This window comes from Pedobacter foliorum (genome assembly GCF_013266735.1).
GTDB lineage: Bacteria > Bacteroidota > Bacteroidia > Sphingobacteriales > Sphingobacteriaceae > Pedobacter > Pedobacter foliorum.
This window is the reverse complement of record NZ_JABSNU010000007.1, coordinates 230,687-288,357: the sequence shown is the minus strand read 5'-3', so window position 1 is coordinate 288,357 and position 57,671 is coordinate 230,687. Positions and strand designations below refer to the sequence as shown.

The window sequence follows — 57,671 nt, the reverse complement described above, 5'->3', positions numbered from 1 at the left end:
TTTAGGTTATTAAATTATAAAGGAAATATTATTTTTTTTCTCAGCTCAATCTCTTTAACGTCAATTGATTACCTTTATTTCCCTAAAAAAGTTTAAATTTTTAATGATTTTCCTTTCGTAGATTCAGGTCTTTTGCTACTTTTGTGGCGGGCAAGTCTTTTACGATCAGCTCCTTTTGAACTCCCCCAGGTCGGGAACGAAGCAAGGGTAGAAAGTTGTAGCGATGCGATAAGAGGTGCTTGCCCTTTTTTTACTTTCAATGTAAAAAAAGGCACTCCTCTCCCATTTATTCCACATTTTCTTACGAAGACCTCAATGTAATTACCTAATTTAGGCGTTTAATAATTGAGAACTTATAACATTAACCAATTTTCTAAATTAAATAACATGAAATTTTTTATTGACACAGCTAATCTTGATCAAATAAAAGAAGCACAAGATCTTGGAGTTTTAGATGGTGTAACCACTAATCCTAGTCTTATGGCTAAAGAAGGTATTACAGGTGATGCTAATGTACTTGCACATTATAAAGCTATCTGTTCTATCGTTGATGACAATGTAAGTGCTGAAGTAATCTCTACTACTTTTGATGAAATGATCAAAGAAGGTGAAGCTTTAGCTAAATTAGATCCAAAGATTGTTGTTAAAGTTCCTATGATTAAAGATGGTGTTAAAGCAATTAAATATCTTTCATCAAAAGGAATCAGAACTAACTGTACATTGATTTTCTCTGCTGGACAGGCATTATTGGCTGCTAAAGCAGGTGCTACTTATGTATCTCCATTTTTAGGTCGTTTAGATGACATCTCTACTGATGGTTTGCAATTAATTGAAGATATCAGATTAATATTTGATAACTACGAATACCCAACTCAAATTTTAGCTGCTTCTATCCGTGGCCCATTACATATTGTTAACTGTGCTAAATTAGGTGCTGATGTAATTACAGGTCCTTTATCTGCAATTACTGCTTTATTAAAACACCCATTAACTGATAGCGGTTTAGCTCAGTTCCTTGCGGATCACAAAAAAGCTGCTGAAGCGAAATAGTATTTCTTTAATGCATTAAAAAAGGGCTTTATCATACGATAAAGCCCTTTTTGATTATCGGGTAACTACTTATTCTTCAATCCTGCGCTAAGCGTTTGAAACTCACTTCCCGCAAGTACTTCTTTAACTAAGTCGTAATCTATTTGTTCGTCAGGCAGAATCTCTATACCTCTCACTCCTGCCCCATTTGCGGCTTCTACATCTCTTGGTTTATCACCAATCATTACAGAAAGAGCAGGATCAATGTTATATGTTGCAATAGCCTCTAACAGCATTCCTGATTTAGGTTTTCTGCATTCACAATCACCGGATACTGTAGGATGATGCGGGCAGTAGTACGCGTGTGTTATAAGCGCCCCTTGCTCTTCAAACTTATTAGCTAATACTTTGTGCATCTCTGCCAATGTTTCTTCGGTGTAACGCTTTTGTGCAATTCCACCCTGATTTGTGATTACGATTAACAAATAACCTTCGTCGTATAGTTTCTTTAGAGGAGGTATCTGGTATTCTAATACTTCAAAATCTTCTAATTTGGTAATATAGTCGTAGATTTCGTGATTCAGGACGCCATCGCGATCCAAAAAAATAGCTTTATTCATTATTTATAGTTATTCCTTTCGGTATTAATTATACCTTACGGTGTTAGTTTATTGCCCCAAATATGGGAATATAAAGTTTATTATAGCCAGCTATTGTTTGTTTTTATTAAACAAATGACCTTTGCTTATGTTATTAAAAGAGTTAAACATTAAATAAAATTTTATGCCTTACATTAAAAAGAACCCTGAGAGTAGCTCATCGGTTAATATATTTTTTGAAGATTTAGGTTCTGGTCAACCTGTAATTTTAATACACGGATGGCCAGTTTCTCATGAAATGTGGGAATATCAGATTGACGCACTGGTAAATGCCGGATATAGATGTATAGCTTACGACAGACGCGGCTTTGGTCAATCAGATAAACCTTGGGATGGTTATGATTACGATACCTTGGCGGCCGATTTACACGAAGTAATTACCGCATTAAACCTTACAGATGTTGCATTGGTAGGTTTTTCTATGGGTGGTGGTGAAGTAGTTAGATATTTAGGTAAATACGGATCCTCGAGAATAAGTAAAGCAGTACTTTTGGGTTCAGTGGTTCCAATGCTTTTAAAGACAGAAGAGCATGAAGATGGTGTGCCTCAGGAAGTATTTGATGGCATGATAGCCGGTCTGCAAAATGACAGACCTACTTTTTTAAGTGAATTTGGTAAGCAGTTTTTTAGTGGAGCTGCAGATAGCTCGCCGGTAAGCCAGGGAATTCAGAATTGGATGCATCAGCTAGCTATGGTTGCCAGTCCACGTGCCACAACACAATGTGTTCGTTCGTTTTCTGAAACTAATTTCAGAACAGATTTGAATGTAATTACTATTCCGGTAATGATTATTCACGGTAGCGATGATAAGATAGTTCCGATTAATATTACCAGCGAGGTAACGGCTTCTTTGTTGCCTAATTCAGATTATCATGTAATTGAGGGAGCATCTCACGGATTATTCTTTACCCATAAGGACGAGGTAAACAAAGCGCTGATTAAATTTTTGAATAAATAAGCATTGTTTTTCCTCATGTTCTATGGGGAAAAACTCATTTTTTATACTGCAGAGGGTATTAATTGGATATGAAGAAAAGGTTAAATATAAATAATCTGGCTAGGAATCAGCGTTCTATGCGATTTAAGGATATATTATTTGCAGAATATATATCGTAATCCTATATTTGCATCACTTTAAAGGGAAACGCTTTAGAGAAAAGTTCAAACAAGAACTTTGATTCCGTAGCTCAGCTGGTAGAGCATTACACTTTTAATGTAGTGGTCCTGGGTTCGAATCCCAGCGGGATCACAAATAATAGTAACAAAAACGTACAAAAGCCTGCAAATCAAATGATTGCAGGCTTTTGTTTTTAGCACAGACCACAAAATATGCATTAAATCACTAAAAAAAAGTGAGTGATTAGGTGAATAATTTAAGGGGCTGTTCTACTCACCGAATAAAGTATAACCAGCTGTTATACAGAAAGTTCAACCATTGAACGACTTGATACGATTAAACTGCAAGGCTAATTTTGTTAACCTTAAATCAGTTGATTATGAAAACGAACTTCAGTGTCTTATTCTACCTTAAAAAGCCTAAAAACTATATTAAAGGCACTATTCCCATTTATTTAAGAGTTACTGTTGACGGTAAACGTACTGAAATTTCAGCCAGTCGGGAATGTGAGCCGAAATTATGGAACACCAAAGCCGGACACATGACTGGCACCAAAGAAGAAGCCAAAATCTTAAACACTTATCTGGACAAGATGAAGGCCGAGGTTACCGCCTCCCACACCTTACTGTGTATGGAAGGTGTAGAAATTACTGCCGAAAGAATAAAAAGCAAGTATCTTGGCAAGGAAGAAAAAACACATACCTTACTTGAGGCCATTAAAGACCATAACAAGAAAATGAAAGCTTTATTGGACACGGACTATGCGCCGGGTACACTTAGGCGCTTTGAGGTGCTGGAAAGACATGTCAAAGACTTTCTAGTTCATTTGTACAAAAAAAGCGACATCAATGTACGGTTGATTGATAAAGAGTTTATCGGAAATTTTGACTTCTACCTCCGCAACGAAAAGAAAAACAGAAACAATACTGCCGTTAAGCACCTTAAAAACCTTGGTAAGATTGTCCGTATTTGTATCGGCAACAAATGGATCAATAGCGACCCTTTCTTTGGCTACAAGCTAAAATCCAAAGATGTACACCGAGATTACCTTACTGCCGATGAACTGCAAAGAATAGCAAAAAAAAGGTTTAGTACCCCAAGATTAACACAGGTCAGGGATTTTTTCCTGTTCAGTTGCTATACTGGGTTATCTTATGCCGACGTACAAAAACTGAAACCCTCGGATATTTGCATTGGTGGCGATGGGGAACGATGGATTGTTACCTATAGACAAAAGACCGATACAAGGGCGGCAATCCCCTTACTCCCTGTAGCAGAAGCGATACTGGATAAGTATAAAGATCATCCTATCTGCATCAATCAAGACAAAGCCCTGCCAGTTTCCAGTAACCAGAAAATGAACGAGTACTTGGTAGAAGTTGCTGCCTTGACCGATGTGCGAAAGACATTGGGCAACCGTATCGCCAAACGTACTTTTGCAACTACGATAACCCTTTGCAATGGTGTACCTATTGAAAGTGTATCGAAGATGCTGGGACATACTAGCCTGCGTACTACCCAGCTTTATGCTAAAATATTAGATGAAAAAGTAGGCAATGATATGGCACCGTTAAGAGAAATGTTTACTGGACTGAAAGCAGATACAGAAGTAACGCAAGCTAAAGCTAATGTGGCAAATTTGGATGTGACAGACCAAAACGTAAAATCAATATTAGAACTTCTCCAGTCGGATGCTACAGATCAACAGATTATGCCAGAAATGATGCGACTAAGAGAAAAGCTACAGCTTGCAATTTAATAATTTACATACAAGGCCGGGATATGATCCTAGCCTTGTATGATCTCTTTTGTTGAAAAAACTATATTGAATGTTGACATCACAATGCTCCCACCGACAGGCAGAAACCGGAGAATACTGCACCGTAACTACCAAAAGCGAGAACAACAGGGTGGCAACAGGCGCTGGGGTTTCGCAGGCCACATCGTGCGTGGGGGATAAATTTATGTGCTAAACTGAACAAAAATAGAGATTATTATAAAGTTATTTTACAGGATTTTAGCGTCTGTTCCACGATTCATTTATTGCCTCCGTCATCAGCATAATTAAGAAACCACCGTTTTTGATATGACTGCCTTGGTTATATATACAGCGAGACTACAGCAGCTGATCTTAATTGAGAATGTTAATTTTAAAAAGAAATCCATGCGAAAAATTCCGAGAAAACAACTGTTTTCTGATTTTACGGCAGTTATTTTTTTGTATTACGTGGAACATCCGTGTTACAAACTCAACGAAACGTTGTGTAAGCGTCCTAAACATACCTAGAATGATTTTTGTTGTTATAAGGAATACAAAGGTTGTAGTACTTTTGTTAACTTCGGCTATAACTCAACTACAAGAAAAATTAATCAGAATGAAAATACTTTTTATAGGGAATAGTATTATACAAGGAGTTCTTGGTGAGAGTTTCGTGAAATTATTCGCACGTGAAAATCCTAATTGGATAATTAAAAACAGTGGGATTGGTGGGGACACCTTAACCAACGTTAGCGAGAGAGTGATTACTGAATTAAGTCATGATGCTGGCATTGACTTTATCGTATTTGAATCGGGTTACAATGATATTATTCTACCATATTTTAATAAACGTGGATTTCTGTTCCGACTTGCTTTAAAATTTTTACTATTTAGAGGCAGAAATCCGTTATCCGATCCGATTGCATTTAAAGCTGAATATAAAAAAATAGTCGGGAAGATGAAGGAGATAACTAGTGCTAAAATAGTTTTGATGACCCTTGGGTGTATTAATGAAAATCTTCAGTTTGAATTAAATATTAAGAGATTGGAATTCAATCAAATCATACGCGAAATCGCAGAAGAAAAAGGTTGCTTATTAGCTGATGTCGGACAGCAATTTGAATTCGTTCTAAGTCAACGCAATCAGACTAACTATATCTTAAAGAGCTTTTGGAATTCAGTATATTTTGACCGCAAAGCTTGCAATACAACAAATGGTGCTAAAAAATTAAGTTCCAAGCGCAGTTTGCAATTGACAATAGATGGTGTGCATCTTAATTCTGACGGTGCCGAAATTTTCAAATCTGTAATCCAAACACAAATTAATACTATTTAATAATTATAAGCAGGTGCGTTTTACAAAAATGTAGACAAGTATACTAAGTGCATTTTTTCTCTCTTGCACTCTTCGCCATACAATCGACTCTAAAGGCTTCACAACCTTTAGGCATGGCGCTCAGACTATTGACCATAGCAAACAGTTTTTCAAAAACCCCTCGTTCTCTGATAAATGTATTGGGAGTTATTATTATTGCACCGTTTTTGATACTGTGCATAGTTTGATGATTCCCTCCCTGACCCGTTATGATTACTATTCTTCAACTTTCAAATCAATTCTATTAAAGTTTATTAAGTAATAAATTGTGCAACAGCTCAGTAAGCCTATACTAAATAACAAATAATGGTGCCCAAGAATTGACCACATCGACGCAAAGAAGAAAAACAGCAACCATTTTAGATAGTTATCCATATTTAATTTTACAATATATAATATCACTAAAAGGAAAAATAATCCAGTTAGACCAAATAGAAAACCATTAGTAATTGAATATAGGTTGTACCCGGATGATATAATTAATAACATCCATTCAGGTATCAGAATGATTGCGAAAATTAATAACCAGCGATATAATCTTTTGTAAACTGAAACTGGCAAGCTTTTGCAAAAATTCAGATACACTATTTCGAACTTTAACAATGTGAAGACCAGAACCGCATGACATAAAACGGATGCCAATAAAGCAACTAATAACACCCGTGTATCGTTGCCTACATCTGCAAACATCCAAAGAATGCTTTTAAAGAAAACTAACGACAAAACTTTGCACATCAATAGCATTAATGTTTGTTCATTAAATAAATAATATAGTGGCCAGCTGAAGAAAGATCTTTTAGTTTTTATGCCTGAATTGATTTGTTTTTTTTCTTGTTTTAAAAAACCAAACGTTACCGATTGATAAGAAAGAAAAGATAAGCCGAAAGCTAAGGCGGAGTAAACGATCAAAATGCATATCAGGCTAATAAATGAGTGGCTATAAACACTTATGCCAATCAACACAAACACATAAATGATAATAGGTAAAAGAATTACAGAATATAAGGTCAGCCATAGTTTTAACTGTGTATGCCTATCCAAAGTACCTATCTCATTAATAAAATTATACTGAGCTAGGGCCAATTTTTGTTTAATAAAAAAGTGAACTTTAACACTATATAAAAACCAAGAGGCAAATACTATAGCCATTCCCAGTGGAGACGAAATTCCAGCTAATAATAAGGCTTTATGGTAACCTATTAATTGTGAAGGTTCAACCACTCCAAACAAAACATAAAGTCCTACAAGAAAGAAACCTGCATGCTGCTGATAAAATTCTCTTGCTAAACTTTTAATTAATAACCTCAGCATTTAAAGTTGAATAACTTGTTTATCTAGGATTTGGAATACTCCATCTAATTCTAGTTGATCGTTGCTAACTTCTTGGTGCGATGACAAAATAAAGCTCTTTCCTTGCAAGGCTTTTTCTTTAATCAGTTTATAGAGTTTATCCGATGAGCTAATATCAATTGTAATCAGTGGTTCGTCTAAAATGTATAAATCAACATTCCCGATGAAAGCGCAAATCAATGAAAGTTTTTTTAGCATTCCACTAGAATAACTGCCGATTGTATTATCAAGAAAAGGTGTCATTTCGAAATAATCAGCAAGCTCATCAACTTGTTTTCTTTGAGCCTCTCGGGTTTCGATATAAAAATCAATTAATTCTCTTCCTTTAACAAAGGTGGGATATTGTGGTTCAGCTTCAGCAAAACTAATTCTAGAACGGAATTTAATGGGGTCTTTTCTCAGGTTAATTCCATTCAGATTCACCTCACCTTTAAACGGTATTTGCCCAGAGATGATTCGAAATAAGGTTGACTTGCCTGTGCCATTCCCTCCTTTTAACCAATAAATTCCCTCATCAATTTTCCATTCATTAAAGTTTAGTACCTCATGGCTACCGTATTTTTTGTTGATGTTCGTCGTGCTAAGCAAATTTAGTTTTTATGTTATGATCGATTAATACTTGACTTGTTACAATTGATAAAAAAATCAAATGATTGCCCTGATTTTTGTTTTTATTTGGAATTTGACTTGTTACCACGATGCAAGGTTCATTAGATTTTGATCAGCTCTATGTTACGATATTTACTTGACTTCAAGTTCGTAGTGTTTTCTTATCTCGTCAACATAAGCTTCAAAGTGCTCTTTATAATAACCCTTTGGAACCTGTATTCTGAAGTTTTTCTCACTAAAAAACAAAACTACCTCAGAGTCCATTTCAGATTCCAAAAGATACCATACATTGGGCTTTGATGAGGAACAAATAAAGAACCTAGCAATTTGATCTTCACAAAAAAGCAAGGCCTTTCCATTTACCCTGAACCTTAGCTTAAGTTCGTAATAATCTCCCTTGTCTGTTAAAAGAAAGCTTAAGCTTGGTATGTCCATTGAAAAAGTTGCCACCTGCATACACATTTTCATTGGCCTCTTCTGTATGTTCCTCATACCATAGGTAAACAGATAATGGGTGAACGGTTCCTGGGTAAGCATTGGCAGTGCTTTATTAAAAAGTTCAAAAATCTTTCTCTTCTTGTCCAGATTCATACTGGCAATTTCATCTGATCTTTCCTCATTATCCCCGTATTCAACGAACTGAATCTTTGCAATTTTCTTCATCTGATAGCATATCTTGTTCAGATTAAGTTGATTTGAAGTGAGATCAGATTCGTGAAAATCATTATTCTCAAAGAGAAAACTCTTATAGGACTTTACCGTTCTGTTATCTGCATTGGTAGAAAAAGTATAGGGTATCAGAAAAGGATAATGGTTTGAATGAAACCTCAAGGAATCGGTGTTTGCAAGACAGTAACCAATGCCATTTTCATTTTTTAGTTTTGTCAACCCGTTCAATGCTTCCCCCCTCTTCAAAACACTTCGTTCCAATACATCCAAAAAATAATCATTAGGCCTGAAAAAGCCCTTGAACATCTTCTTTAGTTTGATGTCTACTCCATAGCGGTCACAAATTACATCAAGATATTTGGATCTTCCCGTTACTTCGTTAAAGCATTCCGGCCAATAGTATTCATCAAAGTCATGGAATTCATTCCACAACATAGCTCTTAAAGTTCGGTATGCATATCTTCCGAGATAGGATTCATCCGTATCAACACTACAGCTTACCAGAAGATGATCATATTCCACCTTAAGGTAAACCTTTACCAAGGGTTCATTTTCGAGCTTTACCCGAATTGTCAATACACCCTTTTTAAAGGAAATCGGTTTTCTTTTCACGAGATAATATGGTCTGTTACCAGCCCTATGTTCGGTATTGGATTCAAGAACATTTAATCTCAATATGCGGGTGTTCTTTTCAAATGGGAGTTTGTAAAACTGGGAAATTGGTTTTCCAGCAACCATAACTTGATTAGTCATTTTCAGTTTCTCCTTTCACTAATTCAGAATCTTCGCACTCAGTGGTGAGGAGGTATATTTTTTTATCGCAAAGACCTTTTGCAAGAAGTAGAAAATTATGTATCAGGCTATAAAGCTTTTCTGCATCACCCATTTCGACATTGAAATTATCCTTATATCTCGAATGGCTGTAACTGTTCATCAGTTTTTCGAAAAGCCTCCTGTTCTCAGGCGTGCCGAGTAATAGTTCTCGTGGCTCTTCCGAGAAACAGGCACAAATATCCAGTAACCTACCCAAATGGTGTATATCAGATCTGTAGGCCATAAAAACTCTAATCATTGCAATGCATGACTGTTCAACAACCTGATGGAGCATAAATACACAAACATTAAATTTTTCGTTGTCAAAACACTCTCCTGCACCGTCCAAAAACCCCTGTGCCATGGGTATCCTGTGATAAAGATGCTTTTTCGCTTTTTCAAGGGCTATATTTTTATCCAACTGATATTCTGGAAATAGGTTGAATGTACCATCATGGCTGTAAAGGTGGCAACCCGTATTGAACACCGTTATAAAAAACCTGTTGTTGCCTTCAATAGCCGTATCTACGCTTTCCCTACTGTGCACCAAAATCGTAATCTTCCCGAAATTAAAATGTGTGTTCACATAATCCTGAACCCCATGCTCAATTCGCGTAGTTCCCTCAATTACCATCAACAAATAGTAATGAAAACTGGAAGTGGTCTGTTCGGGCATGAATGAAGTGCAGGAATCCTTGTTGAAACTAATTTCTCCAAACTTCAGAATATTAAGGGGCTTGAACCGCTCTGCAAGAGCTCTAACAAAATTGGAGAACCTTACATTCTGGCCCTCTACTGGCTTTAATAATTTCTTTTTCATATCTTCATGGTTATTGTGAAACCAATTTCGATTAGAAAAAGAGTGTACCGAACTATAACGGGTTGTTAAATACAAGTCTTAGGTTGTTTTTAACTGTCGGAAAATTTTAAATATATTTGGACATGGAAACCTCAGAAAAAACTAACAAAATGCATCTTGGTAGAAAAATAAGCCGAATCCGTGAACTGCGTGGCATGAAGCAGGAAGCGCTTGCGACTGAACTGGGCATTAGCCAGCAGGCCATTAGCAAACTGGAACAAAGTGAGGAGATTGAAGATTCAACTTTAGAAAAGATTGCTGTAGTTTTGGGCGTATCCTCCGAGGCTATCAAAGGATACTCCGATGAGGCTGTTTTCAATATTATTTCAAATACTTTCCATAATACGAGCAGTGATAACTCTACATTGATAGCAAGTTCCTTAAATTATCAGCCTACATTCAATACAGTTGAAAAGATAGTCGAACTCTATGAACGATTGCTTCAAAGCGAACGTGAAAAGGTAGAATTACTTAAAGGCACAAATAACGAAAAGTAAATTTTCCTGGTTTAACTTTTTATTAGCTTAATAAGATTAGTGATTTTTGATCATAAAATACCGCATTACATAAAAACAAAGGTTTAGATGTAATAAACAGATAGTGCGTGAAGTTCAAAATTTATTCGATTGGTTTTACTTATTTTTTTGCAAACTCCAAAGCTTTTTCGAGCACTTCATCGCTTCCTTTCTTTAGACCAGACACAGTGGAATGTACGTTTATATCCGGTATTATTCCTTTGTCATGGCTTTTTGAGCCATCGGCGTTGGTAACTTTCGATCCCGTAAAAAAGACTCGGAAGTCATCAAATAAATTAATAGTCTGCACATCTCCATTCGTACCTGCTGTTGTTTTGCCAATAATTGTTCCTAATTTTAATCCTTTAACGTAACCTAAGATACTTTCAGATTGACTCATTGCGCAGGCATCGGAAAGGAAGATAATCTTACCATGAAAGTAGGGGACTTTAGGCCCTAGATTCCATCCACTACTTTCGAAATCTTTTTTGCTGTTATCTGGGTTTAATATTGGAACATGCATCCATTTTGTGTGTTCTGAACATCGAAGCAAATGACCCAAGAGGGCTCTGACGTCCTCTTTTGGATAGCCTCTCATATCGAAAATTATTGACCTGGCATATTCTAACTTGGATAAAGAGGTGTTGATGTTTTTCATCACAGAATCGCCTGTGAGGTTGAAATAATAAATATTGTCTGAGATTTGACCGTCTTTAGGAAGATATGCCGGTAAAGCTACCGGACGATACTCTTGAGATGTACTCAGTCTCGAGATTTTGAAAATCTTGTGACTGCCATTGTCATTGATTATAAGCTTTAGGGAATCAGAAAAACTATCAAATAATCCTAGGAGGGATTTATAACTTCTCCATTGGGGGGAACCTGAAATAAGCCTGAACTTGGAATAAAATGTATTCTGCGCAGATTCGCCATCGATAGAATCAATAATGCTACCAACTGGTATATTCATCAATGAGGAATCTAAAACATGTTTGACATAGATTTTGTCGTCAATTATCTCGGATTCTATAGCAACCGATTTCATCTCTATCCGATCCGGACCGGAATAACTAATTCCCATGTGGCCATCATTTAATTGGGCAGCCATCAATCCTAGTGTCTCCAAAAAATCTTGATGACTTTTATTTCCTGCAGTTCTGGCAAATAAGAAAGAAAATAATTTTTCAGGATTGGTATTCGTATCATCCCAATAGGGGAAAGCAAATTTAAGGACTGATAAAGTAATGACCAGGTTTGCTAGTCTAGCCTCCTCACTATGTTCTTTCGGTTTTTTCAACCAATAATCTTTGATCTTATTTTTAAAGGCCATGAGTGACAGGGTATCAGACTGAGGGTAAGTAGCGCTCTTTGTCGCATAAAGGGTATGTGGAATAGCGGCATAAATATTCTTAGCCAGTTTTAAAGAAGTAATCTGTGAAATCGAGGCAGGTTTTGTAAAATAGAATTTTTTATCCTCAGCAATACTCAAAACGATATTTACAGCAGTATTTTTCTCCTCGAATGGCGCTTTAAAGTCGAATGTTCTCTTGCTTTCTCCAGAGAAAATTTGAATGTTAGGTTTATTTATCCTAACAATCCTGTATTTGGGGACTCTTAGCGTAAAATTGACATTCTTCTCTCCCTTGGGAAGATTTCCCTGGAATCTGTATCGAATTGTTTTTCCAGTGATTTTGTTTGTATTTGACTTGTTTTTGAGTCGCTCAAAACCATCAAAGGCTGCGATAAATAGATTGTTCTGGTAACAATCAGTTTCGTCTCCTGTCACTTCCACAGTAAAGTCATAAGAACCATCAATCGTTGCGTCTAATTTGATCGTAGATAAAGGATAGTCGATGTAGTTCGTCTCGATTGTATCTCTATTATTTCTTTGACTTTTGTAGACTGGTGAGCCATTAGGCAAAGATAAACCCTTATGAACCCAGTTTACCAGCTTGTAATTCATTACCTGTTCCGGAATAATTTTACTCAAAACCCTAGGTTTGGGTATAGGAATACTATCTATAATGACCGATGGTGCAATTGGCAACATTAACGCCTTTAACTCAGTTATTAGCTGTCGGTCATTTTGGGCAGACATTACTCGATGGACACCATACAAAGAATATAAAAACCAATTAATCTTAGTTGCTTCGTCTGAGGGATGAAAAAAACGGACATAACCATATAGTTCGGTGAATGCTTTGAGGTTCTTTTCTTTCTGTTTGAGCGTTTGTGCTGAAACAATACTATAGGTAGAAATTAGCAATAAAGTGAGGAAAGACCTAAGTTGGATTGCGTTCATACAAACGAAATTAAGCACAAGTGACAAGACTAAGGTGTTAATCTTTGTTAAAAAGATCCGATAAGTATTTGCATCAAGATTTTTGCATTATTTTTATGAACAAGCGAATATTACACAGATGGATATAATGATTACTGCATTTTGAATGCTTTTTGCTAACTAAATTGATGACCTCTAACAATGAAAAGTGTAAACGTAAAACTTACTAGATTCTTGCTTTTAATTTGCTGCATGATTTTATCTGCTGCCCCTATTATGGCGCAAGATTTAGATACTCTTTTTTACTTTGATCCGAGTGACACAAATATAGATTGGGATAGATCTCTCCTGAATCAGGAGATTAACAAATCCACTCGGGTGATTGGTTTAGGTGAATTTACACATGGAGCCCGGGAGGTATTTGAGATAAAAAATGATATTATCAAATACCTAATTGAAAATAAGGGGGTAGAAATGGTCCTTTTTGAATTTCCTGATATCATGTTTAGGTACATTAATTATTATTTGCTTGAAGACAAAGCCTACTCGGATGAGGCGGCCAGGTCATTGATACTTCTTAATTTAAACAGTTCATACCGAACAGAAGAAATAGTTAAATTATGTATGATGATTAAAAAACATAATTTGTCTAATAAAGTGAAAGTCCAGTTGAGAGGGATTGATATCAGTCCAACGATTTTTCCTCCCATAGATTATATAATAACAACATATGTAACGCCGGCCGATAAAGATGCAGCAAATTCTTTGTTAAGCTTAAAAGGGAAAATCCCAGATACAGCATTACTCCATCAGGTAGGAGCCTGGATGCTGAATGATAAAAGCCAACCACATCCTAAAATAACCGAAAACAATTTTCTGAACTTCGACTATGACATAAAAGCGGCCAAGGCTTCGTACCTTATGCAAAATGTTAAATGGAGCCCTTTGATGCGGGATAGTTGCATGTCTGAAAATGTTAAGTTGCTGTCCGATGGACATCTATCAGTGGTTTGGGCACACAACAATCATCTAATGAAAAGTATCAGCACACGGGAAGAAAATCGTAATTTGGGATCTTATTTAAATTCATATTATAGAACTGCCTATTACATGATTGCAACAGATTTCTTTGGATCTGCTGAAGTGATGGTTAGAAAACAAGAGCCTGGTACAAATAAATCTGTTTATTTACCTAACACATTTAGTTCCAAAAAGCAATCGTTTGTAAATAATTATGCAAAAGACAAAAAGTTTACAAAGAGCTTTTTGCTGTTTAAAAAAGACTTTAAAAAAACCACATCTGATATCAATCTAAACTGCATAGATGTAGTTGGGACTTACTACCTATTAAGTCAAAAAAGAAAGGAGGGTCTCCCTTTTGATGCACTGATTGTACTTAAAGGAGTTAGTCCAGCAAGAATGATTAAATGACAGATTACTTTTACCATTACATAAAAACGAAGGTTTTGGTGTAATGCATTGATTGTATTGTGGATTTCATTTAGTTAAATTATTACAGAACTTTGCTGATTTATTATTGCTGCCCGTCCTTACTTTTAAAGTCCATGATGGTCTTTCCATCATAACGATATACTCCATCACTTGCACCAATCCAAATACTTCCATCGTTAGCTTCCCTAATCGCCAAAAAAGCACCTGCTTCTCCTGACGAAATTTCTGTCACAGCGGGCTTTTTATTGTTCAAGGTCTTTACATCATAACGGGAAAGTGCCCAGACACCAAGCCCATTAGGATTTACTACACCCGTAGTCCAGATATTCCCTTTTTTATCTTCGATTATGGCATAAACACCCCGTTGCGATACCTTAGTAAAGGTGGTACCGTCGTAGCGCCAAAGACCATCGGCACCAAGCCAAATATTGCCTTTTTTATCTTCAATTATGGACCAAACGTTGTTAAAAGCTTTGCCTTTATTGGTTAATGTGGTAAATGCTTTTCCGTCATAAACGAAGGCCTTGCCACTTGTGCCAATCCATAATTTCCCAGTTTTGTCATCCATGACAGTAAAAATATTACTATTTGGAAGTCCTTCTTTCGACGTGAAATTTCGAAAAGATTTCCCATCGTAACGGCTTAAACTACCCATAGTTCCGAACCAAATGATGCCGGCTTTATCTTCATGAATAGACATAACCCGATTATCAACAAGTCCCTCATTGGTGGTAAAATGTTGAAAGGATTTCCCATCGTAATAATAAACGCCAGAGGTATTAGAAGCTATCCAAAGATTACCACGGCGATCTTCCAGAACATCCCAGAATCTGTGCGGGCCTATTTTACTTGTTAGGTTAGTAAATGATTTTCCATCGTACCGAAAAATACCCTGCCATGAGGCAATCAAGATGATCCCGTTGCTCCCATTTTTTTTATTACGAACCTGCCCAGGAGGCCCATAGGAAGTGACTGTATCTTTAGTTTCGGACTTGATGTTATGTTTTGTTTCGTTTATTTTGTTTTGTTTTGTCCTTTACAAGAAATGTAAAAGACAAGCATCAGGAACATCGGATAAATGTGTGGGTATTTCATAAGTGCACAGTTGTATTTATTTTAACCTGTCAAATCGATCCCCCGAAATTACTTTGATATCATTTGGAAGGGGGATTTTGATTGTAAATAAAAATGTAAATTTTGTAAATAAAAATTTTGACTGATACCCAGGACTTTGCTAACGCAATCATTAACATGCTTGTAATAACATTCTCCGAATAGACGAAGTTATTGACGCAAAAAGTAAAGGTTTAAAATGAGATAATGTTGGAACGATATTTTTAACTTTTTACCTTCGGGAATTTTCAATTGTTTGTTATTTACTTATTGACAAACTTTTAGCGGTACAAAAAAACGAAGGTATTCGTGTAAGGGAATTAGTACGTTATTACTAATCAAGGTGGCAAATAACGTCATTTAATTAATACCATTTTTCTTCAAAAAATCCAATGCTTTTTGGAGCGCAACATCCTCATTTTTACTAATACTCTCAACTGTTTTCTTTGCTTGGATGTCTATTTTGATTCCACGTCTTTGAGTAGGTTTTTTATCAGGGTAGAATATCCCATATCCTGAATAGGTAATTGACAGTTTCCCACCCATCGGAATGCTTGTAACTGCACCATCTGCACCTGCTGTTTGACTTCCGATAGTAACTGAGTTAGGAATCGTCTGAAGACACATAACGGAATATTCTCCCTGACTTTGGCTCCTTTCATCAGTTAGGATTAACACCTTACCACTATACGGCGTTGGGTTGGTATTGCCTATCTTAGGTGATAATTTCCATTGAAAATGCCCGGGATTATTTATGGAAATGCACAGTGTTTGGTTTATGGCTGTTGGCTTCTTGAAGAAAATATCAAAGATGTTATAAAAGTAATCAGAGCGGGGATAATTGCGAACATCAAATATTACCGCCTTTTTGCTTTTTATTAATGCTTTTATAGTGTCCATATTGCCTTTCCACATCTGCCAGGCATATACGTAAGCAATCGAATTTCCGATTGATTTATAGCCAGTTTCATTATTAGTATAATTTGTAAGTTCCTCCCAATCTCTTTTCGAACTTAAAATGCATTTTATTTTTACCTCGATTATCTGACTACCTCTTTTTGCTCTAATCCTTTGATATTCATTGTGTGTGTTAAAGAAAGTCCAAGTAAGGTACTTAGTTTTCGTAACTTTATTGGACGCTGAGATATATTTGATAATTCGTTTCATCCTTTTAAAAATAGGTTCATCATCAACACTTAATATCATATCACCTCTTTTTATATTGATTTGATTTAAAGAATCCTTCTGCACTTTCCGCACGATGATTTTTCCATCTGCGATGTCTGAATAAATTGGGGCGGTATATTTACCAAATAACAAATTATTTATCTTGTCATTATTATCTGCCGAGGCAACTTGTGAATGACCATCGTTCAGTGAAACAGAAAGTTGGAGCAACAACTTGTAATAATCAACTGAATCATTTACACTAATCATCCCAGGTATAAACCTGCTTAATATGTTACCCCAGTCTTCTCCGATTACGTATTTGTAGGGTGCGAAATAGTTAATCGCGTTCCAATATCGAGCTAAAAAAAGTAGACGATATTCTTCATTCGGGAAAGCCATGCTTTCGTATTTACTTTCACCGCTATAGTCAGCAGTTAAATTTGCCAACTTTATATATTTATTTTCTCCCTGATTACGATAGGTGTATATTTCCATCAACTTAGTTTTGACATTGATTTTAAGTATGTGACTACTTTTTAACCATTTTAGGTTATAGTTTTTATCAAATAGTGTATCAGTTAATGTTGTGGCCGCATTTTTTTCAATAGGACCTAAGTTGTTAATTAGGGAAAGTACACGAGTATTAAAGGAAGCGTTAGATAGATTCGTACTGATCTTCAATATGTTATTTACATACACTGAATCCCAGTTTATATTGCCAGTAGCTACGGTCGGATGGTGGTATTTTAGAAACCCCCATATTTTAGTGAAAATTTCAATCTTTTCAATTTTGCTTTGACCGGACACGCTTGAACTAAACAGAAGTATCAACAAGCTAGCATGATAAATTTTTAAGTTTCTAAAGGGGTTCATACGATGATTGGATATTTAATGAAAGACCATATTGTATGATTCAAATCTGCAATATGTAATTACAACTAGTAAATTTATTCGATCAATCTACATTTGTACAGGTTGAAATCCCCGACTTACTATTCAACGAGCAATATGGTCTATTCATCGAAAAGCTATTTAGTTCCTAATAAGAAAGCGTAAATTGTACGATGCTAATTTCTTTCGAAAACTTAAATTATAAGCAAAAAGGCAACATTGCTGAATTATTATATTTATCTATTATTGGTATACTAAGTCCCTTTGCAGTTGGCCTTCAAACCTGGAGTCAGGATAAAATTCCCAATTCACTTGGTTATGTAACCGTAAGTATATTACAACTTCCTGTCATCATTTTATTTTACAGATTATATCTTCCACATACTGTTGGAAAAAAGCGCTATTTGTTATTTTTCGCACTAATGCCCTTTTATATAGCTCTTTACGGATTGAGCGAGCGATTAGGTATTGGCGCAGTTATGGCGATGCCATTTATTTTCGAAGCTTATAGGGAAAACATCAGTGGCGCTCGTCCTTGGGATTTTACACAAGGTTACTTTAATACTAATATTGGATATACTTTTCTTATTCTGTTGGCAGGTTCTTCCTTATATGTAATTAAGCTACTATTTAAGAACCAACACTTATTATCGTCACTGGAAATGGAAAAACTTAAAATTGAATTGAATCAGCTTAAATCACAAGTTCATCCACATTTCTTTTTTAATACAATTAATAACTTATATTCTTTAAGTGTACAAAATTCTCCTAAAACCCCTTTAATGATCAACGATCTCTCAGGAATTATGAGGTACATGCTTTATGATACTAGCCGCGAAAAGGTCCCACTTCGGCAGGAAGTGGACTTCATCAAAAGCTATATTAGCTTAGAAAATTTGAGACACACGCAAACTGATATAATTAGTTTCGAGACTCAAGGGAATATTGATCAGGTTGAGATAGAACCTTTACTATTTTTACCGCTGATTGAAAATACTTTTAAACATACAGTTCATCAGGATATATCTGACAAATGGGTCAAATTGGTGTTGACTGTAGACGATGACGAATTGATTTTTCAAGCCTCTAATCCTAAATTACAGGAAGACCGAAGCTTTAAAAGAACACAAAGCGGCATTGGCTTAGTAAATGTTCGCAAGCGCCTTAATTTACTATATCCTGATAGCCACGAATTACTCATCTATGATGAGAATGACACTTTTACTGTAAATATAACTATTCGACTAAATGTATGATAAATTGTATTGTAGTTGATGATGAACCGCTTGCGAGAGAACTGATATCCTCATATATAGATCAGGTGCCAGGGATGCTTAGCCTAGGAAGTTATCAAAACGCGGCTGAGGCATTTGTTGCGTTGCACGAGCATAGGGTGGATGTAATTTTCATAGATATTGAGATGCCTGGCATCAATGGCTTAAATTTTATTAAGTCTCTAAAAGTATCGCCAATGGTTGTTTTTATAACTGCTTATACTCAATATGCTGTTGATGCCTTTGAAGTAGAAGCTACTGATTACTTGGTAAAGCCTGTGACTTTTGAAAGATTCCTCAAAACGGTGCGAAAAATTGGCAGTTCTACAAATGTCACTTTAGAAAGTCAGGCTACTTCCGAGACGGGTAGTGTTTTTCTTAAAGTTGACCGACGCTTGGTAAAGATTGAACTGTTGTCAATTATATATATTGAGGCTTTAGGCGACTACTTGAAGGTTCATACGCACCATAATACTTATGTTACATATATGGTAATGAGTAAAATGCTTACTTTGCTGCCAAACTCCACCTTTATTCGCATACATAGATCGACCATCATTAACATTAGTAGGATCCAATTTATTGAAGGTAATTATGTACACATTAATAACATTAACTTACCAATCGGACCGACTTTCAAAGATGGTGTAATGAGGAACATAGGAAATAATAAAGCATGAGATTTATAAGATCACTATTAAAATAAAACGAAGGTTCAAGTGTAATGTGAGATTGTTTACAAAGTCAGCTTTGTGTGCGGGAAATGAGTATGACAATAAACACTTACAGATATTAGTTACACAAAACCGATTGTGGTAGGAGATTTTATTGTAAAGTCAGAGATACTTTAAGGATAAATCCCAGATGGAAAATCCTGACCTCCCAAATCCCCCATATGGAAGTCACTTCATGCTGTCATTTTCTCTTAAATTTTTGAAGGAAATTCAGGGTTTTTGGAACCGTAGTCGCGTATTTCTCATGGCTTAAATATATCTTTTCACATCTGCAACAATCCTCAAATTGTTAAGAAATTGGTGTGTTCGGAGTACACCGGGGAGCACTTTACCGGAGTAAAAATTTTCTAAAGACTTTGCTCCAGTTTTTTTATGTTCTAATTTACTATTATCGTGATAAATAAGCCGGGCAAAATAATCATCTTATCGGTGAAAACCATGACTTTGATCTATACCTTTTTTCTTTTTACGTTTTGGTAGCTCCATTGGATTTACTTGTGGCACTTCATAAACAGGTTCCAGTAGAATATCAAGTAAACTTAGTCCTGACGGTGCCATAGAAGCAACCATTTGTCCCACACTTTCAAATGCTCCGTTAACCACATCTTTACTAAAACCATCAATGATGTGGTTTTGAACGGCATCTTGTTGGAAGATCTCGTTTAATAACTGCATCTGCGCTTTTTGCTGGACAGTCCCATTTTTCATGGTATTGGCGTATTTTAGGGTATCTTTCAGTCCCCGGTCGAAATCAAAAAAATCGTCAAACAAATTCTCTCCCGACTGTTTAAAAGCATTCCTATTGAACTGCCCAAGCTTTGCTGAATGTGCTACATTCTTTCCCTTTGAGTTGTTTTCAGGGCTTAATTTTATGGTATTGGTAATATCCTTACGGCTTACTATAATTTGGATGTGCATCTGTTTTCCTTCCTTGCGTTCACCTTTTTGCCTTGTCCCATTCTTCACTGCTTTATCCTTATGCGAGTAGTAACGGAAATTTTCGAACTTACCAAACCAGAGCAGGTCTTTATGGCTTTCGATACCGGTTCTTTTAAAATTACGGGCGTATTCATCCATTGCCTTTACGGCATAATCCTTTAGCTTTTCCTTTGCGCCCGGTTCACCATATCTGTTTATCAGATGTGCGATTTCCTTTTGACTGGGGCTGATATTGATCAGGAAAAACTTACTTTCATTACGGCCCAATTTACGGATATTGCGGTCGATCTTTGCTCTGACTTCCTGACGGGGAATTTCATTCCCGGAACCGTTGAACCAATTTTCCTGCCCATATCCCCAGCCTTTTTCAATTTGCAGGTGGTTTTCCTTTTCCAGATAATTGACCAGCGCCCCGCTACTTCCTTTATTGTCCCCCGTTGCCGATGGTGTAATATTGATAAACATGATGCTACAGGTTTTCAAGCGATTGCCTTACGTGACTTTGCAGTTCCTCTTTCTTTGCGCTGGAAACAGGCCAACCAAATGTTTCCCGCTGGGTAATGTAATGCTCCATTATCTTCCTGAAACGGATTTTCAGCAGTGCTTTTTCCTCATAATAAGTATGTATTCTGCTGACGGCCTTATCCAGCAGTCCCATACGATAAATAATATCCTTGATCTTTTTTTCATCATCAAGGGCATATACGCTAAGCCCGTTCAGGTACTTGTTATTATTAAGGGCAATCTGGAGCAGTTTTGCAGTATCGGTAATGAGAGGGAGCAGGAAATCGCTTTCCTGCCTGCGGATAGAAGAAATGATACGGTTTACACCATTTACCAATTCTTTTTTCAGCAATTCATCGTTCAGGTCTGCAGGGTCTTTCTTGCTCTTATAGAAATAATCTATCATCTGCATGAAAAGCAGTTTTTTGCTTCGCCCTAGTTTCAGGGCAAGTTTTGCCAGTTTTTCGTCTGCCTCAACCGGATAACGAATAGATTTGATGCCGTTGTCCTCCATAGCTTAGTTTTCAATGATCAACCTAACGCGAGTACCCTTTAAAGGATGCCATGAGGGGTTGTACTCAATGTACCCATAGTGCACCAGATCGCTAATATTCTTATGATATGTTGCAATAGATTTGATGCGTGAAAAACGCATTAACTTTGGCCTGCTGACCTGAAAGGACAAGCAGGGACACTTATCATTACTAAAGTAAAACAATGCCGCAAACAGTGCAATGTGCGAAGAAAATAAGCGTGGGTCTGTTGCCAGACGTTCAAAGTAATTACTTAGTGGGTGATTCTGTAAATTTAAATTATTTCTCATACATATCTCCTTCTATTATTTTCTCGATCACTGACCTGTTATAATACATACTGCCCCCGATCTTGCGGAATGGCAAAGTCCCGATAATGCGCAGGTTTTGTAACGTACCCGCAGATATGTTCAGCATTTTCCTGACCTCGGCACTTTTGAGCCATTGCCTTTCGTTAGTCTCTTTTTTCTGCCCGATGATGTCTTTTAGTTCGGTGAACAATTCGGTCTTGAACTGTTGTAAATCCTCTTTGGTGATGATGTCTAATCTCATGTAATGCTCCTTTCTCGTTTAAAATATTTTAAAAATGGCATGGTTTAATGCCTGTTTTGCGGTATACAGCGATGTATACGCAAAACGCCTTTGGCAAGGCTCTGCCTGCCTCGCTGTATACCCGGAGTATACAGCAAACCCCACTGGCGCTAGTGTGGGGCAAGCAAAGTAGGGCTCTGCCCAACTTCGGCTTGCTCAGCCCCCGAATAAGGGGCTGACTTCAGGGAGCGCCGTTCTACCGCTTAACTAAGGGTTCCTTAGCACTGTCTAAAGTTCTGCATGCCTAGTTTTTGTAATACAAAAAACTAGGCATAACAGGCTCTTGTATCAGCAGGATATCGAGTGCTTTTCCCGATGTAACTATATATCGCGATATATAAACCAGGTACATACCATAGCTGGATATGTAGCCTATTTCACAGGGGGACTTTCGTCCTTTGGTTCGCCTTTGTACTGGCCGACCCATTCCAGTAACTTATTACGGGAGAACAGCAGTTTGCCTGCTGTTTTGGAATAAGGGATTTTGTTCTGTCTGACAAGACCATAAAGCGTAGGTCTTCTGTAGTTGATTAGCTTGGCTGCCTCTCTGGCGTTCAGCAACTGGTCTGTACCAGATGCTTTAATGTCTCTTGGAGTTTCTTCAAGAATTCCCTTTCTGCCCGATTTTATCCAGGCAGATAATTCATCTTTAGAGAAATAAAGTCTTTTTCCACGCTTGTTTACAGGGATTTGCCTTCGACTTACTTTAGTGTAGAGAGTGGGTACGGAAAGGTTGATAAATTCAGCAGCCTGCCCGATGGTCATTAAATCGGAATGGTGCGAATGTTGCCCTTGTTGGTTTTCTATTAACAGGTCTTTAATGCTGTCAACCTTTTCGTGTAAGATGCTGATGGCTTCCGGCAATTGTTCGAATGTGTACCTCATATGTAGTATTTTTATTTTGATACTGCAATGGTACAAGCTTGTTTTGTACGGTTACAATAGGTTAAACCGCATCCTTACCGTTTCCCTACTAGTATTTACTGTTTTTTTTGTTTCTGACAGTCGGAACAATAGTAGGCATCTTATCTTTTATTCTAACCTCTATTATCGGAGATTTACAAAATTTGGTGTCGGTAGAGATGATGGAGCTTAACCAACCCTCTGTATATTCTTTTGGTACATCTCCAGTAGCATATAAAAAGTGCTTGGCAATCCATTTTTCGAGATCGGATTTTTTACAACCTGCAATCAGGTTGGCTTCATAAAGCTGTTTAAAGGCATCTGCAAGTTGGTTACCATTACCTCTAAAGATGAGTTGATTTTCAGGCTGGGTATTAGTGTTGATTAATGTAGTAAGCTGTATATGATGCGTTTCTGAAAAATAGCTTTTCATCACTTGGAGGAAGTCACTTGTGAACTGTTCGCTGAATTTTGGCATGCCTGCATCTTCATTATACGGAATTTTATCCGATATATTTTCACTTGCATTTTTGCTCGGTTCCTGATTTTTCATCCTTGCACTAAATTCCTCGAATGTTTCATGGGGATATAATATTTCTTCGATTTCGTTAATCAGCTCGGTTAAAAATTTTTCCCTGATTTTGACAGAATCATTCAGGCTCTCTACAAATTCATCTCCAATAAAAATATCGCTGTGATCAGGTTGTAGGTTTTTTACAATAAATAAATGATCAAGGCCAATTGAAAAGATATAATTACGTGGATATTCTGTCTGTAATTCCCTGTAACTTTTTTGGAAATTTGACCATAATAGTTTAAACCTATTCTTCAATTTTTTGAGCTGGTCTAATCCTCTTTTTAAACTAATGTCATTAAGAGATAGCAGATCGACCAATGCCATGTCTTTTAATACCCTAATTTCACTTTTATAACTAAATGAATCATAATACTGTGTTTGATGGGTAAGGCTATAAGCTTGTTTCTGTCCATCTTCTTTAATTGGGCTTTTCAATTCGGCCTTAGTTATGATGCGGAGTTTAAAAGTCTGTAGATTGATTAAAAAAGAAGCTAGATTCCTCATATTCATTTACTTAAAATAAGTCAAATCTAAAAATAACTAATCTTTTAAAGTATAAGCTAACAATATTCTAATTTCACTCCATAAAAGCATTGGCATATCTCAATTGGGGGCTAGACTGATAATTGGTTTCAATCATTATAAGAACTATAAATATCTCATTATATGATATTCCTATAAACTAATTATTATATTTGGCTCTAATCATTGAAGCAATGAATCGCATCAAAGAAGTGCTGGAACAAAAAGGAATCAAACAAACTTGGCTATCGGAAAGATTAGCAAAGAGTTATAATATGGTGAATGCTTATGTCCAAAATCGAAGACAGCCTAGTCTTGAAATTCTTAATGAAATTGCAAATATATTAGATGTTGATGTGAAAGATTTAATTGTCTCTAATAAAAAAAAATAAAAATGCTTACAGCTGAAATAAAAAGTAAAGTACAAACATTATGGGATAGGTTATGGGCGGGAGGTCTATCAAATCCAATTGAGGCGATAGAACAAATCTCATATTTACTTTTCATGAAAAGATTAGAGGTTTTTAGGCCTGAAATTGCAAATGAACTGAAGTGGAGCGTGTATACAAAATTTGAGGAAAAAAAGTTAACAAGTCATATAAAAAACGTTGTTTTCGCATTTATTAAAAATAAGCTTGGAGAAGAAAATGATCCATTTGCAGTAGCAATGGACGATGCCGTTTTTAAGATCAACAGCTCGTCACTACTTAAAGACGCGATCTTGTACATAGATGATATCTACAAGGAAATAGATGAAGAAATAGAAAACAAAAAACATTACTTTCAAGATATTCAAGGTGATGTATATGAGCACTTGTTACAACAGACTAGTGAGGCTGGTAAAAATGGTCAATTTCGTACGCCAAGGCATATCATTAGCATGATGGCAGAGATTTTGGATCCAGACATCGATGGTAAAATTTGCGACATTACTTCTGGATCTGGCGGCTTTCTAGTTGGGGCATATCAATACCTTATTTCTAAGTATTCTGATAACAAAGAAATAAATGATGATGGGTTACTTAGAGGTGTGGATGGTAGAAAACTTGATGTTGAAAAACGAAGAATTCTAGAAGAAAACACATTTTACGGTTTTGATCTGGATTATACAATGGTTAGAATAGGTGTCATGAATTTAATGATGCATGGGATAACTATACCCAATATTGTACATGTCGATTCATTATCTAATGACTATGAAGAAATAGAAATAAATAGATTGAAATTAAAAAAAGAAGTATTACTTAATGACAAAAAAATTGAAGGTATTTACAAATATATATTAGCTAATCCACCTTTTACTGGGAAAGTTGACAGTAAGAGGATTAGCGACAATTTAGATAGAATATATCCACCAAAACTGGATGAGAATAGCAACAGGAAGTCAATAACAGTCCAGTCGGAATTACTTTTTCTTGAAAGGATTATATATATGCTTCAAGAAGGGGGCAAAGCATGTGTTATTGTTCCTGAAGGTGTTTTATTTAATTCTGGTAAAACTCATCAATCTATTCGGAAATTACTTTTGACTGATTGTACTTTGGAAGGTGTTATATCTCTACCTAGTGGTACATTTCTTCCCTATACAGGTGTTAAGACTTCAATATTGATATTTCAAAAAAGGAAATTGAGGAATCCAGAAAATGAGTTACAAAGCGTAGACGTTTGGTTTTATGGAATGCAATCTGACGGCTACACCTTAGATAATGCTAGGAGAAGAAAGATTGATACGCCACTTCTTGATACAATCGAACAATGGAAAGAAAGAAAATCAAGTAATCAAACGGATAGAAAACTTGAACATTTCAATGTTCCTATATCAGAGATAATTGAAAATGATTACGAACTGAATTTCAATCTATATAAAGAGTTTATTTATGAATCGCAAGACTTTGAATCTACAACTTCACTTCTAGAAAAACTTAAGAAGCTTGAGGTGGAAATATCTAATGGCTTGTCCGAATTAAATAATTTATAGAATGGAATTTATTGAATATACCATTAAAGACTTAGCTCTTACTATCCGTACAGGTAAAACACCACCATCGGAAAAGGCAGAATATTTTAATGATGAGATAAATTGGATTACGCCGACAGATTTAGATGGCAGAAAAGTTATAGAGAGCACAACTCGCAAACTATCAAATATTGCAATTACTGACAAGCATGTCTTTCTGCATCAAAAAGAAACAGTCATAATTGGTACTAAAGGTGACATTGGTAAGGTTGCATACATAGAAAAGCCAGCCGCTTCAAATGATCAGACAACTGGCGTTCTAGTAGATAGGAATAAAATACTTCCTGAACTTTTTTATTACTGGATAAAACTGAACAAAAACGTACTATCTAATAAAGCAAATAAATCTGTCATTTCAATTTTAAACAATAAGTTACTCCGGAAAATTAATGTAAAATTTCCAAAAGAATTAAAAGATCAGCAGAATTTTGTTTCATACCTAAATAACATACAACGAACAATAGATTTACGAATCGAATCTATCAGCATTATCGAGAAGATTAAACAAGCAGCGTTCTTGGAGCTTTTTCTAGAGAATGTAGATTCAAAAAAATGGAAATATGTCAGTCTTCGGGAATCTGAAGCGGTGATAAGTTCCATGTATGGATTAGCCACCAAATCAAATATTGACAAAAATGGATATTCAATGGTTAGGATGAATAACCTAACTTATATTGGAAATATAGATTTAACTGAGCTCAAAAATGTAGAAATAAGCGAGGAAGATTTTCAACGCTATGAAATAAAGAATAGAAACATTTTATTCAACAGAACCAATAGTCCCGACTTGGTTGGAAAAACAGCTGTATGGAATAATGGCCCTGGTTATGTTTTTGCAGGTTACTTAATACGCCTTGAACTTGACGAAAGTATTTTAAGACCTTATTTTTTTAATAGTTATTTTAATTCAGAGTTTGGCAAGAAGGTATTAAAAAATAAAGCACGACTTTCTGGAAATTTAGCGAATATTAGTGCAACAACTCTCTTAAAACAAAAAATACTGATCCCACCAGGCGATTTACAAATAAAACACGAACAGCTTTATATTCAATTGGAGTCTCTAAAGGACTGTTTACATCTATCACTGAATTATTTAGAAACGATTTTCAGGTCAACATTGCAAAGTGCATTCATAGAAAATGTTCAAATAGATGAAAATCTATTTTTCGAAGACCTTGTTGCCAATCTTAGTTTAAATGAGATTAAAGAAAAAAAGAGGCTGAATATTCTTATCGATTGGATGAATAAAAATCAATCCCGATTTACATCTTTCGAAAAATACGATGAAGCATACAAAATTGTCCTTAAATTGTTAGAAGAGAATTCACTTGAACAAACCCTTGTGGATAAAAACATTGTACTAAAAATCAAACGATGAAATTGTTATCCCTCGAAATTGATTCACAATATGGAAGCATAAAAAGTGGATTTAAGCTTCAATTTAGAATTCCTTACGATAATCTAAACCATTCCACGCAAGATTGGAAGCACTTCCATCCATTTTGCTTTGCTGGACTGAACGGAAGTGGAAAATCAAACGTATTAGAGGTATTAGCTAATATTTTTTATCATATAGAATGTTGTGCTAACGTTAGCCAACCTGAAATGTTTATTACTACATTCGACCCTTCGAGCGCAAAACCCTCAGCTTTTAAATTGCAATATTATATCCAGAGAGATAAAGGTTTCTCAAAAGAGGTCAATGACTTAACATTGGTAACAGTCACTAAAAAAGAAAACGAGATTCCTGTGATGCAACATCAACCATTTCCTTTTGATAGTAAACCGATACCTGTTACAGTAGTTGCTGAAAAGTACTCTAAAATACAAGCGGAAGCAAAAAAATACTTACCTGACCTAATAGTTGGTTATTCATCTGGAGAAAACGAGATTTTAAGTATTCCTTTTTTAAAAACACGATTAATTCATTTTGATGAGTATTATGAAGCTGTTAAAAACAAACTGGCTTATAACGAACCAGAAAGCAGCTTAATTTATATTGACTACGAGATGAGCCAAGCAGTATTGCTTTCAAATTATATATTTCAGGATCAAAAAGTTTTAGATCCTTTACATACTGAACTAGGTATAAAAGATATAAAAAGATTTAGGATGAACTTAAATCTTCATCCTGAAGATAGTATAGGTATTTTGAGCAGGTATCAGACTGTTATTGATAAATTCAAGAGCTGTTCAACTTCATACTATGAAGATAAAGATCATATAATATTGGATTTTTGGATCAACCCTAAGACTAAAGACGCTTTTAAATTGAATTTTGAAGATGGTATTTTTGAATTATTTAGAGCCTTTCAAATTCTTTATACACTGAATTACAAAATGGTTTCAGAAGGCATTAAAAGTGACGTTTACGAATCAAAAGGATTTTATACAGATGGTAAAGTCCCTAATCCTTCTCCAGAAGATAAGGTTTTTTACTTTTTGGATTATTATATTGAAAAGGAGGATAAAATCACAAAAGAGGTATCTCTTTTATTAATGAAAAATCTCTCCGATGGAGAACAGCAGTTTCTTCATACACTAGGTATTTGTCTTATGCTTAGAGATAAGACAACATTACTTCTTTTAGATGAACCAGAAACACATTTTAATCCCGACTGGCGATCAAAGTTTGTTCAGATATTACAAAAGAGTTTAGAAGAAAGTGGCAGTAATAATATGATGAAAGATATTTTAATTACATCTCATTCTCCTTTTATCATTTCAGATTGCTTTCCAGATAAAGTGATTGTATTTGAGAAGGGTAAACAGCCTATAAGCGCACAACAAATGGGATTCAGAACTTATGGAACTTCAATTGATATAATAATGGAAAATGTTTTCAAAAAAAACAATACCATTGGCGACAAATCAAAAGATGAAATTGATAAAATACAAGTTGAGATAAAGAATAAAAAATCATTAACAAAGGCACAAGTTACTGAATTAAAGAACAAGACAAATCATCTTGGGGACTCAATGGAGAAAATATTACTATTTGCAAAACTTAATCAGTTAGAGAAATAATATGCTTTACGCTTATAAACCCATCAATTATAAACTAAAGGATGTTCAAATTTTAGTTGAATCCCTTGTTCTGGATGTATGGTGTAAGCCTAATAAGCAGAGATGCAGAACTCGATTAAATGATGAACTTAAGGCGATTTTTGACGAATATGATTGGTTTAAAGATCGTGTAAACAAAATTTATAGTGTTTGTAAAAATGATTTAACTGCTCAGGATATTACAGCGTTTAAAAATGCCTTTGAAAATAATAATCAAATAGAAAAACTTTGCGACGGGACATTGAAACCCATTTACATTAAGACTTTGCATTCGAAACTGAGAAAACCTTTGACGGATTTTTTCTCTGAATTATACACCAAGTTTTTAGGATGGGCCTTAATATATAATACATATAAGAAAAAAAAAGACTACTACGATGAATTAATTTCCAAGAACAATTTTATAGAATGTCCCTGCTGTGGTTTTGGAGATATAAAAACGGAATATTCAGATGGACATTCTCCTTTTGATCACTATCTTCCTCAAAAGTATTATCCCCTATCAACTATCAATTTTGATAATCTCGTTCCTATGTGTCATATCTGTAACTCCGATAACAAAGGAGAGAAAGATATAATTAAAAACGGTCAAAAAGTATTCTATCCATTTGCAACTACACACCCTATAATAAATGTGGTCATAGATTTTGACACATCCAAGTTGCCTTTGCTTATAAAGAAGTCTAGTATAGACACTCTTCCTAAAGGTTATTTTAAAATTAGCTTCAATATGTCAACTGATGAAATTAGTGCTTGGGATAAGATATTTAAGATTAGAAACAGATATTCTGCTAAAGTAGCAGACAATAGAGTAAGCTGGTTTAATGATGTTAGACAAATATTTAGAGACACGGATATACATACACCTACATCGTTAAATGCAATTGATAAAGTGATTCAATATGATAGCAAAAAACATTTAGGTATTATAAAAACTGCTTATTTAACGAAATTTAAATCTATGTCTTATCTATTAAAGGCAATTGAGGAGGTCACTGGAAGTTCCCAAATTTAAAACAGGCTATAGTATTTTGAAAATTCAAGATTTTGTAATCGTTAAAAATAATTAATGAAAAATTGAATATTAAAAATAAGAATTGTATATTTAATTATAGCAAATGCAGCTAAAACGTATTGAAAAAATGGTAAGCGATTCGGTGAGTCGAATTTAAAAACCACACCAAATACTATTTAAACGCTGATTTCTGAACTAGGTTCGAATCCCAGCGGGATCACAGGAAACCTCAGAGAAATCTGAGGTTTTTTGTTTACAATAAAAAGGATTCGAACAGAAGGGCCGGCCGGGATAGAAACTGGTTCTTGAGCGGGCCGAGTTCTGGTAAGAATCGCTTAGTGTAAGTATTATGATGTTGGTATCGATTCTATATTTTTTAATATCAAAGGAATGTTTTTGTTGCGGGGTTAAAACGGGCGAATAAACGACCTAGACAGGACCTGCATTTTTGCGACACTATCAAAATTGTCATTCTTCTTCAGTGAAAGTGATCCTATTGCCAAATGGATCGTGAACAGTTACCGTAATGGCTTTAGGGTTCCATTCGGGGACTTCCAAACCTGGGTTGTTATATTTATATTTCTTGGCATTTAGTTCTTTATGATAAGTGCGAAGGCCTTCAAAGTCTACAATAGATATGTGAGAACCCGGGCTTGCATCACCATGATGTTCTGACAGATTAAAAGTAATGCCCCTTAATGTGACTTCCATGTATTTCGGGCTACCATGGTCATGTGGATGCTCCCAATCGATTTTAAAACCAAGCCAGTTTATATAGAACTCGATGGCTTTATCATAATCAAATATTCTAAGAATTGGTTTTACAGTGCTCATACTTGATGGCAACGTTTATTTTGAGGATAAAGTATATAATAGCCTTCGATAATTAGTAAGCAGACCTTTTTTAAATTGGTTGAGAGTTTTTTACGTCTCCTTTTTAAAAGCCATGAGAAGTAGGGCAAATCTTCAAAGCCCAATTCGTAGGCAATTTCAGATTAACCTGTACCTGTTGCACATTCAGATAAACCGCATCAAAATCGGCTGGGCCATCAGTAAGATGCATAATTACTTTCGCTGTTCTTGTATTATTGTTACTGTCTTTTTACAGGTAAACAATCCAAATTGTGGAGCAAGTATTAAAAATAAGCTACTGGAGATGATCTAGTCTATTTGGCTTAAAACCCCCTCTTTTTGTCGCGGATACCCCTCGCCCCTATGTGGTGCATCACTTATTTTTGTAGTATGAGAAAGGTATCATTTTGTATGAATATTAGTCTGGATGGCTATTGCGACCACACCTTAGGCGAACCAAGCGAAGAGCTGATGGAGTATTTCGTTGGAATGATGGATGATGTGGATCTGCTCTTTTATGGTCGCATTATGTATGAGCTCATGTTTCCCTACTGGGCCGATGTTGCAAAAAACCGTTCCGGTTCTGTCGCTGAGGTACGGTTCGCGGAAAGGCTTGTCTCCATTGATAAGGTGGTGGTCTCGCGATCCCTGGAAAACGTGGACGGCAATACAACCATCATCCAGAAAGATCCGGTAGCTGAACTACGGAAACTGAAACAGCGGCCCGGCAAAACGATTTCGGTGGACACTGTAAGCATCTTGCCGGAATTGGTAGCAGCGGGCCTGGTCGATGAATTTCATTTAGTGGTGCACCCCGTCATGGCGGGCCGTGGAAGACATTTACTCAGTGCCGGCAGCCTCCCGGAGACCTTTAAGTTGGAACTGGTAGAAACAAAGATCTTCAAAAACGGCTGCGTAGCACTTTACTACCGCAAAAGGGAATAAAAATTACTGTGCTACCTACCGGACAGCTTATCACTTTTTCTTGATCAACAAAATTCGTTTGATCGTAAAAACTTAAACTTTTATTACGCTTGTGCGTTTATTTAATACCTGATGAATTTTCTTCAGATATAAAGAAATAGCTGATGTGTTTTTCCGCTCCGGCTAGTTTTGCGGCAGGTGTCGGTCTGCTATTGGTGGGCAGTATTGCCATGATTAAGGCTAAAACTGCCGCACAACGTGTACTGGCCTGTATTCCGATCTTTTTTGCAATGCAACAGGTTATTGAGGGGGTATTGTGGCTAGCACTTTCCCACGCGGCATATGCTCGATGGAGTGACCTGGTAATGTACCTTTTTCTGGCATTTGCCCAGACGGTCTGGCCCATATTGGTTCCTTTATCTATGTTGCTGTTCGAGAAAGATCCCCCATAGGAAGAAAATTTTGTTCGGCCTATTAGGGGCAGGTATACTGGCAGCCCTATACCTTGGTTATTCCCTATTGAACTTTAAAGCCTCGGCTATAATTGAGGAACACCATATCAGATATTCACTGGAGTTCCCTTTCCAGAGTAAACTGCTCAGAGGCATTCCATATATGCTGGCAACAGCTATTTCACCATTTGTTTCTAGCAACAAATTGCTTAAACTGTTGGGCTGGCCTCTTGTAGTTTCTTATATATTCACTGCAATCTTCTATACACACTATCTCACTTCAGTATGGTGTTTCTTCGGATCGATCTTGAGCATGATGATCCTTTTTATTATAGTAAAATTGAATTCGAATAATTTAAAACCTATTGCCATATCCTAAAGTAGAAACCTATTGCCAAACACATGCCTGGCTCCTATTCTTTTTCTTTAAAGCTCTTAACAAGAAAGTAAACAGACATTATAAAGGTTAATACATATACAATAACCAATGCTGGTTTTTCGAATTTTAAAGTTTCAAAATCGAATTGTTTAAAAATAGTCCATCCTAATACGATTGCTATAATTGCGAATACAAATGTTAGACCTTTTTTATTGCCCATAAGTTTTAATATTTAATTATTAGATCTGTTATTATCCCAATTATTATTGCTGTCAATGCAAAAGTAATCATGCCTAAAATGTAAGCGAAAAACGCTTTAACATAATTGATAGCTCTTCCCTTTTCATAAAATTGTCCAATTGCCCAAGTCGAATAAACAAACCCAATAATACCTGCAATTTGCATTACTTTAAAATGTGTTAAACCTTGAATAATTGCAAAAAAGGCATAAATCAACATTCCCATTCCAATCACGAAACAAAGAAGTATTAAAATTTCAAAGATGTTTAATTTATATTTTCTGAAAAATAGCTTTGTCCATAACGCTATAAAAACACCCATGATTATATTTGCATAGCCATAATGTCCCTGTATCCATTTAAAAATTGTACTGGTTGAAGATTCTTTGCTGCCTGAATAGTTTATATAATCACCTTCGATATGGAAAAAGTGACTGCATGTTGAATAAATAAGAGAAGTAACAATAATGAAAATTATTGGCTTAACAAGTCGACTTCTGTTTTCTGAAAGATAATTTCTTACGTTTTGCCCTGGATTTGCTATAAGTTCTCTTATCGTGTATAAAATTCCACGTTCAAAATGCAAAACATGTTCAATTTCGTGAATGATGTAATGCCCATCAATCCTTTTAAGTTGACTAGATTGTCCACAGTTTGGGCAATATTTTGAAGTTAATTCGATGTTGCACGATCTACAATTCGTCATCTGTTTTTCTGTCTGTATTTTGGTTGTTAGTACAGTTCTATATAATAACGGCCAACACACCTTCTTAGGAAAGCCGTCTCTTGCCCGTACAAAAATTGTTTCTTGTAAAAATGGGTACAAAAAAATTTTCAAAGACTACACTTTAGTGTAAATTTGCTACCAAGTCCTAGCTACTAATGAAAAACAACATTAATTCAAGCCTGCTTACCAAGAATAGGGTTTGGAAAATATCAGAAGAGGACCATCTTCAACAGCAACATTATTTGGATGTCGTAAAATCTTTTGCAAGGTTAACGTATGAAAGTATATATGTTATTGATTATGAAAAGATGGCCTTTGAATACGTTTCGGAAAATCCATTGTTTTTATGTGGACATTCTGCTGAGGAAGTGATGGATATGGGCTATGATTTCTATTTTAAAAATGTTCCTGAAAGTGATTTGGAACTGTTAAGTCTAATTAATGATGCAGGATTTGATTTCTACAAGAAATTGCCTGGCAATGCGAAAAAATTGTATAGCATAACTTACGATTTTCATTTAGTTAATACGGATGGCAAGCATATTCTCATCAATCATAAGCTTACTCCGTTGTTTTTGACAAGTGATGATCAATTATGGAAAGCAATGTGCATCGTTTCTATTTCGCACCATAAAAATGCAGGTAATGTTTTTATTCATAAACAAGGCACCGATGAGACCTGGGAACTAAATTTAGAAAATAGTGCCTGGCGTAAATCAGAGAAACCGAAACTCACAAAAAGAGAGATAGAGATATTGCGCTTGCATGCACAAGGATTAACAATTAACCAAATTGCAGAAAGAATATTTGTTTCATCTGATACAGTGAAGTACTATAGGAGGCGAATTTTTGAGCGTTTAGGTGTGAGTAACATGGTAGAAGCACTTTCTTATACGGTTAGCAACAAGATTATTTAACTTTTCATATTTAATTCGTAAATTTAGGTAACGAATTTCTGCTGCAGGCATCCTGAATTTTCTCCAGCTTACTAAGCATTAAGTCTCTCACCCCTGCAGTTACAATCTTTAACTTTCTCTGTTAAACTGGATTATTAGATAATTTAAACACTATTGCCATGCCTAAATATGTAATTGAACGGGAAATTCCTGGTGCAGGAAAATTAACCGCCGAACAATTGAAAGAAATTTCGCAAACATCCTGCGGAGTTCTAAGTAAAATGGGACCAGAAATACAATGGGTAAACAGCTACGTAACGACTGATAAAATCTATTGCATATACAATGCTCCAAATGAGGAAATGGTTCTTGAGCATGCAAAACAAGGCGGATTTCCTGCAAATTCGATTAATAGGGTTTCAGTGGTTATTGATCCGATAACGGCTGAGTAACTTTATAAGTAAAAAACATGTGGAAATAAAAAGCCTTGTCCCATCATTGCTTCCAATCAATTATCTTTAAATCAAACCAAAGTTCAAAAGCTGTAAACTTTGGTTTGATTTAACGCACGTCACAATTACCCCCTTAATTTGTCGTTTTTCGCATTTGCACGTATATTATATTGCTGTAAATTTGAATATATCTTTTCCTGATTTTAACTAATAGACAAATTGTAAAAACAATGAAAATAAAATAATATGAGAAAAATAATTTCATTTATGCACATGTCGCTTGACGGTTTTGTGGCTGGACCAAACGGCGAAATGAATTGGATTAAAGTTGATGAAGAAATTTTTGATTATGTCGGTAATCGAATAAGTGAAGGTGATACTGCGCTATATGGACGATTAACTTATCAGATGATGGAAAATTACTGGCCTACCGCGGGAGATAAACCAGAAGCGAGTAAGCACGATATTGAACATTCAAAGTGGTATAGCAAAGTTCATAAAGTCGTTTTATCAAAAACGATGAAAGATGAGCGTTTCGCTAACACTGAAATTATTAGCGACAACCTTTTTGACAGAATGAATGAAATAAAACAACAGGCAGGTAATGATATTTTGCTTTTTGGCAGCCCGACAGCAACGCATTCACTCATTCAACTGAACTTAATTGATGGCTATTGGTTATTTGTTAATCCAATTGTTCTTGGAAGTGGCATTCCATTGTTTTTAGATGTTAAAGACAAAATAAAACTAAATTTATTGAATACCCGACAATTTACTTCTGGAGTAACTGAATTGAATTACATGGTAGATAGGCAATAGCGATGAAAACAAAAATTTTAGTTTTGTTTATTTTACCATTGTTAATAGCCTGCAAAAAGAAAGAGATGGAGAAAGATATGATTTCTATAGTAGGGAAATGGGAATTAAGAACAGTTATTAATGGTTTGACAGGGCAAAAAACGGACTACCCTAACGGCAACGGAAATATCATTGTTTTTACTAAAAGTAATTATCAGAATTATTCTGGCCAAAAACTAATAAAATCTGGTACATATAAAATTGTTAAGGAAATTAGTGCCATTACAAATGTGATGGGTAATAGAATAATTTATGATGACGAGACCGATGCGGTTAGGTTGTTTATTGATACACATGATGGCAATCTTAATTTGAATATTGATGCTATTGATGGATCTGGTACAATTTATAAGGGTATTGAAAACAATAATTAATAGATCGCAAAAAATAGTGCCAATTGGGTTTAGGGTGTTTCGCAATCATTAACAGAAGTATAATCGCCAACCAAAATTTTTACAGGGCTAAAAATTGCTTGACAAATATTTTTCCTCAGCTCTTTTTCTTTGTTCTTATCATAGTGGTATTTTACATAAAAAATTTTATCCTTGACATGATATTGGTCAGGTATATTTAAAAAGGCAGCTTGATAAATTATTTTTCCATTATCAAGTCTATGTTCGGTAGCATCGGGGTTTGGCTTAATAAAATCTACTAAAACACCCATTTGCGGGCAGTAGTTCATAATATAGCGTACTTGATAGCATTTTTGTTCGTTTTTATCCTTTTTACAGGATACTCCAATTAAGAATGGTAATAGGAAAACTAATAACTTAATCTCTTTTATTAGGAATGGTAAATTGAGCATGAGCGTTATGATTAATAATTGATTACTTAATTGTAAAAATAATATTTTACAGACGCATATTTTTCTTATTATTTTTCTTTCTGTTGGCCTAGCTTACATGTTGTCTTTCGATAAATGTTATTAAATTTGCCACCCAAATGAATAAACGGCGCTGTTGCTCCGAAATCCTTTAAACAATTACAAAAAAATAAATGGAAGAAAACGATTTTGTATCCATCTGGTTGGAAGAAAGCGGAAACCCGGCTATAGAGGAATTAACACAATTGAATCTGGATGTTGCGACTAAAACCACAAAAGCGTTAGCTGAAAAAGGCCTTTCGGCAAATGATCTTGCTGTCTCACTTGACATTAATCCAGACGAAATCAAAAGGTGGCTGATGGGTAGGCATACTTTCAGTATAAAAATAATAAAGGAAATTTCTGATACACTGGCCGATTATTCTATGAAGTCAGTATAACGCTGGCGCTCTCTTCTATGGTACCAAAAACATTTTATGGTATCCCCTTGCTCTTCAGGAGGTTCAAATTCTTGATGATACGTTCTGTATGACAGCATATATTCAAATAATTTAATATCAGTTACAAAAGTTTATTGCAAACTGCAAACATTTATCTAACTTGTAATATATAAACAGAAAAATTTCCTTTTACTTACTTTTTGAGGGCTAAAAGTAAATTTGTAAACGATTCTTGGTCATTTAAACATAAATTTAATGCCAGATAAACAATTATCTGCTCTGCTGCTTAGTGATAGCGACTTGAGGTCTCAGGCCAAGTTCAACGATACAATTGCACCCTATCCAATGGATAAAACACTGCACAGTGTTTTTGAAGAACAAGTACTAAAAACTCCGGAGCAAATAGCGCTACAATTGGGTGACCAGTCCATAACCTATAAAGCGCTAAATGACCGCTCCAATCAATTGGCAAGACTGATAATTGAACAAGGGATAAACCCAGGAGATCAGATTGGATTACTCGTTAATCGCAGTTTTGAGATGATAATTGGCCTGTATGCAATCTTAAAAAGCGGTGCTTCATATGTACCCGTGGATCCTGACTATCCTTTGGATAGACAAGCTTATATTCTATCAAATTCTAATATCAGTTTACTACTTACAGATTCACTCCTGGCACCCGGTCAGCTTGCTCCAGAAATTAAGATCTTAAACATTAAGGAGACAAGACTTTCCGGATATGATTGCACGAATTTAAATTTACATATTGAAAGCCGACAGCTGGCTTATACAATTTATACTTCAGGTTCTACCGGGAAACCTAAAGGAGTAATGATTGAACATCATTCGGCTATTAACCTGATTTTATGGGTAAACAACTGTTTCAATATTGGTGAGAAAGACCGTTTACTGTTTATTACTTCAATGTGTTTTGACCTTTCCGTTTATGATATATTTGGAATTTTAGCTTGTGGTGGAACGCTTGTCATTGCAGAACAGGCACAGGTAAATGATATCAATCAGTTACAATACATGCTGCAGCATTATCAAATTACCTTTTGGGATTCTGTACCTTCTACTCTTGATTATTTGGTTAAGGAATTGGAATTAACAGATACTAATTACAGACAAAATTCATTAAGAATAGTCTTTTTAAGTGGAGATTGGATCCCAGTAAGCCTCCCTGATAGAATAAAACATTTTTTTCCATCAGCACAAGTAATTAGTCTTGGAGGAGCAACGGAAGCTACGGTATGGTCAAATTATTTTATTGTCGAAAAAATACAACCAGAATGGAATAGTATTCCTTATGGCAGACCCATAATTAATAACTTTTTTTATATTCTAGATGATCAACTAAAGGCAGTACCTCAGGGAGTTACTGGGGAGCTGTTTATAGGAGGTGTTGGTGTAGCCAGAGGTTATGCTAATGATTCGGAAAAAACAAAATCATCTTTCCTACCTGATCCATTTAATACTTCATGTGGTGGTAAGATGTATCGCACCGGGGATTTGGGGCGTATGCTCCCAGATATGAATATGGAATTTTTAGGACGAAAAGATAATCAGGTAAAAATACGAGGATTTAGAGTTGAACTTGGGGAAATTGAACATGTACTACACCATTTTGAACCTCTGGAAAATGCAGTTGTGCTGGCCAAGGATAATAAAGATAGTGAAAAGGAATTAATTGCTTATGTGGTTCCTGTACACACCTTTGATAAAGTTGGTGCCATAGATTATCTAAAGACTAAGCTACCCGAGTATATGATCCCTTCGATTTGGGTTGAATTGCAAAGTTTGCCACTTAATATTAATGGTAAAATTGATCGGAAAGCGCTGTTTAGTATTGAATTTCAAGCCGAATCAGAGAATCGATTATATACTGAACCTGTAAGCGAGCTTGAAATGCAAATGACAGCGATTTGGGAACAGGTATTTGATAAGGAAAAGATTGGCACAAATGATAATTTCTTTGAGCTTGGTGGCCACTCACTCATGGCTTTGCAGATCATGTCTCGTTTTGAAAAGCAAACCGGAATAAAACTACCTGCTGCGGCATTGTTTAAGAACCCTAGTATTGCACATTTACTAAATTCTGTGAATGATGGGGATGCAGAAAAGAAATGGCAATCATTGATTCCAATTAAGTCAAATGGAAGTAAGGTGCCTCTATACATTGTCCATGGAGACGGCCTTTATGTATTAAGTTTCAGAGAGTTGGCCAATCATGTAGACGCAGAGCAACCCCTATTTGGTTTACAGCCAGCAGACCTCAATGAATTGGATAGGAGTATTGAAACTATGGCGGACATTGCCGGACATTATGTAGCAGAAATATTGGAACATAATCCGAATGGTCCTTATGCCATTGCTGGATATTCATTTGGCGGATATGTTGCAATTGAGATGGAAAAGCAGCTAAAAGCAATGGGTAAAGAAATCAAAATGCTAGGGATTTTTGATACTGATGCAGAAAATAATTTCTATAGCAAATCTTGGCAGGTTACACTCCCAAGAAAGATTAAACGGCAATTTCCTAAAATGATCTGGGTAATTAAATCTTTCGTTAGAAATCCATCGGGTACTATGGATTATCAATGTAGGCTATTTTTAAGAAGGCTTCATAAATTACTAAGAAAACTTGGTCTGGAAAAAGCTGTCAAGACAGATGGGGTTTTTAATCACATCAAATTGATTAATGAAAGACACCAATATGCATTTAAAACCTATACTTTACAACCATTTAATAATACTGTACATCTTTTTAAAGCAAAAAAAAGACTCTATTTTGTAGATGATTTTAAATTTATGGGTTGGAGGAAATATGCTCAAAAGGGTGTGAAAGTTTATGAAGTGCCCGGAGACCATGCAACTATGCTTCAGTATCCTAATGTTGCTGAGTTTGGAAGAATACTGCAAGATGCCCTTAATAATTGTTAATATGATGACCTTAAACCATATGTAATGACCATCAGACCCATTGTTGAGAATGATATTGAAATGTGTACAAAGGTTTTTATGCAAGCCTATAATCAACCACCATGGAATTATCAGTGGAAGTTTGACGATGCATTGAGATATTTAAAGGAATACTATGAATCTCCGAATTTTAAGGGTTTTCTTATATATGATGGGGAGGTTTTGGCAGGTGCTATATTTGCCCATGCTAAAACCTGGTGGACAGGCCCTCAATTGTACATTGATGAGTTTTTCATTGCGCCTAACCAACAAAAAAAAGGATATGGGAAAGCAATCATCCATTTTACAGAGCAATTTGCATTAACTGAGGGATTAGGCACTATAACTTTAATGACTCATAAATATATGCCTGCAATGAAATTTTATGAGCGTATTGATTTTATGCATGCTCAGCCTTTCGTTATTTTGTTTAAACAAGTTGAACCTTAATTACTGAAACTATAAATCTATTAGTACTAAACCAAATTGCTGTTAATGAAAAAATTAAATATTCTTCTTATTGCCATTGCTTTTCCTACTTTATTAATAGCGCAACAGATACCTTGTAACTGCCTGGTTAATTTAAACGAAACTATTGCTAAAACTGAAATTAACTATGCTGGTTTTCCGACTAAAGTGAATGTAAAAACAAAACCGGGTTATGAAAACTTAGTCAGCAATCTCAGGAAAAAAGCAGCAAATGAAAGCAACGCAAAAGCCTGTTTCTACCTTATAAAAGACTATGTTAGATTTTTTAAGGATAAACACTTTTCATTAACCTATTTGAATAAAAATGATTACGATAAAGAGATCGTAGCTATCGATGATTCTTATTTTAAAACACTGAAACCCGGTACGGATGTGCAAGGAGTATGGACCAACCCGGATAGCTCAATCACTCTTGGAATAAAAAAGGATTCGAACAATGAATACAAAGCCATTATTCTTAAAGCGAAGGACGAAAACTTACCAAAAGGTTTAGTGTATTTCACGCTAAAGCCGCACAAGAAAGGTTATTTGCTAAAGCAGTACAATGTATTTAATAGTATAGATTTCTATGCTCAACAAAGAGAAGGCTTGCTTCAACTATGGAACTTTTCACTTTTTGGAAGAATTTTCCCTAAAGAAATGACTGCCAGTGAAAAAAAAGAATTAAATACATGGAGAAACAATAACAATGGATTAGATTTTAATCAATTGGATAAAGAAACCAGTTGTATTAAAATTCCTACCTTCTTTAACAATGATAATAAGATAGAAAAATTAGTTGCTACTCATGATAAGGCCATTAGAAATAGTAAGTTTCTGATTATAGATCTGCGTGGAAATGGTGGTGGAAATTCAGGTTGGAGTTTCCTTTTGCCCTATGTGATGACAAATCCCATTAAACAGGACTCGCCGTTACTTCGCGTTTCTGAAGACAATGTGAAACTTAAAAGAGCTGATCTTGAATATTTCGTCAAAAATCCGGTACCTCAAGAGGCAAAGAAATATTATCCTGATGAGTATGTAGCAAACCTTAAAAGGATCTATGAGGAACTACCAACTACTAGAAATACCTTTTATGAGGTTCCTGGATTAACTATTCCAGTCGACTCAGTTCTCGGTAGTCCATTCAAAGTGGCACTAATTACTGATGGTTATTGCGGAAGTTCTACCGAATACTTTTTTCAATTGATGAAGCAAAGCAAAAAAACGACAAGATATGGTGCAAATAGTGTTGGAATGATGGATTACGAAGGGCCATCGTCAACTACCCCACTCCCTTGCAAAGAGCTAATCCTAATGATGCCAGTTTCAAAATCCAGCTGGACCGATAAAAATCCAATTGATGAAAGTGGTTTTAGCCCTGATGTAAAGCTTAATATGCCTGCAAAGCAATGGATTGAATACATCATCAAAGACCTGAAAAAGAAAAGTTAAATTTATTGTTCGACGAAATTTTGTCGCTTTAGTTTTGAACCGGAATTTGGTTCGAACTTTTGACTATAATATAGTCGTCCTTCGCACACTGCCCCTCTTTCCCTATTTATACTTGTTGGAAAACACAATACCTGATGAATACCAACATATCAAAAAGGAAATAAAATATAAGACTATAAGATAGACTCATTATATTACAATACTGTTTAACAGACCCTTTATTATAGCAAATCACAAATTAATGAAAAGAGCTTTCCTTTTTTATAGTATCCTTTTAGTAGCTGGGTTTGAAACCTTTGCTCAATCGAACAAAAACACATTGTGGTATAAACAACCTGCAAGTAATTGGAATGAAGCCTTGCCTGTAGGAAACGGCCGGTTAGGTGCAATGGTTTTTGGGAACCCCGAACACGAACTTTTGCAATTGAACGAAGAAAGTGTCTGGGCAGGCGCTAAGGTGAATGCCAATAACCCCAAAGCACTGCAATATCTGCCTGAAATTCAAAAAGCCATTTTTGACAATAAATTTAAGCAAGCTGATAGTTTAGCTCAGCTATATATGGTTGGAACACCATCTCGTGTTCGCTCCTACCAACCTTTAGGAGATTTAAAGTTAGATTTTCAGTGGAATACTAAACCAGAAAACTACACTCGCTCCTTAAACATCCAAACTGGAATATCAACTACCAAATACAGTATTAATGGAAATCCAATTAGTCAACAAGTCCTGGTTTCGGCTCCTGACAATTGCGTTTTCTATAGAATTGAAGGTGGTAAAAACGCCCTAATCACTACTACTATTTCCCTTAGTCGCGAGAAAGACGTGAAAGTAAAAGCCTATCCTGATGGTCGCATAGAGATGGAAGGCCAGATTATTGATGGAGTTAGTGATAAAGACAACTCAAATGGTCCGGCTGGAGCGCATATGAAGTTTGCAGCTGAAGCTAGAGTAAAACTTCAAAAAGGAACTTTCGAAGTGAGCGGAAGTAATCTGATTATTCGCAATGCAGAGGTAGTAGAGATCGTGTTAACTGGCGCTACCGATTATTCCCTGGCTAAACTAGACTTCGATCGCTCAATTAGTCCAATTGCATCTTGCAAAGCGATACTGAACAAAGTAAAAAATAGTGACATTATACTAAGACATACAGCCGAACACCGTGCGATGTTTGATCGTGTGAATCTGGATTTTGGTGCAGATTCATTAGCGAAATATCCAACTGATGTTCGCTTAAATCTGATGAAACAAGGAAAGCTTGACAATGGACTAATAGCCTTATATTTTCAGTATGGACGTTACTTATTGATGGGATCCTCACGCAAACCCGGAGTATTACCGGCTAATTTGCAAGGCATTTGGAACAAAGAAATGGATGCGCCATGGAATTCCGATTTCCACACCAATATCAATTTACAGATGAATTATTGGCCGGCAGAAATTTGTAATCTTTCTGAAACGAGTGAAGTACTGGCTGATTTTATGCAGCAAATAACCATCCCCGGAGCGGCTACCGCAAAAGAAAGCTATGGAACTAAAGGTTGGACCATGCACCACCTTACAGACCCTTTTGGCCGCACGAGTATATGTGACGGTACCTGGGGAATGACGCCGACGAATGGTGCATGGATGGCACTCCCGGTTTATGAGCATTATTTGTTCAGCGGCGATAAGAAATATCTTAAAACCACAGCCTACCCAATATTAAAAGGGGCTTGTGAATTCTTAATGGGTTTTCTTACTTTATCACCTGAGGGTTACCTGGTTACAAACCCTTCCACTTCACCTGAAAACAGATTCAAGCTCCCAAATAGCAACGAAACCTCAACACTTACTTACGCAGCAACTATAGATATTCAGACCATAAACGCAGCTTTTGATTATTGCATTGAGGCTGCTGGGATTTTGGGTATTGATGCAGACTTTATCGCAACCATCAAAGCTGCGCAAAAGAAACTTCCTCCGGTAAAAATATCTTCTTCAGGGACCATTCAGGAATGGATAAATGATTATGAAGAAACGGAAATTGGCCATCGCCACATATCTCATCTTTTGGGCTTGTATCCTTTAAGTCAAATAAACCCTGAGACTCCTGAGTTTTTTGAGGCCGCTAAAAAAACCATTACCCGTCGTTTATCGCAAAAAGGTGGCGGTACAGGATGGAGCCGTGCATGGATCATTAATTTTTACGCTCGCTTGCTGGATGGCGACAAGGTATATGAAAACATCAATGTATTATTAAGCAAATCTACGCTGAACAATTTGTTCGATCCCCATCCTCCTTTTCAGATAGATGGTAATTTTGGCGGAACGGCAGGTATTGCAGAAATGCTTTTGCAAAGCACCAATGGGACCGTTCGTTTATTGCCTGCGTTACCAGGAGCTATACCCAATGGTCAAATGAATGGACTTGTTGCCCGTGGTGGTTTTGTGGTAGATTTGGATTGGAAAAATGGAGAACTAATAAATGTTACCATTGTATCCAGACAGGGCAATCCTTTAAAGCTTAATTACAATGGTAAAAGCGCTGATTTTAAAACAAGTAAAGGCGGTAAATATACCTTATCAAAAGATTTAGTTCTCATCAGGTAAAGGAGCAGATTTTCCTGATGCTTTAATGATTGGCATGTTGGCTTTACAAGATCTAAGCCACGTGCCAAGCAAAGTAGTCAGCTCCTTTACCTTATCTGGAAACTTCAGGGCTAGATCATTTTCTTCTCCTATATCTGTTTTAAGGTTATAAAGATTAGTGCTCCTGTCTCGCATGTTATAAATCAATTTCCAGTCGCCCTTTCTTATGGCACTGCGGTAATTAATTCCCGGGCCATCATTAGTGGTCCATTTGTTGGGGATGTGCCAATACAGTGTTCTATTATTATCACTGTAATCAGGCTTCTTTAATACAGGAACAAAACTTTTACCATCAACCTGCTGTACTGTTTTATAGTTTTTAATACCTGCCATTTCTAAAATAGTAGGAAAGAAATCTTCAATAATCACATATTGATGAGCGATACTTGAAGGTTTTGTTGTTCCAGGCCATTTCACAATCATAGGCTCACGTATTCCTCCTTCATTTACTGATCCCTTGCCTGACTTTAATGGCAAATTTTGTGTATGAGGCTTACCACCTCTTGGAGGAGTTAAACTTAAGCCACCATTATCACTCATGAATATGATTATGGTATTCTGATCTATTTTTTTACGCTTCAGATAATCCATTATATCACCCAAACTTTTATCCATCCCCTCAACTAAAGAGGCATATTTTGCTTCCTGAACATCTAGCCCCAGCTCGATGTATTTCTGGTAGAATCTTGGGTCGGCTTGTAAAGGATCGTGTACCGCATAATGGGACATATTGAGGTAAAAGGGCTGTTTGTTCTTTACGGGATTTTCCAAAGTTTTTATTGCTTCCTTGGTTAGTGCCTCTGTAAGAAAATCTGATGAGCCATAATATTCCTCTAAATCTGGTACAGCTTGCCAGCTAGCTTTTCCTGGTTGGTTTCCGTAGTTATCTGCTGGCAGGTAACTTTGGGGATGTCCGGCTGCATGACCGCCGATATTTACCAGAAATCCCATATTATAAGGGCTTGCTCCTGCTGTACCTGCCGAACCCCAATGGGCCTTTCCAATGTGTACTGTAAAATAGCCTGCTTCCTTTAACAGTTCAGGGTAAGTAGTAGCATATTGGGTATGAGGAACATTGTCCATAGGGCTCAAACCATTGTAGTTCCAGTCTGGTGCCTCAAATTGTTCGTCCTGATTATCTGTGGGGTTATTAAAAGCTGGAGACGTCCAATTGGTTATCCTACTACGAGCCGAATTCATTCCACTTAGCATGCTTGTTCTTGATGGTGTACAAACAGGCATGGCATAGGCGTTTGTAAACTTCATCCCTTCTTTGGCCAACCGCTCCATATTTGGCGTATGGTATCGTCTGTTAAGCGGAGTTACCTTGTCCCAGAATGGTAAGGAAGTGTCTTGCCAGCCCATGTCATCTACAAGAAAAACGATGATATTAGGCTTTTGCTGCGCATGGGTATTTTTGTTAAACGCAATTGTTAGGAGAAAGATTAAGCTACTTAATTTTAAAAATATTTTCATCTAAATAGTTCTATTACTTAGGTGTCCTCTATACTCAGAGGGCTTCATACCTGTTATCTGCTTAAAAAACTTATTGAAGTTTGTCAAGTTATTATAGCCACTTGAGTAGCAAACATCGGCAATAGAATGCTCCGCATTTTGCAATAATTTACAAGCATGACCAATCCTAATCTCATTAACAAACTGCGTTAATGACTTTTGGGATCGGTCTTTAAAAAACCTACAGAATGAATTTGTTGTCATGTTGCACAGATCTGCTACCTCTTTCAAATTTATATCACGTTGAAAATTCTGCATTAAAAACTGATATACCCTGTTGATCCTATTGGTGTCTTTTTCGTCATAAGGATTTTTGAAAGTAACACTGGCCAGGTATTCATACTCGTGGGAAAGTGATAAAATATCTATAATCTGGAGAAAGGATATTACCTTATCAATTGCTTTTTTTTGATGCAGTTTAGCCAGTAATCTGGTAACCTTACTATTTGTTTTACCATAAAACCTGATGCCTCTCCCCGCCTTTTTTATCAAATCCTGCACCAGGTTTAGTGCATTTTGGTCGTCGGTTAATCCAGAAAGGAAATCCGGAGGGAAATAAATGACAGTTGATTTTACTTTATTGTGTTCTTCCGATAAAAAGTTGTTGTCGTTTTGCCATATATGGGGTAAGTCCGGGCCCATTAAAACAAGATCATTGTCTTCGAAATTACCAATATGATCTCCAACAATACGTTTACCATAGCTCTTTTCTACCCAAACCAATTCACATGACTCGTGAAAATGAAAGGACGCGATTAAGGAGTTCGTTTCCAGACGTTTTACCTTAACTGCTTTTATTCCTAAAGGATTTACTTCGATTAATTCTGGTTTCATTTAATAATTGACAACAAGCCAAAGTTAAACTAAATTAAATATTCTAGGAGAAGTTGGAGTATTCCAGCTAAAATACTGCTATTGTTTGTTTTGTTCCTTGGCCCAATCTTTAAATTGTGCAATTGATTTACTTAGAACACCGGCCGAACCTTTAAATTTACCAGAGCCACTAGGCGTTCCCCCTTTTCCATACCATTCGTAGAAACCTTTGTTTTTAATGACAAGGTCAATCATCGGCTGAACTTCCTCGTAAGCTTCCTTTACAAACCCATTTGCAATCAGTTGTTGGATCATCCTACCTCCGAACCATGTCCAATCTCCACCATTTTGATAATAATAAGGAGCTGACATACCTCCACGAAAAAGGCCTTTTGGATAAGTTGGGTAAATTGTAAGACCAATACTTGGCATACCTGATAATTTTACGTTTTCAACCATTTGCTTATTTACAGTTTTAATTTCATCTTTTGATAATAAACCTGCTTCAATAGCGACAGCTGTTCCTCCGTGATAATGAATGTTGTTTTCATCAAATCCTGCTGGAATGGGAGATTTATCAGGATAGATATGAGGGATAAATTTCTCTCTTTTTTCATCCCATAAGTACTTTCTTACGTTCAATCGAACCGATTTCTGTAGTTCTTTCCATTTTTCATTCTGCCCCTTGTCTGTGGTCATTTCCTGAAGATAGTTTAATGCAATAATCAACATCGCATTATCATAAACATCTATAGCTTCATCAGATAGCTTATTCCAATCACAACCAAAGTCGTCGTTGGGCTGTACGTCACCCCAATCGGCGGTCATCGCTCCATTTAATAAGCCGTATTTTTTATTGTATTTGTTGTTAAGTAAGTAGTCGATCATAAGTTCCATTCTGTTGAGTACAGATATACCGGCAACCTTCTCTGTTAAAATGCTTGTATCTCCGGTCCTTTTAACATACTTACCAACCAGTTGAATTAAAGAAGTTTCCTGATCTGTTTCTACAGTATTCTTGAACCCTACATGATTAGGAGCCGCATCTGAATAGTATGGAGTATCATCATTCCAGGTAAAATCCTTTTTAAGGACATAACCATCCACCATTTCATTATTTTTTTGCTGAAGTGCAAAAAAAAGAAGAATAGCGCCTCTTACTTCTTCTTTAGATGTTTCTTCAAGTGCAGTTTCAATAAATGTATTCATATCACGTGCCCAGATTTGCGAGTAGCCACTTCCGGCATTAAAACCCTCTTTTATCACCCCTCTTGCCATGCTATCTACCTTTTGGAATGATTTATCTGATAAGATCGATTGTGCCAATTTATGATCTGTTACTTGCTTATTAGATGCACATGAGCTTATAAACAGGATTAGCGTTAGAAATATAAAACAAAAAAAGACTGAAATTTTACGCATAGACTTAGGTTTGTGTTGATTTTCATGTATATATGTATGTACAAATATAATAAAACTTAAGTTAACTATCCTGCATTAGTGCACTTCTTCCACCATCAATCAAATAGGTTGTACCTGATGCAAAAGCAGCATATTCACTTGCCAGAAAAGCGCACCAGCCTCCTATCTCTTCGGGAGTACCTAAATTCTTTACCGGATGTAACTCAATGGTTCTTTGTCTTTCTTTTGCAGGATCCAGAAATGAGTCGAACCATAGTTGATTGCCGGGAGTATCAATAAAGCCCGGGGCAATTCCTACAGTCCTAATGTTAGGCCCCCATTCAATGGCTAAACTTCTTACCAGTCCTGTTAGTGCTGTTTTAGTAATGTTATATGGGAAACAACCGGGCATGGTTGAATAAGCATGATTAGAGCTCATGAGAATGATTACTCCGTTATTTTTCTCTAAATATGGCCTGCAAAGTTTTGCAATCCGCCAATGTGAAGCAAGATTCAGGTTCATATTAAAATCCCAATCCATTTCACTACACCCTTCAGGCCTGTCAAAAACATTCTTACCTGCATTTGAGACAAGAATATCTATTTTACCTCCTTCTCGTTCAGTAACTGATTGAACAAGCTCTCTGATATCTTCCGGATTGCGCATATCTGTTTTATTGTAGCTAGCGTTGCCCCCTTCACTCCTTATTATTTCTAAAAAACTGCTTGCTTCCGGACTATTATTTGGATGTTCCGCACAACCGGCAATCGTACAGCCGGCTTTGGCCAAAACTTTTGCAATACCCAATCCAATACCAGAAGTAACGCCCGTAACAAGGGCCACTTTCCCTTTTAAGTCAATTTGTAGTGCCATAATTTAATTCTAACCTTTAACAACTTTACACATAAAATCCAGGTCTTGCTTCTAAAACTCCCGGATGTTTCTCCATTTCTGATTCAACCAAATCCACTCCCAGCCCCGGACGATCACTCAATTTCAAATGCCCTCCTACGATCATTTCTTTTATCGGATGGTTGATAATAGTATCTCTCCATGGCACGTCATTGAACATAAATTCCTGTCTGAAAAAATTAGGAACAGACGCACATACATGAGCCGAAGCCAAGGTAGAAAGCGGCCCATTAGGATTGTGTGGGGCAAGTAATACATTATATGCCTCCATCATTGTAGCCATCCTCTTCATTTCTGAGGGGCCGCCGCAACGTGTAATGTCAGGCATCATGAAATCACACACATGTTTTTCCAGTAGGTCTCGTATGCCATGACGGGTATAATGCCGCTCACCAACACAAATAGAAACGTTCGAAGGAATTCTGTCTCGCATGGCTCTGAGTGTATTTGCATTTTCAGGTCCCGCAGGTTCCTCATACCAGGTAATATTCAGTTCCGAAAGACGCTGAGCCATTTTAACAGCCACACTATAATTAAGCATAGCGTGCGTCTCGATCATAATGTCAAAGTTTGGTCCCACAGCATCGCGTACAGCTTTACTTACATTGAACGCCAGATCCTGCTGTTCATTAGTGAGTTGCAGATTTGACGACAAGTCTTCACCATACAAATAGTTAGTGTGAGCAAATGGATCAAATTTAAGCCCTGTAAATCCTGCTTCCTTTACTTTTATAGCCTGAGCAGCATAATCTTCTGCATTATGTCCACCTCCGGTAAACCAATAGTTTGCATATAGCTGAATATCCGTCCTAAACGCTCCTCCTAATAACTCATAACAAGGCGTCCCCAGCACTTTACCTTTTAAGTCCAGTAAAGCCATGTCAATCCCACTTATCGCGCACATGCTGGCACCAAACGGTCCCATCCAATTCAGATCTCTGTACAGCTTGGTCCATATAAAGTCTGTTCTCATTGGATCAAGTCCAATAATTCTTTCTCCTACATGTTTTGCAGCATGGTATACAATTGGACTGCCCGGCCAATTTGTTGCTTCTCCAACTCCAGTATGCCCTGTATCAGTATAAATCTTGAGTAAAGTCCAGTTGTACTTAACGCCCTCAACCAGCCATACTTTTACATCTGTAATTTTCATATCTAATTTTATTTTTAACGCAACCGGAATATCACGTTTCCTTTTAATTGTTTGCCCTTAATATTAATTCTTTGATCCGTAAATGGAGATCCATAAAATGGTTCAGATCCATTGTTACTGTAATCGGCGATCAGAAACTGTATGTTGCTATCCTGCAACCAGCTTCTTGAAGATTGTTTTGTATCTGAAAGTACTGTAATGCCATTGTTGTTATTGTTAGTTAGCTCAGCGCGAATAATGTGCTGTTTTGTTGACCTGAAATCATTAGACCCCATTTCGTTTGCATCATCTTTCCAAAGCGCTGAGGTTTGCTTGCCCGGCTCTTCTACCGAAGACAGCCATTTTGCATTCAGTTTTGTGGTTCCACTATCCCTTGCTATGTCATCTGGAGAATAAACGGTAAAATCTCCGCTACGCTTCCAGCTCAACTGATCAAAAACTTTAGGTAACTGAAATAACATACCATACTGATATGGGGTTGCGGTGGCCTCATCCCAACATTTAACATCATAGTCTACCTTTACATTCCCATTCTTCATAAAAGAATACTTTATGCTCCCGTTTGCACTTTTGTAAGTAGTTTCCATAGAGATTATGATGGCATCTTCAGTTTTCTGAGTGGTTATATTTTTTACATACAAAGTATATAAGGGATAATTCTTAATTGGGTAAATGTTATTCTGATAAGTTTCTCCTGCAACATTTGGTTTTCCTCCATCTTCGCTATTCATTGGTACAACACAAAACACGGGACCCTGGTTAAGTATCCTTTGCCCTTTACTTTCTGCGGCTGATATTATCCCGGTCGTTTTATCAACTGTATATCTGATAGCTCCCTGCTGAATAAAATAAGCAGAAGAATTCTCTTCCAGGGCAAGTGATTCAGTCATTTTATATTGCACCTCTTCAGTTTTCTTTAAAACGATATGTTCTTCGTTGGTAATAAATCCGCCCGGATCTTTAAAAGTGATGTACACCTCTTTTGTTTGTTCGTTAACAGGTATTTTTAAATATCCATTTTGATGTGGTCCTATCTGTGAATTGATTTTTCCTGAGGTAACATTTGTTTTGTAGCTGATGGAAACATCCTGAAGCGATATAAAGTCATAGCGGTTTTCTACCTGAAGGATCAACTGATCGTTTTGTACTTTCAGATCGTTTAAATTTTTAATTACTACCGGTGCATAGGCTTTCTTCATACCCCAGTATTCAGGCTTTGGCCTGCGCCAGCCATCTATTGGACCCCAAGGACCATAACCTACAATGCGTCCATCAGGAAGATGAAAAGTATCGTCTATTCCGCTCCAGACTGCGCCGCCCAGATTGCCTTTATGATAGTATATTGAATCGTACATTTTTACCAATGGAAGTGCATACGCACTTCTTACACCAGGATCGGTAGCCAGTTCTCGTCTGTTATAGGTACTAACATGCGCATATTCGCCGAATAAGGTAGGTCGGCTCATGGTATCGGTAGCTGCCGGGCCATTCATGCCCGGGTAGTGATAATTGGCAATATCAGCCTTGCTTCCCGCATTGTTGAAACCACCCCAGCATTGGTCATGAAAAGAGGTTGGCCGGGTACTATCAAATTCCTTCACCTTATCCAACACTTTTTGCCACAAAGGGCTCCATCTGGATTCATTCCCTAGCGACCAGATGATAACTGAAGGATGATTCTTTGCTGACTGCATCTTTTCCAGATTTGCCGAGATCATATAAGGTAAGAATTTTTCATCTTTATAATCCCATAGGCCCCACATTGGAGAAGCATGGTGCTGAATCCAGGTTAATGAAGATTCATTTTCCACAAACAAACCAATGCTATCTGCTGCTTCCAGAAATTCTTGTGACGGTGGATAATGAGAAGTGCGTATGTAGTTACAGTTAGCCTGCTTAAAAAGTTCAGCGTCTTTTATTTCAAGTTCAGGACTTATGCTTCGACCGGTAAGCGGATGAACAGAATGCCTGTTTACCCCTCTTAATTTAATCGGATAACCATTTACAAAAAGCTGATTTCCTTTAATCTCCACCTGTCTGAAACCAATTTTTTGAGTATTCTTTTGAATGGCGTTGCCACTAACAATCAGTTCAGTTGTTAAGTTATATAAATAAGGATGCTCGGTATTCCATTGTTTAGGATTTTTGACAGAGAAACTCTGGCCCAAAAGAGTTGATTCCCCTGGAGCGAGCGTTTTACCCAGAGGCATTGCCTTTTTGAAAACAACTTTACCTTCGTTATCAGTTAGCACATAGTTTATTTGAGCACTAGAGGTTGTCCTGGATTCATTGATGATTTTAGTCTTAAGCCGCAGCATTGAATTCTTATAATTACCATCAAAACTTGTAGTTACACTTATATCTGCAATATTTACTTCAGGTAATGCAAACAAAGTGACCTTTCTAAGAATACCTCCTACTGTGTGTGCTGCATACTGAGAAGTACAAGCAAGAATATCACTAATAGTCTGTGCCTGAACTTCGACTTCAAGCAAATTATCTCCTGAACGGAGAAAGTCTGTAACATCAGATTCAAAAGGCACAAAACTCCCTTCATGTTCTGATACTTTGCGACCGTTTATTTTTACAACAGCATGAGAGCTAACGCCATCGAACTTTAATTTCATTCTCTTGCCCTGCCATGAGGCAGGTATGACGAGGTTTTTACTGTAGGTTGCGGTTTCTCCTGTGTTTACATTAAAACCTTGCATCACCCACTCTCCGGGTACCTGAATTGGTTTCCTGTGGGAGCCACTTTCTAAATTTTCAGAAAACAACCATTCTCCATTTAGCGAAAGCTTAAAATTCTTGTCTGAGGGAACCGGAGATAAACGGGCAATTTCTATGTTTTTACCCCCTGCAATTGGAAGAGCGATCTTTTGAATCTGTGCGCTTGCATTATTTCCAAAAAACAACAAACAGGCAAAAACTATAATATAGGATGTCTTCATTTCTTTAATATTACTTTTTCTTATACACTTTTGGTCACATAATTCCATATTGCTCAAAAGCTTCTGTGGCACTCATTCCTTCTTGAATTTTAATTTGAACCAGCTTTTCTCCTCTTGCCTTTTCAATGGCCAGATTGAAAACCTCGACTTCATGAATCTTAGGAATGATGCAAACCCCATCAATATCACCAACCACAATGTCTCCCGGATTAATAAGCACTCCCCTTATTTCAATTGGAACCCTATAATCAATTACTTTACCCCGAGGCGCCTGATCCTGAGCATAACTACCGTAAGAAAATGTTGGAAAATTAAGTTCCAGAATTCCCTTTGTATCTCTCGAATACCCATCCACAACTGCTCCTGCTGCACCTAGCTTCAAGGCTCTTGTACTCATTAGTTCGCCCCATAATGCATAATTTGGAGAGGCTCCGCCACAGATATAAACTTCATCTTTTTTTAAGTCATCCAGTGCCTCTAACATGAGGCCGAAAGATTTCTTTAAGGTAGGGTTATTACCTGTATACCCCGTTGATTCCAGAACATCTGCCTCTAAAACAGGCATTGCCCTTCCAACTACAAACATATCTTTTCTAAGCGGCTGTATAGCTGCTGGTAAAAATTGATGCAGCAGTCCCATTTTATCCATGATGTCACCGATTACTGCAGTATAAAGTTCTCTACGAATGATCTCAAAAAGCTCAGTGTCAGTCTGCCATTTCATATTTATTAATGTTTTCTCCAAAATTCATTAATTCAACATGAATTTTGTACACCAAATTTACCTGTTACCTAAACTATTTTAACATATTCAATGTTATCAAACTACATTTTCTGCATATATGATTGTAGAACACTTAAAGCAAATGTTTAATTTAGCCACATTAAAAGCAATATTATGAAAACATTTTTTCCAATTATTGGTATGCTTGGCAGCCTGTTATTTTTTAGCTGTAACTCTTCAGAAAACCAGGTTAAGAATAGTGATACTTTAGTTACAGTTCATCAACCAAAAGAGCTTAGAAAGGATTCTGTTGGTAATCAAAAAGAAATGGTTAGTGAGCATACACTTAACCTAATAAAGCTAGGCTTAGGTAAAATGTTTAAGGATGACCTCTCTAAAAATTTGATTGATGAACAAAGTAGAAAGTTTAAAGTTTTTGAATATAACATTAATGAAGAACCTAAAAAGGAAATTTTTGTTGGGTTAACAGGCCCCTACTTTTGTGGATCCGGAGGGTGTACAGTTTTGCTGCTTAATCCTGAAGGAGAATTAGTAACTAAATTTACTGTTACGGAGTCGCCACTTTTAATAGCAGACACTTTTACAATGGGATGGAGAGATTTAATACTTCATAGCCAAGGAAAAGATCACCTGATGAAGTTTAATGGAAAAACTTATCCATCTAATCCAAGTGTTCAGCCTGATTACGCCCCAACTTCATCACAAAATCTAATTAAAGGACTGGGCACTACTGATCAATCCTATTCCTGGTAATTTATGCTATAACTATTCTTCAATAGGTTTCTCTGTCGCATTTGGATGATGAAGATAAATATCCTGCTGAGGAAATGGAATGCTGATACCATTGGTTTTGAAAGCAGCCACAATAGCTATGATTAAATCACTTCTTGTAGCAGAAGTGTCTCCAATATGTTTTGTCCAGAAATATATTCTCAGATCAATTGAACTATTACCAAGTTGCTCAAATTGTACCGTAGGTTCAGGACTCTTACTAATTCGCTGATCATTGTTTAGAATCTCGCCGAGTATTGTCCTTGCTTTTTCAAGATCTGCATCATAGGCGACCCCAATCAGAATGGATATACGCTTACGGTTTCCGCCCAGTGACCAGTTGATGAGATGAGAATTAAGCAGGTCGCCATTAGGCATAACAAGATCTGCACCGTCCCAGGTTGAGATGACACTGCTTCGAAAGCCAATGGATTTCATCTTGCCGCCTTGTCCGTCAACATCTACGATATCTCCTACATTTACAGGCTTTTCAAATGCGATGATAAGTCCGCTTACCAGATTATTGACTAAAGTCTGTAATCCGAAACCAATACCTACACCGAGTGCGCCCAAAACGATGGTGATCCTGTCTATTGGAATACCTGCTGCGGCAATGGCTAAAAATAACCCAATGCAAAGTATCGAGATACGCACCAATAGTAGCCAACTCCCTATTCCTCGTTTTTCATGCTTGCTATCTGTTCCGGAAAGCTGTTTGTCTGAGGCAAAAAATGATACAATTTTTGATATCAACACCGAAATGCCCATGATTGTAAAGAACAAGATCATGTTATTGATGCTGAAAGTATAATTACCTAAGGTTCTTTCTTGACTAAAAAAGTTTTGTAAAGGCTCTGAAAGGTAATCAAATGCAGGAAAATTACGGCCAAATAAAACTATCCAGCCTAGAATTAACAGGATGTAAAAAAGTGCCGGCGCCCTATTGCCTACCCTTTCAAAATTAAGATAAAAAAGTTTTCTGTCTTGTCCTGAATATACGTTGAAGGCAAGGAATAGTCCCTCGTTAATGAGTCGTATAGTCCATAAAAAAAGAATTGCAATGATAACATTTAAAAAGCCACTGATAAACAATGTTTTCGCGATATTATATCTACCAAAAAGGTTTGCGATTGTAGAGACCAATTCCAGGAATGTCATAAAAGCGATTGACCAAATAATCCATTTTTCCCTCAGCTCTTCGCGATGCCCTTTGAGCAGTATAGTCAATCCTGCAATTACTGCAAACATTGAAGTAAGCAACATGAACCACCTTTCGATTCTAGAAGCCTGCAGTACGAGATTTCCAAAGGCTGAGATTAGGAAAAGTAGTACCATTAATAACCAGATTCGCATCCAGTATTTACTCACATAAGCATTGAAGATTATGCTGAGACAAACGCAGGAAACCAACCAAAAGATCACATTTAAGATGAATGGCGGTGATATGAAAAAGAACTGGAAAAAGCTAATAGCAAGCAGTATGGCAGAGAGCAGTGGATACCGTAATACCAGCTGTCCATCAAAATTCGATTTTAGTAGCTTATTGTCAATATATATATGTTTAAGTGAGCGTAGATAGATAAAGGAAGTCATCATAAGTAATAGCAAAACGATTAGTTTTCCTGTATTGTTCTCCGCATAAAAACTAAGTGTGAGTAAACCTTTTATTTTTGAAAAATTGAGTATCTCTCCAAATGGACGGTAATAACCCTGAGGTTCCCATAAATTGTTAAATTCCCTTTTAAAGGTATGGGTAGCCATCTCCTTTTGATAAGAATCTATTTCCTCTAAACTGCTCTCTAATTTAAAAACAGTCATATTTACCTGATTCAGCAGTGCCTGGATATTATTACTAGCTACATTGAGGGCGGTATCTATTGGCCCTGTTTCATAAGCAATCACTTTGATTTTTTGCAGATACTTCATCAGCGTAGTCGAATCGGATGCAAACTTAAATAAAGCAGGTACACTCAAAAGTGAATCCAGTTGATATCTGAATTCATGGAGTTCTTGTTGACGGACTTCTAGTCTGACTTTTCGTGCATTTGCTTTGTTAAGTAACTCAGCCAATATTTTAGAGGTAGCAGTTAAATTACGAAAGGTTTGTGTTGTTCCCTTGTTTGTGAATACTCCATCTCCTGCCAAAGCAAAATCCCTTTCTATTTCCTGTAGCTCAACCTTAGTTCCGGGGGTATCTAATTTTCCTTTCAGGTAGATCTTTGCCTTTTGCATGGTTTGCTTTATTTCTTCAAAGGTCTTAATCTGGCTGATAGCTGCTTTGTCAGCACTAAATTCATCGGCACTTTTCTTTGAAGCATTTTTTGCAAAGGCCTGCATCCTGGCCACAAAATTAAGTTGTGAGCTGTCTGGTGTAGGTTTTGAATTTAGGCTATCTTTCTTCTGAGCATACAAGAAACAAGGGCTTAAAACAAATGTCCAACATAGAAAAAAAATGATTATTTTCTTAAGAGTCATAACTTAAAAGGATTTTAACTCAATAATACGTAAAAATTGAGAT

General features: G+C 36.4%; 50 protein-coding genes, 1 tRNA gene and 1 other RNA gene. 28 read left to right on the top strand and 24 right to left on the bottom strand.

Annotation, left to right across the window (positions count from 1 at the left end):
- Positions 1–148 precede the first annotated feature (148 nt).
- Together ffs and fsa are read left to right on the top strand one after the other, a co-directional pair.
- Positions 149–248, top strand: an RNA gene (ffs, locus tag HQN83_RS16080) — signal recognition particle sRNA small type.
- A 139-nt stretch (positions 249–387) separates the two neighbouring features.
- Positions 388–1,050: a fructose-6-phosphate aldolase gene (gene fsa, locus HQN83_RS16075; protein ID WP_173091338.1), complete on the top strand. Its 663-nt coding sequence runs from the start codon at positions 388–390 to the stop codon at positions 1,048–1,050.
- A gap of 65 nt (positions 1,051–1,115) precedes the next feature.
- Here the strand turns inward: fsa and HQN83_RS16070 are convergent, their stop codons facing one another.
- Positions 1,116–1,649 (bottom strand): D-glycero-alpha-D-manno-heptose-1,7-bisphosphate 7-phosphatase, encoded by a 534-nt coding sequence (locus tag HQN83_RS16070; protein ID WP_173091337.1) that lies wholly within the window; start codon positions 1,647–1,649, stop codon positions 1,116–1,118.
- A gap of 163 nt (positions 1,650–1,812) precedes the next feature.
- Here HQN83_RS16070 and HQN83_RS16065 point away from each other — a divergent pair, with 163 nt between their 5' ends.
- The 4 genes from HQN83_RS16065 to HQN83_RS16050 all read left to right on the top strand — a co-directional run bounded on the left by HQN83_RS16065 (position 1,813) and on the right by HQN83_RS16050 (position 5,900).
- Positions 1,813–2,646 (top strand): alpha/beta fold hydrolase, encoded by an 834-nt coding sequence (locus HQN83_RS16065; RefSeq protein WP_173091336.1) that lies wholly within the window; start codon positions 1,813–1,815, stop codon positions 2,644–2,646.
- Positions 2,647–2,864: 218 nt separating this feature from the next.
- Positions 2,865–2,937, top strand: a tRNA-Lys gene (locus HQN83_RS16060).
- A gap of 247 nt (positions 2,938–3,184) precedes the next feature.
- Positions 3,185–4,564, top strand: a complete 1,380-nt coding sequence (locus HQN83_RS16055; RefSeq protein WP_173091335.1) for a site-specific integrase — start codon at positions 3,185–3,187, stop codon at positions 4,562–4,564.
- A gap of 616 nt (positions 4,565–5,180) precedes the next feature.
- Complete coding sequence (locus HQN83_RS16050) at positions 5,181–5,900, top strand: SGNH/GDSL hydrolase family protein (protein WP_173091334.1); 720 nt, start codon at positions 5,181–5,183, stop codon at positions 5,898–5,900.
- A gap of 1,350 nt (positions 5,901–7,250) precedes the next feature.
- On the opposite strand, the gene HQN83_RS16045 is transcribed toward HQN83_RS16050, so the two are convergent.
- The 3 genes from HQN83_RS16045 to HQN83_RS16035 all read right to left on the bottom strand — a co-directional run bounded on the left by HQN83_RS16045 (position 7,251) and on the right by HQN83_RS16035 (position 10,200).
- Positions 7,251–7,877, bottom strand: coding sequence for an ATP-binding cassette domain-containing protein (locus HQN83_RS16045; RefSeq protein ID WP_173091333.1), 627 nt, complete (start codon positions 7,875–7,877; stop codon positions 7,251–7,253).
- 153 nt (positions 7,878–8,030) lie between these two features.
- Positions 8,031–9,320 (bottom strand): hypothetical protein, encoded by a 1,290-nt coding sequence (locus HQN83_RS16040; protein ID WP_173091332.1) that lies wholly within the window; start codon positions 9,318–9,320, stop codon positions 8,031–8,033.
- Positions 9,313–10,200 (bottom strand): HEPN domain-containing protein, encoded by an 888-nt coding sequence (locus HQN83_RS16035; protein WP_173091331.1) that lies wholly within the window; start codon positions 10,198–10,200, stop codon positions 9,313–9,315. The genes HQN83_RS16040 and HQN83_RS16035 overlap by 8 nt, the downstream gene beginning before the upstream one ends.
- Before the next feature lie 122 nt (positions 10,201–10,322).
- Here HQN83_RS16035 and HQN83_RS16030 point away from each other — a divergent pair, with 122 nt between their 5' ends.
- Positions 10,323–10,736 carry a helix-turn-helix domain-containing protein gene (locus HQN83_RS16030; RefSeq protein WP_173091330.1) on the top strand — a complete coding sequence of 138 codons (414 nt, stop codon included), beginning with the start codon at positions 10,323–10,325 and terminating at the stop codon, positions 10,734–10,736.
- A gap of 139 nt (positions 10,737–10,875) precedes the next feature.
- Here the strand turns inward: HQN83_RS16030 and HQN83_RS16025 are convergent, their stop codons facing one another.
- Positions 10,876–13,056: a S41 family peptidase gene (locus HQN83_RS16025; RefSeq protein WP_173091329.1), complete on the bottom strand. Its 2,181-nt coding sequence runs from the start codon at positions 13,054–13,056 to the stop codon at positions 10,876–10,878.
- A gap of 231 nt (positions 13,057–13,287) precedes the next feature.
- Here HQN83_RS16025 and HQN83_RS16020 point away from each other — a divergent pair, with 231 nt between their 5' ends.
- On the top strand, positions 13,288–14,466 hold the full coding sequence (locus HQN83_RS16020; RefSeq protein ID WP_173091328.1) for an erythromycin esterase family protein: 1,179 nt from the start codon (positions 13,288–13,290) through the stop codon (positions 14,464–14,466).
- A 103-nt stretch (positions 14,467–14,569) separates the two neighbouring features.
- Here the strand turns inward: HQN83_RS16020 and HQN83_RS16015 are convergent, their stop codons facing one another.
- Both HQN83_RS16015 and HQN83_RS16010 read right to left on the bottom strand, forming a co-directional pair.
- Positions 14,570–15,397: a ligand-binding sensor domain-containing protein gene (locus HQN83_RS16015; RefSeq protein ID WP_217277401.1), complete on the bottom strand. Its 828-nt coding sequence runs from the start codon at positions 15,395–15,397 to the stop codon at positions 14,570–14,572.
- Positions 15,398–15,960: 563 nt separating this feature from the next.
- Positions 15,961–17,643, bottom strand: coding sequence for a S41 family peptidase (locus tag HQN83_RS16010; RefSeq protein WP_173091327.1), 1,683 nt, complete (start codon positions 17,641–17,643; stop codon positions 15,961–15,963).
- 191 nt (positions 17,644–17,834) lie between these two features.
- Here HQN83_RS16010 and HQN83_RS16005 point away from each other — a divergent pair, with 191 nt between their 5' ends.
- Both HQN83_RS16005 and HQN83_RS16000 read left to right on the top strand, forming a co-directional pair.
- Positions 17,835–18,917 (top strand): sensor histidine kinase, encoded by a 1,083-nt coding sequence (locus tag HQN83_RS16005; protein ID WP_173091326.1) that lies wholly within the window; start codon positions 17,835–17,837, stop codon positions 18,915–18,917.
- Positions 18,914–19,615: a LytR/AlgR family response regulator transcription factor gene (locus tag HQN83_RS16000; protein WP_173091325.1), complete on the top strand. Its 702-nt coding sequence runs from the start codon at positions 18,914–18,916 to the stop codon at positions 19,613–19,615. The genes HQN83_RS16005 and HQN83_RS16000 overlap by 4 nt, the downstream gene beginning before the upstream one ends.
- Before the next feature lie 477 nt (positions 19,616–20,092).
- On the opposite strand, the gene HQN83_RS15995 is transcribed toward HQN83_RS16000, so the two are convergent.
- The 6 genes from HQN83_RS15995 to HQN83_RS15970 form a co-directional block, all read right to left on the bottom strand.
- On the bottom strand, positions 20,093–21,073 hold the full coding sequence (locus HQN83_RS15995; protein ID WP_173091324.1) for a DUF5712 family protein: 981 nt from the start codon (positions 21,071–21,073) through the stop codon (positions 20,093–20,095).
- A gap of 4 nt (positions 21,074–21,077) precedes the next feature.
- On the bottom strand, positions 21,078–21,626 hold the full coding sequence (locus HQN83_RS15990) for a BfmA/BtgA family mobilization protein (protein WP_173091323.1): 549 nt from the start codon (positions 21,624–21,626) through the stop codon (positions 21,078–21,080).
- 3 nt (positions 21,627–21,629) lie between these two features.
- A complete protein-coding gene (locus HQN83_RS15985; RefSeq protein ID WP_173091322.1) occupies positions 21,630–21,935 on the bottom strand; it encodes a hypothetical protein in 306 nt (101 codons plus the stop codon).
- The gene (locus HQN83_RS15980) at positions 21,925–22,197 is read right to left on the bottom strand and encodes a helix-turn-helix domain-containing protein (protein WP_173091321.1); all 273 of its coding nucleotides are present in this window, start codon (positions 22,195–22,197) and stop codon (positions 21,925–21,927) included. Before HQN83_RS15980 ends, HQN83_RS15985 begins: the two co-directional genes overlap by 11 nt.
- A gap of 411 nt (positions 22,198–22,608) precedes the next feature.
- A complete protein-coding gene (locus HQN83_RS15975; RefSeq protein WP_173091320.1) occupies positions 22,609–23,121 on the bottom strand; it encodes a helix-turn-helix domain-containing protein in 513 nt (170 codons plus the stop codon).
- Between the two features lie 88 nt (positions 23,122–23,209).
- Positions 23,210–24,220, bottom strand: a complete 1,011-nt coding sequence (locus HQN83_RS15970) for a hypothetical protein (RefSeq protein ID WP_173091319.1) — start codon at positions 24,218–24,220, stop codon at positions 23,210–23,212.
- Positions 24,221–24,432: 212 nt separating this feature from the next.
- Between HQN83_RS15970 and HQN83_RS15965 the strand changes: the two genes are divergently transcribed.
- From HQN83_RS15965 to HQN83_RS15945, 5 genes are read left to right on the top strand one after another with little or no spacing between them, the layout of a single operon-like run.
- The gene (locus tag HQN83_RS15965) at positions 24,433–24,630 is read left to right on the top strand and encodes a helix-turn-helix domain-containing protein (protein ID WP_173091318.1); all 198 of its coding nucleotides are present in this window, start codon (positions 24,433–24,435) and stop codon (positions 24,628–24,630) included.
- A gap of 2 nt (positions 24,631–24,632) precedes the next feature.
- Complete coding sequence (locus tag HQN83_RS15960) at positions 24,633–26,216, top strand: class I SAM-dependent DNA methyltransferase (RefSeq protein WP_173091317.1); 1,584 nt, start codon at positions 24,633–24,635, stop codon at positions 26,214–26,216.
- A gap of 1 nt (position 26,217) precedes the next feature.
- On the top strand, positions 26,218–27,633 hold the full coding sequence (locus tag HQN83_RS15955; protein ID WP_173091316.1) for a restriction endonuclease subunit S: 1,416 nt from the start codon (positions 26,218–26,220) through the stop codon (positions 27,631–27,633).
- On the top strand, positions 27,630–29,282 hold the full coding sequence (locus HQN83_RS15950) for a restriction system-associated AAA family ATPase (RefSeq protein WP_173091315.1): 1,653 nt from the start codon (positions 27,630–27,632) through the stop codon (positions 29,280–29,282). Before HQN83_RS15955 ends, HQN83_RS15950 begins: the two co-directional genes overlap by 4 nt.
- A gap of 1 nt (position 29,283) precedes the next feature.
- Complete coding sequence (locus HQN83_RS15945; RefSeq protein WP_173091314.1) at positions 29,284–30,336, top strand: hypothetical protein; 1,053 nt, start codon at positions 29,284–29,286, stop codon at positions 30,334–30,336.
- Positions 30,337–30,804: 468 nt separating this feature from the next.
- Here the strand turns inward: HQN83_RS15945 and HQN83_RS15940 are convergent, their stop codons facing one another.
- Positions 30,805–31,170, bottom strand: a complete 366-nt coding sequence (locus tag HQN83_RS15940) for a glyoxalase superfamily protein (protein ID WP_173091313.1) — start codon at positions 31,168–31,170, stop codon at positions 30,805–30,807.
- A gap of 408 nt (positions 31,171–31,578) precedes the next feature.
- On the opposite strand from HQN83_RS15940, the gene HQN83_RS15935 reads away from it, so the two are divergent.
- The 3 genes from HQN83_RS15935 (at position 31,579) to HQN83_RS15925 (ending at position 32,943) form a co-directional block, all read left to right on the top strand.
- On the top strand, positions 31,579–32,133 hold the full coding sequence (locus HQN83_RS15935) for a dihydrofolate reductase family protein (RefSeq protein WP_173091312.1): 555 nt from the start codon (positions 31,579–31,581) through the stop codon (positions 32,131–32,133).
- A gap of 143 nt (positions 32,134–32,276) precedes the next feature.
- Positions 32,277–32,564 (top strand): DUF6629 family protein, encoded by a 288-nt coding sequence (locus HQN83_RS25520; RefSeq protein WP_394353509.1) that lies wholly within the window; start codon positions 32,277–32,279, stop codon positions 32,562–32,564.
- Complete coding sequence (locus tag HQN83_RS15925; protein ID WP_317172514.1) at positions 32,497–32,943, top strand: DUF6629 family protein; 447 nt, start codon at positions 32,497–32,499, stop codon at positions 32,941–32,943. Before HQN83_RS25520 ends, HQN83_RS15925 begins: the two co-directional genes overlap by 68 nt.
- A 225-nt stretch (positions 32,944–33,168) precedes the next feature.
- Here the strand turns inward: HQN83_RS15925 and HQN83_RS15920 are convergent, their stop codons facing one another.
- Entirely contained in the window at positions 33,169–33,888 is a 720-nt protein-coding gene (locus tag HQN83_RS15920; protein WP_173091309.1) for a DUF3667 domain-containing protein, read from the bottom strand.
- A gap of 176 nt (positions 33,889–34,064) precedes the next feature.
- On the opposite strand from HQN83_RS15920, the gene HQN83_RS15915 reads away from it, so the two are divergent.
- From HQN83_RS15915 to HQN83_RS15900, 4 genes are all read left to right on the top strand, one after another.
- The gene (locus HQN83_RS15915) at positions 34,065–34,826 is read left to right on the top strand and encodes a response regulator transcription factor (RefSeq protein WP_173091308.1); all 762 of its coding nucleotides are present in this window, start codon (positions 34,065–34,067) and stop codon (positions 34,824–34,826) included.
- Positions 34,827–34,984: 158 nt separating this feature from the next.
- On the top strand, positions 34,985–35,257 hold the full coding sequence (locus tag HQN83_RS15910) for a DUF4242 domain-containing protein (RefSeq protein ID WP_173091307.1): 273 nt from the start codon (positions 34,985–34,987) through the stop codon (positions 35,255–35,257).
- Positions 35,258–35,503: 246 nt separating this feature from the next.
- Positions 35,504–36,076, top strand: coding sequence for a dihydrofolate reductase family protein (locus HQN83_RS15905; RefSeq protein WP_173091306.1), 573 nt, complete (start codon positions 35,504–35,506; stop codon positions 36,074–36,076).
- 2 nt (positions 36,077–36,078) lie between these two features.
- Complete coding sequence (locus HQN83_RS15900) at positions 36,079–36,489, top strand: hypothetical protein (protein ID WP_173091305.1); 411 nt, start codon at positions 36,079–36,081, stop codon at positions 36,487–36,489.
- Positions 36,490–36,518: 29 nt separating this feature from the next.
- Here the strand turns inward: HQN83_RS15900 and HQN83_RS15895 are convergent, their stop codons facing one another.
- Positions 36,519–36,920: a hypothetical protein gene (locus HQN83_RS15895; protein ID WP_173091304.1), complete on the bottom strand. Its 402-nt coding sequence runs from the start codon at positions 36,918–36,920 to the stop codon at positions 36,519–36,521.
- Between the two features lie 191 nt (positions 36,921–37,111).
- Here HQN83_RS15895 and HQN83_RS15890 point away from each other — a divergent pair, with 191 nt between their 5' ends.
- From HQN83_RS15890 to HQN83_RS15870, 5 genes are all read left to right on the top strand, one after another.
- Positions 37,112–37,378 (top strand): helix-turn-helix domain-containing protein, encoded by a 267-nt coding sequence (locus HQN83_RS15890; RefSeq protein WP_173091303.1) that lies wholly within the window; start codon positions 37,112–37,114, stop codon positions 37,376–37,378.
- A 255-nt stretch (positions 37,379–37,633) separates the two neighbouring features.
- Positions 37,634–40,321, top strand: coding sequence for a non-ribosomal peptide synthetase (locus HQN83_RS15885; protein WP_173091302.1), 2,688 nt, complete (start codon positions 37,634–37,636; stop codon positions 40,319–40,321).
- 24 nt (positions 40,322–40,345) lie between these two features.
- The gene (locus HQN83_RS15880; protein ID WP_173091301.1) at positions 40,346–40,789 is read left to right on the top strand and encodes a GNAT family N-acetyltransferase; all 444 of its coding nucleotides are present in this window, start codon (positions 40,346–40,348) and stop codon (positions 40,787–40,789) included.
- Positions 40,790–40,834: 45 nt separating this feature from the next.
- The gene (locus tag HQN83_RS15875; protein WP_173091300.1) at positions 40,835–42,262 is read left to right on the top strand and encodes a S41 family peptidase; all 1,428 of its coding nucleotides are present in this window, start codon (positions 40,835–40,837) and stop codon (positions 42,260–42,262) included.
- 241 nt (positions 42,263–42,503) lie between these two features.
- Positions 42,504–44,852, top strand: a complete 2,349-nt coding sequence (locus HQN83_RS15870) for a glycoside hydrolase family 95 protein (RefSeq protein ID WP_173091299.1) — start codon at positions 42,504–42,506, stop codon at positions 44,850–44,852.
- On the opposite strand, the gene HQN83_RS15865 is transcribed toward HQN83_RS15870, so the two are convergent.
- The 7 genes from HQN83_RS15865 to HQN83_RS15835 all read right to left on the bottom strand — a co-directional run bounded on the left by HQN83_RS15865 (position 44,835) and on the right by HQN83_RS15835 (position 54,361).
- Positions 44,835–46,367 (bottom strand): sulfatase, encoded by a 1,533-nt coding sequence (locus HQN83_RS15865; RefSeq protein WP_173091298.1) that lies wholly within the window; start codon positions 46,365–46,367, stop codon positions 44,835–44,837. The two genes, HQN83_RS15870 and HQN83_RS15865, sit on opposite strands and share 18 nt — an antisense overlap.
- Positions 46,368–47,240 carry an AraC family transcriptional regulator gene (locus tag HQN83_RS15860; RefSeq protein ID WP_173091297.1) on the bottom strand — a complete coding sequence of 291 codons (873 nt, stop codon included), beginning with the start codon at positions 47,238–47,240 and terminating at the stop codon, positions 46,368–46,370.
- A 78-nt stretch (positions 47,241–47,318) separates the two neighbouring features.
- Positions 47,319–48,641 (bottom strand): glucosidase family protein, encoded by a 1,323-nt coding sequence (locus tag HQN83_RS15855; protein WP_173091296.1) that lies wholly within the window; start codon positions 48,639–48,641, stop codon positions 47,319–47,321.
- A 61-nt stretch (positions 48,642–48,702) separates the two neighbouring features.
- Entirely contained in the window at positions 48,703–49,494 is a 792-nt protein-coding gene (locus tag HQN83_RS15850; RefSeq protein ID WP_173091295.1) for an SDR family NAD(P)-dependent oxidoreductase, read from the bottom strand.
- 25 nt (positions 49,495–49,519) lie between these two features.
- Positions 49,520–50,686 (bottom strand): mandelate racemase/muconate lactonizing enzyme family protein, encoded by a 1,167-nt coding sequence (locus tag HQN83_RS15845; protein WP_173091294.1) that lies wholly within the window; start codon positions 50,684–50,686, stop codon positions 49,520–49,522.
- A gap of 14 nt (positions 50,687–50,700) precedes the next feature.
- Positions 50,701–53,637: a glycoside hydrolase family 2 TIM barrel-domain containing protein gene (locus HQN83_RS15840; RefSeq protein WP_173091293.1), complete on the bottom strand. Its 2,937-nt coding sequence runs from the start codon at positions 53,635–53,637 to the stop codon at positions 50,701–50,703.
- A gap of 34 nt (positions 53,638–53,671) precedes the next feature.
- The gene (locus tag HQN83_RS15835) at positions 53,672–54,361 is read right to left on the bottom strand and encodes an RraA family protein (protein WP_173091292.1); all 690 of its coding nucleotides are present in this window, start codon (positions 54,359–54,361) and stop codon (positions 53,672–53,674) included.
- Positions 54,362–54,535: 174 nt separating this feature from the next.
- Between HQN83_RS15835 and HQN83_RS15830 the strand changes: the two genes are divergently transcribed.
- On the top strand, positions 54,536–55,135 hold the full coding sequence (locus HQN83_RS15830) for a hypothetical protein (RefSeq protein WP_173091291.1): 600 nt from the start codon (positions 54,536–54,538) through the stop codon (positions 55,133–55,135).
- A gap of 12 nt (positions 55,136–55,147) precedes the next feature.
- On the opposite strand, the gene HQN83_RS15825 is transcribed toward HQN83_RS15830, so the two are convergent.
- The gene (locus HQN83_RS15825) at positions 55,148–57,565 is read right to left on the bottom strand and encodes a mechanosensitive ion channel family protein (RefSeq protein WP_246254523.1); all 2,418 of its coding nucleotides are present in this window, start codon (positions 57,563–57,565) and stop codon (positions 55,148–55,150) included.
- Between the last annotated feature and the right edge of the window lie 106 nt (positions 57,566–57,671).

Excerpts from the sequence above, each read along its gene's own strand:
- HQN83_RS15835 (WP_173091292.1), bottom strand. The coding sequence starts at position 54,361 with ATGAAATGGCAGACTGACACTGAGCTTTTTGAGATCATTCGTAGAGAA.
- HQN83_RS16070 (WP_173091337.1), bottom strand. The coding sequence starts at position 1,649 with ATGAATAAAGCTATTTTTTTGGATCGCGATGGCGTCCTGAATCACGAA.
- HQN83_RS16050 (WP_173091334.1), top strand. The coding sequence starts at position 5,181 with ATGAAAATACTTTTTATAGGGAATAGTATTATACAAGGAGTTCTTGGT.
- HQN83_RS15970 (WP_173091319.1), bottom strand. The coding sequence starts at position 24,220 with ATGAGGAATCTAGCTTCTTTTTTAATCAATCTACAGACTTTTAAACTC.
- fsa (WP_173091338.1), top strand. The coding sequence starts at position 388 with ATGAAATTTTTTATTGACACAGCTAATCTTGATCAAATAAAAGAAGCA.
- HQN83_RS15945 (WP_173091314.1), top strand. The coding sequence starts at position 29,284 with ATGCTTTACGCTTATAAACCCATCAATTATAAACTAAAGGATGTTCAA.
- HQN83_RS16005 (WP_173091326.1), top strand. The coding sequence starts at position 17,835 with ATGCTAATTTCTTTCGAAAACTTAAATTATAAGCAAAAAGGCAACATT.
- HQN83_RS15840 (WP_173091293.1), bottom strand. The coding sequence starts at position 53,637 with ATGAAGACATCCTATATTATAGTTTTTGCCTGTTTGTTGTTTTTTGGA.
- HQN83_RS15935 (WP_173091312.1), top strand. The coding sequence starts at position 31,579 with ATGAGAAAGGTATCATTTTGTATGAATATTAGTCTGGATGGCTATTGC.
- HQN83_RS15990 (WP_173091323.1), bottom strand. The coding sequence starts at position 21,626 with ATGGAGGACAACGGCATCAAATCTATTCGTTATCCGGTTGAGGCAGAC.
- HQN83_RS16035 (WP_173091331.1), bottom strand. The coding sequence starts at position 10,200 with ATGAAAAAGAAATTATTAAAGCCAGTAGAGGGCCAGAATGTAAGGTTC.
- HQN83_RS15910 (WP_173091307.1), top strand. The coding sequence starts at position 34,985 with ATGCCTAAATATGTAATTGAACGGGAAATTCCTGGTGCAGGAAAATTA.
- HQN83_RS15880 (WP_173091301.1), top strand. The coding sequence starts at position 40,346 with ATGACCATCAGACCCATTGTTGAGAATGATATTGAAATGTGTACAAAG.
- HQN83_RS15860 (WP_173091297.1), bottom strand. The coding sequence starts at position 47,240 with ATGAAACCAGAATTAATCGAAGTAAATCCTTTAGGAATAAAAGCAGTT.
- HQN83_RS15855 (WP_173091296.1), bottom strand. The coding sequence starts at position 48,641 with ATGCGTAAAATTTCAGTCTTTTTTTGTTTTATATTTCTAACGCTAATC.
- HQN83_RS15960 (WP_173091317.1), top strand. The coding sequence starts at position 24,633 with ATGCTTACAGCTGAAATAAAAAGTAAAGTACAAACATTATGGGATAGG.
- HQN83_RS15905 (WP_173091306.1), top strand. The coding sequence starts at position 35,504 with ATGAGAAAAATAATTTCATTTATGCACATGTCGCTTGACGGTTTTGTG.
- HQN83_RS15850 (WP_173091295.1), bottom strand. The coding sequence starts at position 49,494 with ATGGCACTACAAATTGACTTAAAAGGGAAAGTGGCCCTTGTTACGGGC.
- HQN83_RS15830 (WP_173091291.1), top strand. The coding sequence starts at position 54,536 with ATGAAAACATTTTTTCCAATTATTGGTATGCTTGGCAGCCTGTTATTT.
- HQN83_RS25520 (WP_394353509.1), top strand. The coding sequence starts at position 32,277 with ATGTGTTTTTCCGCTCCGGCTAGTTTTGCGGCAGGTGTCGGTCTGCTA.
- HQN83_RS15995 (WP_173091324.1), bottom strand. The coding sequence starts at position 21,073 with ATGTTTATCAATATTACACCATCGGCAACGGGGGACAATAAAGGAAGT.
- HQN83_RS15940 (WP_173091313.1), bottom strand. The coding sequence starts at position 31,170 with ATGAGCACTGTAAAACCAATTCTTAGAATATTTGATTATGATAAAGCC.
- HQN83_RS15845 (WP_173091294.1), bottom strand. The coding sequence starts at position 50,686 with ATGAAAATTACAGATGTAAAAGTATGGCTGGTTGAGGGCGTTAAGTAC.
- HQN83_RS16020 (WP_173091328.1), top strand. The coding sequence starts at position 13,288 with ATGATTTTATCTGCTGCCCCTATTATGGCGCAAGATTTAGATACTCTT.
- HQN83_RS16030 (WP_173091330.1), top strand. The coding sequence starts at position 10,323 with ATGGAAACCTCAGAAAAAACTAACAAAATGCATCTTGGTAGAAAAATA.
- HQN83_RS16000 (WP_173091325.1), top strand. The coding sequence starts at position 18,914 with ATGATAAATTGTATTGTAGTTGATGATGAACCGCTTGCGAGAGAACTG.
- HQN83_RS15915 (WP_173091308.1), top strand. The coding sequence starts at position 34,065 with ATGAAAAACAACATTAATTCAAGCCTGCTTACCAAGAATAGGGTTTGG.
- HQN83_RS15955 (WP_173091316.1), top strand. The coding sequence starts at position 26,218 with ATGGAATTTATTGAATATACCATTAAAGACTTAGCTCTTACTATCCGT.
- HQN83_RS16055 (WP_173091335.1), top strand. The coding sequence starts at position 3,185 with ATGAAAACGAACTTCAGTGTCTTATTCTACCTTAAAAAGCCTAAAAAC.
- HQN83_RS15890 (WP_173091303.1), top strand. The coding sequence starts at position 37,112 with ATGGAAGAAAACGATTTTGTATCCATCTGGTTGGAAGAAAGCGGAAAC.
- HQN83_RS16010 (WP_173091327.1), bottom strand. The coding sequence starts at position 17,643 with ATGAACCCCTTTAGAAACTTAAAAATTTATCATGCTAGCTTGTTGATA.
- HQN83_RS15980 (WP_173091321.1), bottom strand. The coding sequence starts at position 22,197 with ATGAGATTAGACATCATCACCAAAGAGGATTTACAACAGTTCAAGACC.
- HQN83_RS15865 (WP_173091298.1), bottom strand. The coding sequence starts at position 46,367 with ATGAAAATATTTTTAAAATTAAGTAGCTTAATCTTTCTCCTAACAATT.
- HQN83_RS15920 (WP_173091309.1), bottom strand. The coding sequence starts at position 33,888 with ATGACGAATTGTAGATCGTGCAACATCGAATTAACTTCAAAATATTGC.
- HQN83_RS15895 (WP_173091304.1), bottom strand. The coding sequence starts at position 36,920 with ATGCTCAATTTACCATTCCTAATAAAAGAGATTAAGTTATTAGTTTTC.
- HQN83_RS16040 (WP_173091332.1), bottom strand. The coding sequence starts at position 9,320 with ATGACTAATCAAGTTATGGTTGCTGGAAAACCAATTTCCCAGTTTTAC.
- HQN83_RS15900 (WP_173091305.1), top strand. The coding sequence starts at position 36,079 with ATGAAAACAAAAATTTTAGTTTTGTTTATTTTACCATTGTTAATAGCC.
- HQN83_RS16025 (WP_173091329.1), bottom strand. The coding sequence starts at position 13,056 with ATGAACGCAATCCAACTTAGGTCTTTCCTCACTTTATTGCTAATTTCT.
- HQN83_RS15950 (WP_173091315.1), top strand. The coding sequence starts at position 27,630 with ATGAAATTGTTATCCCTCGAAATTGATTCACAATATGGAAGCATAAAA.
- HQN83_RS15965 (WP_173091318.1), top strand. The coding sequence starts at position 24,433 with ATGAATCGCATCAAAGAAGTGCTGGAACAAAAAGGAATCAAACAAACT.
- HQN83_RS15975 (WP_173091320.1), bottom strand. The coding sequence starts at position 23,121 with ATGAGGTACACATTCGAACAATTGCCGGAAGCCATCAGCATCTTACAC.
- HQN83_RS15885 (WP_173091302.1), top strand. The coding sequence starts at position 37,634 with ATGCCAGATAAACAATTATCTGCTCTGCTGCTTAGTGATAGCGACTTG.
- HQN83_RS15870 (WP_173091299.1), top strand. The coding sequence starts at position 42,504 with ATGAAAAGAGCTTTCCTTTTTTATAGTATCCTTTTAGTAGCTGGGTTT.
- HQN83_RS16065 (WP_173091336.1), top strand. The coding sequence starts at position 1,813 with ATGCCTTACATTAAAAAGAACCCTGAGAGTAGCTCATCGGTTAATATA.
- HQN83_RS15985 (WP_173091322.1), bottom strand. The coding sequence starts at position 21,935 with ATGAGAAATAATTTAAATTTACAGAATCACCCACTAAGTAATTACTTT.
- HQN83_RS15875 (WP_173091300.1), top strand. The coding sequence starts at position 40,835 with ATGAAAAAATTAAATATTCTTCTTATTGCCATTGCTTTTCCTACTTTA.